At 62.8% G+C, this 57,671-nt stretch carries 40 protein-coding genes and 8 pseudogenes (1 of these 48 running past the window's edge); 27 read left to right on the plus strand and 21 right to left on the minus strand.

Features of this window, described 5'->3' with window-relative positions; translation table 11 throughout:
• Both OWR21_RS02590 and OWR21_RS02595 read right to left on the minus strand, forming a co-directional pair.
• The coding region (locus OWR21_RS02590) for a T3SS effector HopA1 family protein (RefSeq protein WP_332394588.1) at positions 1-4,280 on the minus strand (4,280 nt) is incomplete at its 3' end.
• Positions 4,192-6,669, minus strand: coding sequence for a hypothetical protein (locus OWR21_RS02595; RefSeq protein WP_332394541.1), 2,478 nt, complete (start codon positions 6,667-6,669; stop codon positions 4,192-4,194). The genes OWR21_RS02590 and OWR21_RS02595, both read right to left, overlap by 89 nt.
• A 492-nt stretch (positions 6,670-7,161) precedes the next feature.
• On the opposite strand from OWR21_RS02595, the gene OWR21_RS02600 reads away from it, so the two are divergent.
• Complete coding sequence (locus OWR21_RS02600; RefSeq protein ID WP_316890887.1) at positions 7,162-7,848, plus strand: YitT family protein; 687 nt, start codon at positions 7,162-7,164, stop codon at positions 7,846-7,848.
• A gap of 118 nt (positions 7,849-7,966) precedes the next feature.
• Here OWR21_RS02600 and OWR21_RS02605 read toward each other — a convergent pair.
• Positions 7,967-9,012: pseudogene (locus tag OWR21_RS02605) on the minus strand (AraC family transcriptional regulator).
• A 249-nt stretch (positions 9,013-9,261) separates the two neighbouring features.
• On the opposite strand from OWR21_RS02605, the gene OWR21_RS02610 reads away from it, so the two are divergent.
• From OWR21_RS02610 to OWR21_RS02650, 10 genes and pseudogenes are all read left to right on the plus strand, one after another.
• Positions 9,262-10,944, plus strand: a complete 1,683-nt coding sequence (locus OWR21_RS02610) for a GMC family oxidoreductase (RefSeq protein WP_332394542.1) — start codon at positions 9,262-9,264, stop codon at positions 10,942-10,944.
• Positions 10,931-13,414: a flavin-containing monooxygenase gene (locus tag OWR21_RS02615; protein WP_332394543.1), complete on the plus strand. Its 2,484-nt coding sequence runs from the start codon at positions 10,931-10,933 to the stop codon at positions 13,412-13,414. The genes OWR21_RS02610 and OWR21_RS02615 overlap by 14 nt, the downstream gene beginning before the upstream one ends.
• 84 nt (positions 13,415-13,498) lie before the next feature.
• Positions 13,499-14,137, plus strand: a complete 639-nt coding sequence (locus OWR21_RS02620) for a TetR/AcrR family transcriptional regulator (RefSeq protein ID WP_332394544.1) — start codon at positions 13,499-13,501, stop codon at positions 14,135-14,137.
• Between the two features lie 130 nt (positions 14,138-14,267).
• Positions 14,268-14,441, plus strand: coding sequence for a hypothetical protein (locus OWR21_RS02625; RefSeq protein WP_332394589.1), 174 nt, complete (start codon positions 14,268-14,270; stop codon positions 14,439-14,441).
• Positions 14,369-15,058 carry an alpha/beta hydrolase gene (locus tag OWR21_RS02630; protein ID WP_332394591.1) on the plus strand — a complete coding sequence of 230 codons (690 nt, stop codon included), beginning with the start codon at positions 14,369-14,371 and terminating at the stop codon, positions 15,056-15,058. The genes OWR21_RS02625 and OWR21_RS02630 overlap by 73 nt, the downstream gene beginning before the upstream one ends.
• Positions 15,055-15,567: an SDR family NAD(P)-dependent oxidoreductase gene (locus OWR21_RS02635; protein WP_332394545.1), complete on the plus strand. Its 513-nt coding sequence runs from the start codon at positions 15,055-15,057 to the stop codon at positions 15,565-15,567. Before OWR21_RS02630 ends, OWR21_RS02635 begins: the two co-directional genes overlap by 4 nt.
• The gene (locus OWR21_RS02640; protein WP_332394546.1) at positions 15,543-15,911 is read left to right on the plus strand and encodes a hypothetical protein; all 369 of its coding nucleotides are present in this window, start codon (positions 15,543-15,545) and stop codon (positions 15,909-15,911) included. Before OWR21_RS02635 ends, OWR21_RS02640 begins: the two co-directional genes overlap by 25 nt.
• A gap of 3 nt (positions 15,912-15,914) precedes the next feature.
• Entirely contained in the window at positions 15,915-16,793 is an 879-nt protein-coding gene (locus OWR21_RS02645) for an SDR family NAD(P)-dependent oxidoreductase (protein WP_332394547.1), read from the plus strand.
• A 276-nt stretch (positions 16,794-17,069) separates the two neighbouring features.
• A pseudogene (locus OWR21_RS12550) lies at positions 17,070-17,177 on the plus strand (cupin domain-containing protein); the annotation flags it as partial.
• Positions 17,174-17,383, plus strand: a complete 210-nt coding sequence (locus OWR21_RS02650; protein ID WP_147215214.1) for a hypothetical protein — start codon at positions 17,174-17,176, stop codon at positions 17,381-17,383. The pseudogene OWR21_RS12550 and the gene OWR21_RS02650, both read left to right, overlap by 4 nt.
• A 24-nt stretch (positions 17,384-17,407) precedes the next feature.
• Here OWR21_RS02650 and OWR21_RS02655 read toward each other — a convergent pair whose 3' ends face one another.
• The 5 genes and pseudogenes from OWR21_RS02655 to OWR21_RS02675 form a co-directional block, all read right to left on the minus strand.
• Positions 17,408-18,076 carry a TetR/AcrR family transcriptional regulator gene (locus OWR21_RS02655; protein WP_332394548.1) on the minus strand — a complete coding sequence of 223 codons (669 nt, stop codon included), beginning with the start codon at positions 18,074-18,076 and terminating at the stop codon, positions 17,408-17,410.
• 88 nt (positions 18,077-18,164) lie between these two features.
• Positions 18,165-18,791: a TetR family transcriptional regulator gene (locus OWR21_RS02660; RefSeq protein ID WP_332394549.1), complete on the minus strand. Its 627-nt coding sequence runs from the start codon at positions 18,789-18,791 to the stop codon at positions 18,165-18,167.
• A 27-nt stretch (positions 18,792-18,818) separates the two neighbouring features.
• Entirely contained in the window at positions 18,819-20,315 is a 1,497-nt protein-coding gene (gene adeC / locus OWR21_RS02665) for an AdeC/AdeK/OprM family multidrug efflux complex outer membrane factor (RefSeq protein ID WP_332394550.1), read from the minus strand.
• Positions 20,316-20,326: 11 nt separating this feature from the next.
• A pseudogene (locus tag OWR21_RS02670) lies at positions 20,327-23,478 on the minus strand (efflux RND transporter permease subunit).
• A 14-nt stretch (positions 23,479-23,492) separates the two neighbouring features.
• Positions 23,493-24,685: pseudogene (locus tag OWR21_RS02675) on the minus strand (efflux RND transporter periplasmic adaptor subunit).
• A gap of 1,076 nt (positions 24,686-25,761) precedes the next feature.
• Here OWR21_RS02675 and OWR21_RS02680 point away from each other — a divergent pair.
• A complete protein-coding gene (locus OWR21_RS02680) occupies positions 25,762-28,029 on the plus strand; it encodes a dockerin (protein WP_332394551.1) in 2,268 nt (755 codons plus the stop codon).
• 374 nt (positions 28,030-28,403) lie between these two features.
• Here OWR21_RS02680 and OWR21_RS02685 read toward each other — a convergent pair whose 3' ends face one another.
• Positions 28,404-28,610 (minus strand): hypothetical protein, encoded by a 207-nt coding sequence (locus tag OWR21_RS02685; protein ID WP_332394552.1) that lies wholly within the window; start codon positions 28,608-28,610, stop codon positions 28,404-28,406.
• 369 nt (positions 28,611-28,979) lie between these two features.
• On the opposite strand from OWR21_RS02685, the gene OWR21_RS02690 reads away from it, so the two are divergent.
• Positions 28,980-29,153, plus strand: coding sequence for a hypothetical protein (locus OWR21_RS02690; protein WP_186829288.1), 174 nt, complete (start codon positions 28,980-28,982; stop codon positions 29,151-29,153).
• A 91-nt stretch (positions 29,154-29,244) separates the two neighbouring features.
• Here OWR21_RS02690 and OWR21_RS02695 read toward each other — a convergent pair whose 3' ends face one another.
• From OWR21_RS02695 to OWR21_RS02705, 3 genes are all read right to left on the minus strand, one after another.
• The gene (locus tag OWR21_RS02695) at positions 29,245-29,862 is read right to left on the minus strand and encodes a helix-turn-helix transcriptional regulator (protein WP_332394553.1); all 618 of its coding nucleotides are present in this window, start codon (positions 29,860-29,862) and stop codon (positions 29,245-29,247) included.
• Positions 29,817-30,314, minus strand: a complete 498-nt coding sequence (locus OWR21_RS02700; RefSeq protein WP_332394554.1) for a hypothetical protein — start codon at positions 30,312-30,314, stop codon at positions 29,817-29,819. The genes OWR21_RS02695 and OWR21_RS02700 overlap by 46 nt, the downstream gene beginning before the upstream one ends.
• A gap of 157 nt (positions 30,315-30,471) precedes the next feature.
• Complete coding sequence (locus OWR21_RS02705) at positions 30,472-33,687, minus strand: glycosyl hydrolase family 95 catalytic domain-containing protein (protein WP_332394555.1); 3,216 nt, start codon at positions 33,685-33,687, stop codon at positions 30,472-30,474.
• Between the two features lie 590 nt (positions 33,688-34,277).
• Here OWR21_RS02705 and OWR21_RS02710 point away from each other — a divergent pair.
• Positions 34,278-35,087: an IclR family transcriptional regulator gene (locus tag OWR21_RS02710; protein ID WP_332394556.1), complete on the plus strand. Its 810-nt coding sequence runs from the start codon at positions 34,278-34,280 to the stop codon at positions 35,085-35,087.
• 107 nt (positions 35,088-35,194) lie between these two features.
• On the opposite strand, the gene fabG is transcribed toward OWR21_RS02710, so the two are convergent.
• The 6 genes and pseudogenes from fabG to OWR21_RS02740 all read right to left on the minus strand — a co-directional run.
• The gene (gene fabG / locus OWR21_RS02715) at positions 35,195-35,935 is read right to left on the minus strand and encodes a 3-oxoacyl-ACP reductase FabG (protein WP_332394557.1); all 741 of its coding nucleotides are present in this window, start codon (positions 35,933-35,935) and stop codon (positions 35,195-35,197) included.
• A 355-nt stretch (positions 35,936-36,290) separates the two neighbouring features.
• A pseudogene (locus OWR21_RS02720) lies at positions 36,291-37,080 on the minus strand (SDR family oxidoreductase).
• On the minus strand, positions 37,067-37,540 hold the full coding sequence (locus tag OWR21_RS02725; RefSeq protein ID WP_332394558.1) for an SMP-30/gluconolactonase/LRE family protein: 474 nt from the start codon (positions 37,538-37,540) through the stop codon (positions 37,067-37,069). The pseudogene OWR21_RS02720 and the gene OWR21_RS02725 overlap by 14 nt, the downstream one beginning before the upstream one ends.
• The gene (locus tag OWR21_RS02730) at positions 37,537-38,124 is read right to left on the minus strand and encodes an SMP-30/gluconolactonase/LRE family protein (RefSeq protein ID WP_332394559.1); all 588 of its coding nucleotides are present in this window, start codon (positions 38,122-38,124) and stop codon (positions 37,537-37,539) included. Before OWR21_RS02730 ends, OWR21_RS02725 begins: the two co-directional genes overlap by 4 nt.
• A gap of 39 nt (positions 38,125-38,163) precedes the next feature.
• Positions 38,164-39,504, minus strand: a complete 1,341-nt coding sequence (locus OWR21_RS02735; RefSeq protein ID WP_332394560.1) for an MFS transporter — start codon at positions 39,502-39,504, stop codon at positions 38,164-38,166.
• Between the two features lie 129 nt (positions 39,505-39,633).
• Positions 39,634-40,563 (minus strand): annotated as a pseudogene (locus OWR21_RS02740) (3-keto-5-aminohexanoate cleavage protein); the annotation flags it as partial.
• 378 nt (positions 40,564-40,941) lie between these two features.
• Here OWR21_RS02740 and OWR21_RS02745 point away from each other — a divergent pair.
• A pseudogene (locus OWR21_RS02745) lies at positions 40,942-41,984 on the plus strand (AraC family transcriptional regulator).
• Positions 41,985-42,363: 379 nt separating this feature from the next.
• Here the strand turns inward: OWR21_RS02745 and OWR21_RS02750 are convergent.
• The gene (locus tag OWR21_RS02750; RefSeq protein ID WP_332394561.1) at positions 42,364-43,275 is read right to left on the minus strand and encodes a LysR family transcriptional regulator; all 912 of its coding nucleotides are present in this window, start codon (positions 43,273-43,275) and stop codon (positions 42,364-42,366) included.
• A gap of 204 nt (positions 43,276-43,479) precedes the next feature.
• Here OWR21_RS02750 and OWR21_RS02755 point away from each other — a divergent pair, with 204 nt between their 5' ends.
• The 8 genes and pseudogenes from OWR21_RS02755 (at position 43,480) to OWR21_RS02790 (ending at position 52,009) form a co-directional block, all read left to right on the plus strand.
• Entirely contained in the window at positions 43,480-44,436 is a 957-nt protein-coding gene (locus tag OWR21_RS02755; protein ID WP_316874370.1) for a dihydrodipicolinate synthase family protein, read from the plus strand.
• Positions 44,437-44,664: 228 nt separating this feature from the next.
• Positions 44,665-46,107, plus strand: a complete 1,443-nt coding sequence (locus tag OWR21_RS02760; protein WP_147215239.1) for an MFS transporter — start codon at positions 44,665-44,667, stop codon at positions 46,105-46,107.
• Between the two features lie 159 nt (positions 46,108-46,266).
• A pseudogene (locus OWR21_RS02765) lies at positions 46,267-47,369 on the plus strand (porin).
• Between the two features lie 302 nt (positions 47,370-47,671).
• Entirely contained in the window at positions 47,672-49,264 is a 1,593-nt protein-coding gene (locus OWR21_RS02770) for an MFS transporter (RefSeq protein ID WP_316874367.1), read from the plus strand.
• A 58-nt stretch (positions 49,265-49,322) separates the two neighbouring features.
• Positions 49,323-49,820 carry a MarR family winged helix-turn-helix transcriptional regulator gene (locus OWR21_RS02775; RefSeq protein WP_147215243.1) on the plus strand — a complete coding sequence of 166 codons (498 nt, stop codon included), beginning with the start codon at positions 49,323-49,325 and terminating at the stop codon, positions 49,818-49,820.
• 29 nt (positions 49,821-49,849) lie between these two features.
• Entirely contained in the window at positions 49,850-50,821 is a 972-nt protein-coding gene (locus tag OWR21_RS02780) for a magnesium and cobalt transport protein CorA (RefSeq protein ID WP_147215245.1), read from the plus strand.
• A 10-nt stretch (positions 50,822-50,831) separates the two neighbouring features.
• Positions 50,832-51,389: a DNA-3-methyladenine glycosylase I gene (locus OWR21_RS02785; protein ID WP_147215246.1), complete on the plus strand. Its 558-nt coding sequence runs from the start codon at positions 50,832-50,834 to the stop codon at positions 51,387-51,389.
• Positions 51,390-51,463: 74 nt separating this feature from the next.
• Positions 51,464-52,009, plus strand: coding sequence for an NADPH-dependent FMN reductase (locus tag OWR21_RS02790; protein ID WP_147215248.1), 546 nt, complete (start codon positions 51,464-51,466; stop codon positions 52,007-52,009).
• A 22-nt stretch (positions 52,010-52,031) separates the two neighbouring features.
• On the opposite strand, the gene OWR21_RS02795 is transcribed toward OWR21_RS02790, so the two are convergent.
• Entirely contained in the window at positions 52,032-53,258 is a 1,227-nt protein-coding gene (locus tag OWR21_RS02795; protein ID WP_332394562.1) for a CynX/NimT family MFS transporter, read from the minus strand.
• A 94-nt stretch (positions 53,259-53,352) separates the two neighbouring features.
• The gene (locus OWR21_RS02800; protein WP_332394563.1) at positions 53,353-54,231 is read right to left on the minus strand and encodes a Rossmann-like and DUF2520 domain-containing protein; all 879 of its coding nucleotides are present in this window, start codon (positions 54,229-54,231) and stop codon (positions 53,353-53,355) included.
• 179 nt (positions 54,232-54,410) lie between these two features.
• Between OWR21_RS02800 and yddG the strand changes: the two genes are divergently transcribed.
• The 4 genes from yddG to OWR21_RS02820 all read left to right on the plus strand — a co-directional run.
• Positions 54,411-55,331: an aromatic amino acid DMT transporter YddG gene (gene yddG, locus OWR21_RS02805; protein WP_316902252.1), complete on the plus strand. Its 921-nt coding sequence runs from the start codon at positions 54,411-54,413 to the stop codon at positions 55,329-55,331.
• Between the two features lie 174 nt (positions 55,332-55,505).
• On the plus strand, positions 55,506-55,661 hold the full coding sequence (locus tag OWR21_RS02810) for a DUF3309 family protein (RefSeq protein WP_252677725.1): 156 nt from the start codon (positions 55,506-55,508) through the stop codon (positions 55,659-55,661).
• A gap of 144 nt (positions 55,662-55,805) precedes the next feature.
• Positions 55,806-57,365 carry an efflux transporter outer membrane subunit gene (locus OWR21_RS02815; RefSeq protein WP_332394564.1) on the plus strand — a complete coding sequence of 520 codons (1,560 nt, stop codon included), beginning with the start codon at positions 55,806-55,808 and terminating at the stop codon, positions 57,363-57,365.
• Positions 57,362-57,671, plus strand: the 5' portion of a protein-coding gene (locus tag OWR21_RS02820) for an efflux RND transporter periplasmic adaptor subunit (RefSeq protein WP_332394565.1). The gene runs 836 nt beyond the window's last position; 310 of the gene's 1,146 nt are visible here — the first part of the coding sequence; the start codon lies at positions 57,362-57,364; its stop codon lies beyond the right edge, outside the window. Before OWR21_RS02815 ends, OWR21_RS02820 begins: the two co-directional genes overlap by 4 nt.

Here is a 57,671-nt window from a genome sequence, read left to right on the forward strand (position 1 = left end):
ATCTGCGCGCGGGCGCCGATGTCCACACCGGTTGCGGCCAGTATTTCGTCGCGTACGTTGAACGCGTTGCCCTGGGCGCTGGCCTCGCCGGCGAGCAAGGTCTGCACGAAGCTGTCCTCGCTGTGGCGTTGCAGGCCCTGCAGATCGAGCTCCGCCTTCACAGCGTGGTCGGCCTCATGGCTCAGCGTGTAGACGAGCGATCCGGCGTCGGCGGCGTTGGCGTCGAGCGTGATGGTCTTGCGCGCGGCATCCATCGCCGAGCCCTGGTTGCGGTGTCCGAGGCGCACCGTCCAGCCGGCGTCGTGCAGCAGGCGCAATTGGCGCGTGAGCGTGTCGGAGGCGCCAATCAGCGCGCGGGCGCTGGGCGGCAGCGGTGCGCCGCCAAACGACATCGTCACGCGGTCGGCCGGCGTGGTCTGGTAGGTGCCATCGTTCGGGCGGTATTGCGTGCCGGTGCCGCTGTAATCTGGGGCGCCGGCCGGGCGCGCCACCGGACCGCCGAGGTTGCGCGCCGGGTTGGTGGGGTCGATGCCGATCTCGGCAAAGCGCCGGCCGGTGGCTTTCTGCAGCGCGGCGGTGTAGTCAAACGGTAGGCCGTATTGGGCGGCGGCCTGCTGCGCCAGCACGGTGTCGTGCTGGGCCAAGGAGATCGCGTAGGCGCGGATGCTGCCAAAGCTCTGTTCCGCGCCCGGCGTGCGGCCGATGTCGGAGGCGCCAAACTGCGTGTTGCCGGCGGCAAACCTGTCGATGGCGCTGAGCAGCCGGTCAACCATCGCGGGGGGTTCCGCCGCCGCGGTCGATACGCCGCGCAGCTGTGCCTCGGTCATTGACGGCACGGTGTCGTGGAAGTGCTCCGGATGCTGCTGCTGGTAATGCCGCAGCGCCTCCACAACGCGGTCCACGGCCGCGCGATCGGTGGCATACACGACGATGTTGTCGGCGCGCGGGCCGGCAGCGTCGGGGCCGGCCGCCTTGGCTGCATAGACACCGGGGAAGCGGCCGGGCTGGTCCACCACGCCGCGCACCAGGAAGTCGAGCACGTCCAGCACGTGCGGCGTCTTTGCGTTGACGTAGACACGCTCGGTGACGGCGTCGGGGTCGACGAGACCGTCCTCGCGCATGAAGTGATAGAACGTGGTGCGCGCGCGGCCTTCCGTCGGCATCGTGCTGTCAACGAAGGCCCCGTCGGCTTGCGACACGGTGTAGGCGCCTTCGGGGCGCTGCTCTGCCAGGGCGATCAGGCGCGGGAAATAGAACTCGCCCGGCATGGTGTCTTCCGGCCCCGTGACGCCGCCCGTGCGGGCGTACAGGCGGTACACGTCCTTGTTGCTCAACGCACCGTGGGCTGCGTCTGCCCCTTCTGCCTGCACGCGGGCCAGCAGCGCCTGCTGCGACTCGAGTGCCGATTCGGCGCCACGCGGCCCCAGCTCGGGCAGCACGCGTTGCGCCGGCGTGCTGCCCGGGGCGGGCGCCACGCCCGGCATGCGCCCGCCCGATGCGGCCAGGTCGGCCATCGCGGCCTCGTAGGCGCGCCGTTGCGACGCGCCATGCTGGCGCGCCACGCCCATGCCGGCGCCCATGAGCCCGGCCGAGGTGAAGAACTGCACCCAGTCTTCGCCCGTGGCCTGGCCGTTCGATGTCGCCAGCGATTGCCCCTGGTGCAGCATGGCCGCGAGGTTGGTGTTGAGCGCGCCGGTGCCCATCAACCGATAGGCGAGGGCGCCGCCGCCCAGGAACTGCAGCCCCACCAGCCGGCGCAGGCGCGCGGGCAGCCGGGCGAGCACGTCCGCCCGGTTGAGCAGCGGGATGGCATCGTTCAGCCGCTGCAGGCGCGTCGTGCCCAGCGTGAGATCGGCGACGACACCCGGGTTGCGCGTGACGCCGAACACCGCATTCAACCGTTGCGCCGCGTTGGCGGTTGCCGCGGGGGATCCATACAGCGCATGGCTGAGCACGGCATTGGTGAGGTTGTTCTGGAACGGGCGCAGCGCCCAGCGGTTGTCATTGAGCAGGCTGATGCGTGCGGCATCTTCCGCGCTGGCGCCGCGCGTGATGCGCACCGCGTTGATCGCCTCCATGAGATCAGCGTTGTAGGCGCCCACGCGCGCTGCGGCCACGGCCGTGCGGTTGACGAGCCCACCGACGCCGGCCGCACCGCCCAGCACGTTGGCCCCAAGACCCACCCAGTTCCACGGGTCTTCACGACCCTTGGCGGTGGAGAGCGCATTGATCGAGTGCGCCGCGCCTGCCACGGCCGTCACCGCAAAATACGCATCGGCCAGGTTCGACAGCACTATGGCCCACAGCGCAGCGGTCTCGGGCTGCACGACGGTGGTGATGATGCCGGCCGCCACCGTCAGGCCGATCTCCAGGTCGGTCTTCAGGTGCTCCCAGTTGTACCAGTGGTCGTCGGGCTTGTAGGTCTTCCAGTAACCGTCGCCGGTCATCAGGTTGCCCTTGGCATCGACCACCCAGTGCGGCTGGGCGATGAGCAGGCCGCGATCCAGCCCGCTGTGCGATTCCCAGTCGCCATAGCCGTTGCGCACGGTGGTATCGGCCGGGCCCACGTCGATATAGCGCCCGTCGGTGCCGATGCCCTCCATGATGGCCAGGCGCTTGGCGTCGCCCTTGCCCTCGCGGTTGTCCCACCACTGCATCGACAGCGAGGTGAGTGCCACGGGCGTGGCACCGCTGGGCGTGTTCACGCCTTCGCCGTGCATGAGCTGGCTGGCCACCTGGGCCAGCGTGGTCTTGTGGCCCTTGTGGTCGTAGACGACTTCGTTGCCGCTGTATTCAGCGAACTGGCCGTCGGCCATGGCCTGCTGCTCGTCCAGAGAGCGCGCCGTGTACGTCGGGTCCAGCCCGTATGCCTGGCCCACGGCGTTGTACACCTGGGCCTGGCTGGTGACGGTGTGCATGCCGTCCTGCCAGGGCAGGCCGACGGTGTTGCCACTGGCCGTGACACCGGCGGTGGTGCCCGAGCTCACGCCTGCGGTGTCGGGGGTCCAGTTCAGATCGTTCTGCAGCCGAGGGCTGGCATTGGTGGCGTTGGGCGCGGTGCTGACGGGCGCTGGCGGCTTGGAGGCCTCCTTGATGCCAGTCTCGCGCCGGATCTCCTTGCTGACCTCGTCGCCGATGTTGTCGCCGAGGATGTCCTGCGTGAGCTGCATCGGGACGTTGTCGTCCTTCACGTCCTTCAGCCCGAAATCCTGCCCCGTGACCACCGCCATGCCGCCGCCACCGACGAAGTACGTCGTGTTCAGCCGTGAATCCACCGATTCGGTGCCCAGCCCGCCCTTGTCGATGGGCTTGAGCATCAGGCCTTCGATCTGCTTGCGCAGGTCGGTCATGTCCTGGTTGCGTGCACCGCCCGCGGCCGCGTAGATGCGCGACATGGCTTTCAGGTCGGTCACGTCCAGCTTGCCCTGGAACTGGCTGTGGTACAGCGCAGCGGCCAGGTCCGGCGCGACGCCGTTCATCTGGTCGGCGGCTGCGTTGGCCTGGTCTGACTTGTCCTTGCCGAAGACCTGCGCGCCGCTCTGCTGAAACAGCGACTGGGTTTGCGGGGCCTGGATCGTGTCGTCCAGCAGTTGCGCGTAGAAGATCGTGCCCTTGTAGACATCCAGCGACGTGCCCATGGCGGTAAGCCGGCCCTGGGGCGAATCCTTGCCGTCGTTGGCGGCCGTGCACATCATCGGCGCATGGTCGAGGATCGATTGCAGCGCGCGCTGCTGCAGGCCCGAGATGCTCGCGTCTCCCATGACCTGGTCGAACAGCGGGTCACCGGATTGCATGCCCGCGAGCAGGCCGGTGAGCCGCTTGGCCGCCGCCGCGTCGCCCTTGCCTGGGCCGCCGTTGGTTTGCAGGGCATGCGCGGTGATGTGCAGCACCTGTTGTGCGCCAAGCCCCGTCTGCCATTGCTGGAAGCTCGTCAGCAGTTGCTTGAACTCGGGCGAGTCCTTGCCGGTGCCGCGCGCCGCTTCCATCTCGGGCGCGATGCCGGCCATGGTGACGGCGTTCTGCGCTTTCCAGAGGGTGTCGACGTTGTCGGGGTTGAGCTGCCAATCGCCGTCTTCGGGCTTGCGGCCGGCGGCGACGTTCAGCGCCTGGTCCAGGTCGTTGTGATACGACTGCAGGGCGCGTGCGGCGGCTTTGAGGTCGGCGTTGTCGGGCGCCTTGTCAGACTTGGCCTTAGCGTCCTGCCACGCCGCGTAATCGGTGCGGGCCTGCTTTACCGCGCCGTCGAGCGCCTTCTGGTCGGGCTTGATGTCCTGCTTCATGATGCCGGCCGTCACGCGCAGCACGTCCGGGTCCAGCACGTTCAGCTTGGCGAGGTCCTTGGCTCCGGCCTCGACGGGGTCCTTGGTCGGGTCCTGGTAGTAGTCCTCCAGATGCTGCTGCGCGGCCACCGTCAGCGCGGATTGCGTCAGCATCGCCTCGTTCTGTTCGTTGCCGCCGAGCCAGGCTCGCGTGGCCGCAATCGCCTCGGGCAGTGTCATGCCGCTGGCCACGAGCTGGCCCAGATGGGCGGTGGTGTCGGGCTGGGCGCCGTCGCGCTGGGTGTCGGGCGTCTTGGCATCGGGCGTTGCCGCCAGGGTGCCCTTGCGCAGGGCGTTCACGCCGTCCTGCAGGTCCTGTTCGGTAGAACAACTGGGCGCCGTCGACATCCTTGGTGGCCTGGTCGATGGGGTCGCTGGGGGGCTGCGCGGCCTTGTCGCCTGACTTGTCGCCGGTCTTGTCCTGCTGCCGCGCCACGGTCACGGCCTGGGCACGTGCCAGCACCGCTGCCTGGGCCCATGTCCGGTTGCTGATGTCGGCGTAGTCCTTGTCGTTGCGCGCGGCATCGAGCGCCTTCTGCAGGCCGGCCGCGTCGGCCGTGCCGCCGCCCAGCGCCTTGTTCAGCGCCGCCTGGGCCTTGGACAGGTGGGCCGCATCGTCCGGCCCGGTCTGCACCGGGGGCGGCGACGGCTTCAGGCCGGTGTGCTTCTGCAGCGTTTTCGACAGCGCACCGTTCGGGTCTTCATCGATGATCGCTTGGTACGGCGCCATCGACGCATTGTTGGCCTTGGCCAGCCCCAGCGTGTCGAACGGTGTGTTGGGCGGTGTGTAGCCGTTTTCCTTGTAGCGGTCCTGATCGGCCTGTGCGTTGGAGAGGAAGGCCCGCAGACTGCCCATGACGTGCGCTGCGCCGTCGCTCTTCGGGCCGCCCAGCGCGTTGACGATGCGGCTGATGGGGCCGTAGTAGTCGTCGCGCTTGTCCAGCGTCTGCATGCTGGGGGCGTAGACCTCGGGGTCGCCCGCCTTGATCTTGCTGTCGATCTTGCCCTGCAGGTTTTGCGTGTAGAGCGCCTGCGCCAGTTCCGGCGAGGCGCGCTGCACGTCTTCCAGCAGCGCCGCGATGTCGCGCAGGTCGCCGGGCGTGCCTACCTTGGTGATGTTGTCATGCGTGATGCCGGCGTTCAGCACCGCGGGGACCAGGTCCTTGTACAGCACCGTGTCCTTGTAGCGCGATAGCGCGTTGCCTTCGGCCACCAGCGTGTCGTGCGGGTTCTTGCCGCTGGCGTGGGTGATGTCCTGCAGCGCGCCCGACTGGAGGTCCTGCGTGCGTGCGTCGCCCATGACGCTTGCATACAGCGGGTCGGTGCTGGCCACGCCGCGCAGCTGCTGGGTGAGCGTCTGTGCAGCCTTGAGGTTGCCGTCTGCGCCGCCCGACGCGCGCGCGGCCTGGGCAGCGTCGACGATCTCGGCGGCGTGCAGGTCGTTCAGCACGTCGGCCGTCGACGGCACGCTTTGCGTACCTTGCGCGCCACTTGTGGCGCTGTTGCGTTGCGCGACAAGGCGCTCGGCAAGCAGGCGCCGCTCGGTCTGCAGCGGATCGGCACGCCACTGGCTGTCGGGCTGGCCGGCCGCCGCGTTCAGTTCATCGGAAAGGGCGGTGTGGTACGCCTGCTTGTCGCGCGCCAGCGTGGCGGCGTCGGCATTGGCGGCCTTGTCCTTCTGCCAGGTCTCGAAGGCGGTCTGGGTGGCCTTGACGGTGTCGTCCAGGTTGGCGGCCGGCTTGAGCTCGACGTGCAGCGTCTTCACCACGTTGTCGATGGTGGGCTTGGAGAAAATGCCGAGCCAGACCTCCTGCTTGGCGGCATTCGCAATGGGGTCGGCATCGGCCGGGACCTTGCCGTCTGCCACGGCTTTTTCGGCTGCGATGGTCAGGGCGGCTTCGCCCAGTAGCGTCTCGTTCTGCTCGCTGCCGCCAAGCTGGGCACGCGCTGCGTTGACGGCTTCGGCCTCGGTCATGCCGCCGTCGAGCCCCGCCTGAATGGCGGCCCGCGCGTCCTGCAGCGTCACGGCTTGCGTGGGCGGCGCCTGGTCGGTGGCGAGCGGCTTGTCGGACAGCGACTGCGTGGCGCTGTCCAGCGTGGTGTTGTCGAACACGTGCGTGAGGCCGACCTGGCTGGCGGCCTGCTCAAGCGCGTCGACCTTGGGTTGCGCCGTGGCGCGTGCCGGGCCGTTGTGCGCGGCCTGCAGCAGGATGGCGGCCCGCGCAAGCGCCTCTCGGCTGACTGCGGGCTGCGTCTGCTGGATTTTCTCGATGGCAGCCTTCAGCGCCGCCGTATCGTCGGGAGCCTTGCCCTGGAGCACGTTCTTCAGGGCCGTCTCGGCATCAGACACATCGCGCGCGCTGGGCGGCGGCGGTGGCTGGATGGGCTTGGGGGCGTCGGGACGCCACCACCGCCGTCGATGGCTCTGAGCATAACGATTCTCCTGGGCAGACTACGGGCACTCGCCCATGATTGCCGCGCCTGCCAAGCACGCCTATTCGGAAAATTCGTAGAAAAGCGCGCGAGACGGGCCGCCGCCCACCGCGGACTACGGGATTCAGTGGCGGTTTCCTGGTTGTGCGCGTGGTTGTGGCGTTGCGCTTTCTCTGGGGGGCGGCTGATGGGTCCCCATGAGGCTGCGGCGCCCATGGTTTGAGAGCTTCGCGCCACATCGTCATCTGGGCCTGCGCCTGAAGGACAACACCGGGCGGCTGCGGCGCGCGCACAACGCGTGTATCTGGGGAGGATCTGATTCGCGCACGGTTGGCTTGGATCAAAGAACCGACGGCCGTACCGGCGGCATAGTCGGCGCCGTGTCCCACGGTGTCCGTAAGGAGCCCCCATGAACGCCCCCGACAATGTCCCCGGTGTCACCCGGCATAGCCTGCTTGAGGATGTGCTTGCCATCGTTACCGGCACGCTGTTCGTGTCGCTCGGCATCACGCTGTTCAAGCAGGGCGGTCTGCTGTCAGGCGGGACGGCCGGCGTGGCCTTTCTGATCCACTACGCCACGTCGCTGCCCTTTGGCGTGGTGTTCTTCACCATCAATCTGCCGTTCTATTACGTGGCGGTGCGGCACATGGGATGGCGCTTCACGGTCAAGACGTTCTGTGCCGTGGCGCTGGTGTCGTGGCTGAGCGAAGTGCACGCGCATTTCGTACAGCTGGGATCGCTCAATCCGCTGTATGCGGGCGTCATTGGTGGCACGTTGATGGGCGTGGGCTTCATCGTCCTGTTCCGGCACCAGGCCAGCCTGGGCGGCGTCAACATCGTCGCGCTGTATCTGCAGGACAAGTACGGCATTCGCGCCGGCAAGCTGCAGATGGTGGTGGATGTGGGCATCGTGTTGGCCTCGCTGGTCGTGGTCAGCCCGATGGCGCTGGCGGCGTCGCTGGTGGGGGCGGTGGCGCTGAACCTGAGCATTGCGTTGAACCATCGGCCCGGTCGCTACCTAGCCATGCAAACCGGCAGCGCCGCCGTCGCTCGGCGTGTCGGCAGCAACGGCTCGCCGGGCTCCTCAATGGCTTAGCAAGGTGTCGGCAGCGCGCGTGGACGGAGATTGAACGCTCAAGCTGCCCGTCTCGGATGCAGCTTGACCAACGACCGATGCTGCCGGCTCGCTCGCCAATTCCGGTGTCGGGCCAAATTCAATCCGGCTCTTTGTCGATAGCCGCGCCCTGGCTGCGGAATGTGCTGGGCGCCACGCCGTTCCAGCGCTTGAAAGCCTGCGAGAAGGTGGACAAGTCGGCGAAGCCGAGGCGCTCCGCGATCTCTCCCAGTGCCAGTTCACCCTCGATGAGCAGCGCCTTGGCCATCGCACAGCGCGATTCGGCCACCAACGCCCTGAAGGTGGTGCCTTCATCATGCAGCCGACGCTTGAGCGTGCGTTCGCTGGTGTTCATCAGGCGCGCCATGCTGCTTAGCGTGGAGAGCGTGGTGCCGGGCGCAGCGCTCAAGTAGTGGCGGATCATCGCCGTCGTGCCCACGCGCAAGCGCCGCGCTTCAATGAGACGGCTGCACATCTGCTCGCACATCGAAGCCGTGAGGGGGTTGGCGTGTGGCAGCGGCCGGCTCAGGAATGATCGGTCGAACGCAAGACTGTTGACGTGCGCCGAGTATTCCGGCTCCGCAGCGAACAGCTTCCGGCGTACCGGAGAAGGCCCGCGCGCCGGCGGGGGCTGGCCCTGAGCGTGAAACGGGACAGTGCGAAATCATCTCCCCCGATTTCCTGCAGCAAGACGGCAGCGGCGACCATGTCCCGCTCGACAACGAACCGCTTCACCTCATCGGCCAGTTCCGGCTCGCCAAAACTCAGCACGGCGAGATGGCCTTCTTCGTGATACGTGATCACGGTAAATGCGTAGGTGAGCGGCAGGAAACGCAACGCCAACGCCATGGCATCGCCCGCCGTGGCGCTGCTGATCAGGCCGTAACCCCACACCCCATACGCCGAAAAGTGGTAGCGCAGCCCAAGCTCCAACCCCAGCCCCGGCGGATGCTTCAACAGGCGCAGCAGATTGCTGACCACGCGAAGCTCCTGCGTGGCTGTCACTTCCATATTCGGGTCGGACAGTTGGGCCAGCGACAGCTGCGTGCCGGCCAGCAGCTTTGCCGGCGAAAGCCCGCGCTCCTGGCCAAAGTCGACCAGCAAGCGCGCGCTGGCCGGGCTCCGAGTGAACTCCCAGAAACGCATACGGAGAAACCCTTGGGACGTGCTATTTGGCCCAAATACTAAAACAGTTGTCCCCGCGCGCCATTGGTGTTTTCCCATGACGGAAGCAACATCAACCGCATCCGATAGGTCGCCCCAGCAGTGTTGCGCCATCCGTTCCGAGGAAGCCGCAGATCTTCCCGAGCGCGGGACGCCGGCCTTGCACGTCGGATCGCCAAGCAGCTGTCGGCTCACAGCGCCTGGCTCAAAAAACAGTGTGGAGACAACAACATGGGCAACATCTTCGACTACGTCATTGTGGGCGGCGGGTCCGCCGGCAGCGTCGTGGCAGGGCGACTCACCGAAGACCGGCAGGTGACGGTGTGCGTTCTGGAGGCCGGCGGGAGCGGGAGTGAACCCGTCATCAATGTCCCGACCGGCGCCGTGGCGATGCTGCCCACCAAGCTCAACAACTGGGCATTCGAGACCGTGCCCCAGCCCGGACTGGGCGGGCGCAGGGGATACCAACCGCGTGGCAGGGCACTGGGAGGCTCATCGGCGATCAACGCGATGGTCTACATACGCGGGCACCGCAATGACTACGACGACTGGGCTGCGCGCGGCAATGTCGGTTGGTCCTATGACGACGTGCTGCCGTATTTCCGGCTCAGCGAGCACAACGAGCGGCTCGACAACGCATGGCATGGCCGCGACGGCCCGCTCTGGGTCAGCGACCTGCGCTCGGACAACCCCTTTCAAGCGCGCTACCTGGAAGCCGCCCGCCAAGCGGGGCTGCCGCTGACGGATGACTTCAACGGGGCAGACCAGGAAGGCGTCGGCATTTACCAGGTGACGCAAAAGCACGGCGAGCGGTGGAGCGCAGCACGCGCCTACCTGCTGCCGCACATCGGGCGGCGCGGCAACCTGAGCGTGAAAACGCATGCCCACGTCCAGCGCATCCTGTTCGAGGGCAACCGCGCCGTGGGCGTTGAAATGCTGCAAGGCGGCCAGCTTCACTCGGTGCGAGCACGCCGCGAAGTGGTGATGGCCGCCGGCGCGTTTCAGACGCCCCAGTTGTTGATGCTCTCCGGCATTGGCCCCTCTCATGAACTGGACCGCCTCGGCATTCAGACGCGTGCGCACCTGCCGGGAGTGGGCCAGAACCTGCAAGACCATCCGGACTTCATCTTCGGCTACCGGGCGCGCAGCCTCGACACGACGGGCGTGTCGATCGGTGGCGGCCTGCGCATGCTGAAGGCAATCCGACGATTCCGCCGCGAACGGCGAGGCGCGCTCACGTCAAACTTTGCCGAAGGCGGCGGCTTTCTGAAGACACGCGCCGGGCTCGCGATGCCCGATGTCCAGCTCCATTTTGTTGTCGCGCTGGTGGACGACCATGCGCGGTCGTTTCATCTGGGCCATGGGCTGTCTTGCCATGTCTGCCTGCTCCGTCCGCGCAGCCGCGGCTCCGTCACCCTGCAGAGCAACAACGCCCAGGAGGCACCGCTGATCGACCCCGCGTTCTTCCAGGACCCGCAGGATCTCGAAGACATGGTGGCGGGCTTCAAGCTGACGCGCAGGCTGATGCAGGCGCCAGCGCTGGCCGCGTGGATCACGAAGGATGTATTCACCGCCAATGTGAACACCGACGACGAGATTCGCGAGGTCCTGCGGCAGCGCACCGACACCGTCTATCACCCGGTCGGCACATGCCGGATGGGCAACGACGCTCACGCCGTCGTGGACCCTCAACTGCGCGTGCGCGGTCTGCAGGGCCTGCGCATCGTCGATGCCTCCGTCATGCCCACGCTCATCGGCGGCAACACCAATGCGCCGACGATCATGATTGCCGAGAAGGCGGTCGACATGATGCGGGGCCGCAGCCGGGTGCAGCCGGTGCTCCAGGAAGTTCGCTCCATGTCCACGCAATTGAAGGTCGATGCCTTGGAGGAAGCCCGCCATGTATTCAGCTAACCCGAGCCGCGCTTCCGACGCGGCCACTCCGCACGCAGCCATCATCATCGGATCGGGCTTTGCCGGCATTGGCATGGCCGTGGCGTTCAAGCGAGCCGGGCTGCACGACTTCGTCATCCTGGAACGGGCACATGACGTTGGCGGCGTCTGGCGCGACAACAGTTATCCGGGGGCCGCGTGTGACGTGCCCTCACACTTGTATTCCTTCTCTTTCGAGCCCAACCCGAACTGGTCTCGCACGTTCGCTCCCCAAGCGGAAATCCATGCGTACCTGCGGCATTGCGCGCGCAAATACGCCGTCGAGCCGCACATCAGGTTTGGCGCAGACGTCGCGCGTGCGCAGTATGACGAACAGCATTCGGTGTGGCGGGTCACGCTACAGGACGGGACAACGCTCAGCGCGACGCTGCTCATCAGCGGCACCGGGCAGTTGAGCCGCCCCGCATTCCCGCGACTGCCGGGCATGGAAACCTTCAAGGGGCACACCTTCCACTCCGCGCACTGGGATCACGACTACGCGCTGCCGGGCAAGCGCGTGGCGGTGGTGGGAACGGGCGCTTCGGCCATCCAGTTCGTGCCGGCCATCGCCGATGCGGTGCAGCACCTTACGGTGTTCCAGCGCTCACCGGCCTACATCATGCCGCGCCCGGATCGCGCTTATCGGCCGTGGGAGAAGGCAATGTTCCGCGCGCTGCCATGGGCGATGAAGCTGCATCGCGCAATGATCTACACGCGCTATGAGTCTCGCGCGCTGGCGTTTACGCGCTTCAAGGGGCTGATGCGGCTCGCGGTGGGCGTGCCGTTCCAACGGCTGCTCTCAAAACAGGTGCCTGACGCCGCGCTTCGCGCCAAGCTCGAGCCCGACTATCCGATCGGCTGCAAGCGCATCCTGCTCTCAAGCGAATACCTCGCCGCCATGAGCAAGCCGAACGTTCACCTTGTGACCGAAAGCATCCGCAGGGTGACCCCAAACGGCATCGAAACCGTTGACGGCACGCACCATCAGGTCGACGCCATCATCTACGGCACAGGCTTTGCCGCCACCGAATTTCTCTCGCCCATGCGCATCACCGGCCGCGCGGGTCTGGACCTGAACGATGCGTGGCGGCGTGGTGCAGAGGCCTACCTTGGCTTGACCGTGCCGGGCTTCCCCAACTTCTTCATGCTGTACGGCCCAAATACGAATCTTGGGCACAACTCCATCGTCTACATGCTGGAGAGCCAGATCGCCCACGTCATCCGCTGCTGCAAGGCGATGGCCGCCACCCATACAACCAGCATCGAAACGGATGCACGCCGCTATCGGCGTTTCAACGCACACATTCAGCAGCGCCTGGCCAAGTCCGTCTGGAGCGGATGCAAGAGCTGGTACGTGGATGCGAGCGGGCACAACAGCACCAATTGGCCTGGCTTCACGTTGACCTACCGCTGGCTGACCCGGTTTTCGAGTCTGCAGGCATACCGCCTGACCCGAGCGCTGCCAGGGCAGGTGGGGCCCACCGCCGGCGTTGCCGTGGCCGAACCGCAAGGGTGGTGGGAGGCGGCCAACGCATGGTTCCTGCGCAACTTCCTGCGCATCGGTTTTCGCTCGCTCATCGGGCCGCCTTTCGGTGTTGCCGTTCAGCGCAGCGTCGTGCGCGTGCTGTCTCCGCTCATGCCGGGCGTGAGAGGAGTGATCCGCTACCGGGACTTGGCCGGCAACGTACCGGTGGAAGTCGTTGCGCCCAAGCGTGGCGAGACCGACGGCGCCATGCTGTACCTGCATGGAGGTGCCTTCTGCCTCGGAGGCCCGGGCACGCACCGCAGCATCACGACGCGCCTGGCGGTCGAATCGGGCATGCCGGTGTTCGTTCCCGACTACCGGCTCGCGCCCGAGCATCGGTACCCTGCCGCGCTGAACGATGCGCTGGCGTGCTACGACGCGCTGCGCAGCCAGGGCTATGCCGCAGAGAAGATCGTCGTCGCAGGCGATTCGGCCGGCGGGGCGCTCGCCCTGGCATTGGCGCTTGCACTCCGGGAGCGCGGCGATACCGCTCCCGCAGGCCTGCTGTTGATCTCACCCGTGACCGACGCCACGCTGAGCGGCGACACGCTCGTGTCTCAGCGGACCAACGATCCGATGATCCGCCGCGGCTGGCTCGAACAAGGACTGCGCTGGTATCAGGCACCCGCCGCAGCGGCCGAGCACATGCCGCTCCAGGTCGACTTACGTGGGCTGCCGCCCATGCTGATCCAAGTTGGCGAAGACGAAGTGCTGCGCTCGGATGCCACGCGGCTGGCCGACCACGCTGCGGCCTGCGGCGTGCCGTGCCGCATCGAGGTGCATGCTGCGCGCTGGCATGTGTTCCACCTTCAATCGTTTTATCTGCGCTCCGCAGTCGACGCCCTGCGCACGCTTGCCGATTTTGCCCGCGAGCGGATAGCGAGCAGGGCAACCCCTATTCGTGCCGACGTGCCGCCGCTTGGATGACCGCTCATGAGGCGTATTACACCCAGGCCGAGACATGGCGGTCCGATTTCCGGCGACCAGGCAAGCCAGACGCGCGACCGCATCGTGGCTTACGCGTTGAAGGCCTTCAACGAGATCGGTGTGGCGAACGTCACAACAACCGGCCTCTGTGCGGGGCTTGATATGAGCCCGGGCCATTTTTACTACTACTTCCGCGGTAAGGAAGCAGTCGTGCAGCACCTCTTCGATCGCTTCGAGCGCGACATGCAGGCACAACTCCATGGTCGTTTGGGCGGCGCCCTGTCCGGCGAACGCCTGTCCGAACGCCTATCCGAGCGCCTTCTGAGCGTGCTCGATTGCGTGTGGGAATACCGTTTTCTTTACCGCGACATGAACAGGCTGATTGCATCAAGCCGGACGCTCGAGCAGGGGTTCAAGGAACTGGTCGACCAGAGCATGCGGGCCCTGAATGCCGCGCTCTGCTCAGATCGATCCGAGCATCCGAGCGGGCAGCGCTTGATGCAACGGGAAACCGCTTGCCGCTGCGCGGCCATCGTCGCGACGTATTGGCTGTCATTCCAGTTCTTGCAGAACGCCAGGCAATTCAATGATCGGAACGTCATGGCGCGCTCGGTTCACGCGGCCCGTGACCAGATACTTGCATTGCTACAGCCGTTCCTGAGAGATCGCCAGACGATGCCTGCGGGGCAATGTTCATACATCGACCTATTGGAGCAGCAATGACGCAACGAGCGAACGTAGAGTTCCCTTCTGGCCAGCGAGGAGAGCGGTGCCGGGGCTGGCTTTATGAACCTGGGGGAATGGGCCGTTCCCCGTCATCGTCATGGCCCACGGCCTGGGCGGCGTCAAAGAGATGCGCCTGGATGCCTTTGCCGAACGCTTTTCCGACGCCGGCTATGCATGCCTGGTCTTCGACTACCGCAATTTCGGGGCGAGCGAGGGGGCCCCCGGCAGTTGCTGGACATCGGCCAACAGCTGGAAGACTGGTCCAGTGCAATCGCCTTTGCACGGCTGCAGCCCAGCCTGATGCGCAGCAAGATCGTCCTGTGGGGTACGTCCTTCGGCGGCGGCCATGTCATTGCCTCCGCCGCGCGCGACCAGAATGTGGCGGCGGCCATTGCTCAATGTCCTTTCACTGACGGCATCGCCTCGGCCCTTGCGATGGATTTGCGCAGCAGCTTCAAAGTGACAGCGATGGCCATGGTCGACATGCTGCGCGGCCTGGTCGGCATGACGCCTTTGATGGTGGCCACGTCCGGCCCACCACATTCCGCCGCGCTCATGACCGCGCCCGACGCCCATGGCGGCTATCTGGCCCTGGTGCCGAGCGGAGTGTCCTTCCGCAACCACGTCGCAGCGCGCTTCGCGCTGAACATCCTGCGCTACCGTCCCGGCCGGCGGGCGGCGAAGGTGGCCTGCCCGATTCTGTTCTGCATCTGCGAGACCGACTCTGTCGCGCCCGCGGGGCCCACCAGACGCTATGCCAAGAAAGCGCCGCGCGGCGAAGTCCGTCTGTATCGGGCTGGCCATTTCGACATCTACGTCGGCGAAACCTTCGAACGGGTGGTGGCTGACCAGCTCGATTTTCTCAAGCGCCATGTCCCCGTAAAAGGACGAGCCATGTCGAAAAAGGAGACCACATGATGACTTACGACTTGAACGACAAGGTGGTGCTGATCACCGGTGCGGCGGGCGGCATCGGCGCCGCGACAGCACGTGAGCTCTATGCCCTCGGTGCGAGTTTGGTGCTGACCGATATGCAGCAAACCGCGGTGGACAAACTTGCAGAAGAGTTCACCCCATCCCGGGTGCTGCCTGTGGCGCTTGACGTCACCAACGGCGCGGCAGCGAAGGCTGTCGTCCAGCAGGCGATCCAACGCTTCGGACGCCTCGATGTGGTTTTTGCCAACGCTGGCATTTCGTGGCGTAGCGGTGCCTCGACCATTGCCAATTGCGACGAGGCCGAGTTCGAAAAAATCGTAGAAGTGGATTTGCTTGGCGTCTGGCGCACGGTTCGCGCGGCGCTGCCCGAGATCATTCGCAACAAGGGCCAAGTCCTTGTCACGTCATCCGCATACGCTTTTGTCAATGGCATGGCGAATGCACCTTATGCCGCATCGAAGGCAGGGTGGAAATGCTCACGCGCTGCCTGAGAGCGGAGTTCGCATATACCGGCGCAACGGCCAGCGTCGTTTACCCCGGTTGGACGGCGACAGCCATCGCCAAGGTGGCCTTCGGCGGAAACGCAACCGTGACAAAGATGAATGAGGTCGGATTTCCAGGGTGGCTGCGTCGGGCCATTCCTCCCGAGCAGGTAGCACGTGCAATCGCGAAAGGTCTGCAATGCCGCCGGCCGCGCATCTATGCGCCGTGGCGGTGGGTTCCGTTCTCGCTCTTGCGCGGGGTCTTCGGTGTATTGACCGATGCCATGCTGAGTCGACACAGAGAAATGCACGTCCTGATCCAGCAACTCGAGGCTGAAACAAAGCACGGATGAACCATGCCGAAATATGATTTGACTAATCGAGTGGTGGCCATCACCGGCTCCACTGGCGGCTTGGGATCAGCGCTCGCCGCGGCGCTGCGCGCCAAGGGTGCCCGCCTCGCATTGTTCGACCTGGACTTGGCACAGGTCGAGGCGCAGGCAAGGATCTTGGGCGACCCGTCCCTAGCCCGCGGCTGGACCGCCAACGTGCGCAGCATGGAGAGCCTGGAGGCGGCCATGGCGGAAGCCGCGGCGCATTTTGGCAATATCGACGTGGTCATCGCCAACGCAGGCATCGACACCGTGGCGCCCATGGCTACGCTCAACCCGGAGGCATTCGAACGCGTCATCGACGTCAACCTCAACGGCGTCTGGCGCACCTTCCGCGCCGGGCTGCCCTACGTGCAGAAGCGGCAGGGCTACCTCATGGGCATTTCGTCGATGGCTGCCTTCGTCCATTCGCCGCTCCAAGCCTCCTACACCGCCAGCAAGGCAGGCGTTTGGGCCCTGTGCGATAGCGTGCGGCTGGAGTTGCAGCATCTGGGAGTCAGCGTCGGCAGCGTGCATCCGACCTTTTTCCCCACACCGATGATGGACGACGTCGTGGCCGATCCGGCGGGCCGTGCCTTGTGGGGCGGAAATGACAAAGGCCTTTGGAAAATGGTTTCGCGCGAATCCGTCGTGCGCGACATTGTGGCCGGCATCGAGCAGCGCGCGGACATGGTGGTCGTGCCCAAGCGAAATACCCTCATCGCGAAAGCGCCAGGACTCTTCAGGCGCTTTATCGAGCGCGCCGGCTTCCGAGGCAAAAACATCCAGCAAGCCATCGAGCTGGCATCGTCCACCGGATGGAACTTGCCCGCCGAAGGTCATGGCCGTCATTCCGGCAAATGACGACGTATCGCATGACTTCGAAGCGGGCTTGGTAGACCGCATGCGGAATGCGCTCAGTCACACCGGGTAGCGCAAGCTGCGCGTGCCACGATGCGAACAGAGATGACATGGCCGCAACTCACCGGGCGAGTTCAAGCGGCGCATTGACGAGTGCACGCTTGCCCGGAGGGGCAAGGGCGCGGTGTCGCGTGTTTTGGCCTGATCCACAAAATAAAGTCCGTGGGAGAGGGTGCTGCCAACCCATTGATCTATAAAGGGCGTCAATGCAAAAAAAGGGCCAACCGCTTCAACCGGCCCTGCCGAATGCTGTTTGTGCTGATCGACGGAGCTTATGAGCCGTCCATCGCCCAGGCATTGCAGGCGCGGCAGGCGGAGGAAGCATGAAATTCGCCACGCTTGCGCATACGGCGACCGACGGCCGACTGGTACTCGTGTCGCTTGACCTGCACCACGCGGTGGATGTCGCCCACATTGCCCGGTCGCTCATCGATGCACTCGAGCGCTGGGACGACGTGACCCCGGCATTGCAAGCGCGCTACGACGCGCAGCCCGCCTTCATTGTTGAAAACAGCCCCTTTCGGGCGTTTTGAAACCGTCTCTTAGGGCAGGGCGATTCAATCGGCCAGAGTGCGTCTTTCTTTGGTTTGTGCCGACCGCCCTCGTTTGGCCCTGGTTCCGGATTTGGCGGTTCCATATGCCGCCATGAACACCTCGACTGCATGCGCGATGATCTCCGATATGCGGGCGCGGCTGATGTCCACAGGCATGCCGAACAGGCACAGTTCCACGCATTCCGCCTCATACAGAGCATGTAGATGCGCTGCGGCGACGTCCGGGTTGGCACGCTTTAGCTTGCCGGCTTCCATGGCCTCGGCGATGAACTCGGTCAACATACCCCAGCCGATCTTGGGGCCGCGTTCATAGAAGGCGCACCCCAGGTCGGATCGATTGCCTTCGCCGATGGCCAGACGGCGGATCGCAAGAATGGACGGCTGTAAGATCGCATTCAGGTAGTGCTCGCCAAACACGATAAGCGTGTCGGCGATCGGACCAGTCGCTTTCAACTGCGCAAAGGCGTCGCGAATCTCGTCGGCGGCGGTGCCACTCATGATCTCCGCGAACATCTCTTCTTTTGAGCTGAAATAGTTGTACAGCGTCGCCTTGGATGCGCCCGAGCGGGCCGCGATATCTGACATCGAGGCCTGATCGAAACCGACCTCCATGAACACGCGAAAAGCGGCGTCAACAATGGCTTGCCGTTTCTCTTCTGTCTTTTTGCGCATGCATGTTTTCCTGATCCTGTGCCGCATCACCGCAGCGAAAACGAGAGTGTATGCCATCGACCACGCCGCAATGATGCGAAGACCAGCGTCAGCCGGCTTCCCCAGGCGCGGTCTGATGGGTGTTCTCTATGCCGTCAAAGAACGCCTGCAGACATGGCTGGATATCAATGTGCTCACCATCGGCAACCGCGCCGGCGTGGTCCCACAACAGTCCGATGCCAACGGCATGCAGGCAGCGTGCGGCTGCCTCCGGTGTCATGTCGGCCCGGAGTTGATTGCGCCTGCATGCGGCGCGCATCACGTAGTCTAGGTTTGCGATGGCGCGCGCCTTGATGCGAGCGATGTGGTCGATCGCTGGCTGAGGCCAGGGGGCGCAATCCGGTTGCCGCAGAACAAGGCGCAACACTGGCCACTGCCTGCTGTCCCGCGCGGATTGCGTCAACTGTGCAAGCAGTTGTGCATGAAGGTGCTGCAAGGGCCGCGGATGCACGGCATAGCCCCACAGACTGTCGCCGGGGTCCAACGGCCAGCGCAGGCCAACAAGGACGGCTGCCACAAGCGCCGGCTTGCCGCGGAAATGCCCGTACACCGCTCCGCGTGTGACGCCCGCTCGCACCGCAACATCTTCCAGGGTGGTGGCATGGACACCGTGCTGGCAGAACACCGCAATGGCGGCATCGATCACGCGCTGGCGGGTCTGCGCTGCGCCAGCCACAGTTCGTCTCACCATCGATGCGATGCCTCAGACGCCTGAGGCCCGTGGCGTTGTGGTTGCAGCCGATGCGGGTGTGCCGGTGTTCTCTACCCAGCCGCCGCCAAGTGTCTTATAGAACGTAGCCAGGTTGGTGAAGCGCGACAGCCGTGTGCTGATCAAGTTTTGCTGCGCCGTATAGAGCGAGCGCTGGGCATCCAGCACGTTGAGGTAACTGTCGACGCCGCGCTTGAAGCGTGCGGTGGCAAGGACGTAGCTCTCCGCTGTGGCGTCTACCAGCGATTGCTGCGCATCGAGCTGCCGGCCCAGCGTGCTGCGCTGCGCCAGCGCATCGGACACTTCGCGGAAGGCAGTCTGGATGGCCTTCTCGTACTGTGCCACAGCAATGTCGCGGTTTGTCTTGGCGATGTCCAGATTGGCGCGATTGGCTCCGCCGTCAAAGATGGGCAACGAGATCTGCGGCCCGAAGCTCCACGCTCCCGAGCCTGCCTTGAACAGGCTTCCCAGGCTGGCGCTGGAAGTGCCTGCCGATGCCGTGAGACTGATGCTGGGGAAGAACGCCGCCCGTGCAGCACCGATGTTTGCATTGGCTGCCTTCAAGTCATGCTCGGCCTGCAGGATGTCAGGCCGTCGCTGCAGCAGGTCAGACGACAAGCCGGGCGGAATGGTGGCCAGTACGCTGCCGGCAGCCGCCGATGCATCGGGCAGCGATGTCGGCAGCAACTCCACGGGCACATCGGCACCCACCAGCAGCACCAGTGCGTTGCGGTCCTGCTCGACCTGAGCCGTATAGCGCTCTACGTCCACGCGAGCGCTGTCCACGCTTGTCTGCGACTGGCGCAGCGTCAGCTTGGACACGGTGCCCAGTTCATAACTGCGCTGGTTGAGCTGGTAAGTGTTGCTTTGGCTGGCAAGGGTGTCCTGCGCTAACTTGAGCTGGTCCTGGTCTGCGGCAAGGGTCAGATACGCGGTGGCGACCTCCGCAATCAGGCTGATCTGGCTGCTGCGACGCGCCTCTGCGGTGGAAAGGTACTGCTCCAGCGCCTGCGCGCTGAGGCTGCGTACGCGCCCAAAGAAGTCCAGCTCGTAGGCGCTGAAACCCAACGTGGCGCTGTAGCTGTGTGCCACCAGCGGCTGTCCGATGCCAGAGAGATCGGCAGGTGTACGGCTGGCACTCTCGCTGCCACTGGCCTTGACGGAAGGAAAGAGCGCAGCGTCCTGCACACGATACTGCGCGCGGGCTTTCTCGATATTGAGCACGGCGACGCGCAGATCCCGGTTATTCGCCAAGGACAGCTCAATGACCCGTTGCAGCTGTGGATCGGTAAAGACTTGGCGCCAGCCGATCTGGGCTACCGGCGAGGCAGTCTTGTCGTCGGGGTTGTCTGCAGAAGGCGTTGCACTGGCGACATCGGCAAAGGCGGCGGGCACAGGGGACGCCGGCTGTTGGTAGGCTGGCATGAGGGTGCAACCGGTCAGCATGGCGGCCAAGGGGAGCAGCGTGGAGGAAAATGGAAAGCGGATCATCTCGAACGTCCTTACGAGGCAGCAGCGTCGGCCGGTTGGGCATGGACGGGCGTCGTAGCCGAGCCACCCTTGAACAGTCCCCGCACCAGCACAAAGAACAGCGGCACGAAAAAGATGGCAAGCACTGTGCCGGACAACATGCCGCCGATGACGGCGACACCGAGCGCGTGCTGTGCACCAGCACCGGCACCCGTGCCCGTCACCATTGGCACCACACCGAGGATGAACGCTAGGGATGTCATCAGAATCGGCCTCAGGCGCATGCGCACAGCGGCCATGGCGGCATCGACCAGGCTCCTGCCGTGCTCGTTGAGCTCCTTGGCGAATTCAACGATGAGGATGGCGTTCTTGCACGCCAGTCCGATGGTGGTCAGCAGGCCAACCTGGAAATACACGTCGTTCATCTTCCAGGTGAGCACGGCACCCAGCAGCGCACCGAACACGCCCAGTGGCACGACCATGATCACCGAGAGGGGATCGCCCAGCTTTCGTACAGCGCGGCCAGACATAGGAACACGATGAGAATCGACAGCGTATAAAGCAGGGTGGTTTGCCCAGTGGAGGCCTTCTCTTGCATCGACAGACCCGTCCACGAATAGCCGATGCCGGCCGGCAGTTTTGCGACGGCATCTTCGACGATGGCCAGCGCTTCGCCGCTGGAGGCTTTGCCTGGCATGCCCATGCCCAGGATTTCCATGGACGGCACGCCGTTGTAGCGCTCCAGGCGCGGGGAACCCGACGTCCAGTCCACCTTGGCGAACGCCGTGAACGGGACCATGGTGCCGGCGCTATTGCGCACGTACCACTTATCGATATCGCCCGGGTTCATGCGGTAGGGCGCATCGGCTTGCAGCATGACTTTCTTGACACGGCCCCGGTCGATGAAGTCGTTCACGTAGCTACTGCCCCAAGCTGTGGCGAGGGTCGTGTTGATGTCGGAGATGGAAACACCGAGCGTTTCGGCCTTGTGGGCATCGATCTTCAGTTGAAACTCGGGCGTGTCTTCCTGCCCGTTGGGGCGTACGGCTACCAGGCGTGGGTCTTTGGATAGCGTACCTAGCAACTGGTTACGCGCCTGCATCAGCGCGTCGTGGCCGAGGTTTGCGCGGTCTTGCAGCATCAGATCAAAGCCGGTGGCGTTGCCCAGTTCTGCCACGGCGGGCGGCGCAAAAGCGAACACCCGGGCATCGCGCAGCGTGGCAAAGAAACCGAACGCCTTGTCCACGACACCGTTGACGCTGAGCGCCTCGCCCTTGCGCTCGTTCCACGGGCGCAGCTTGACGAAGGCAAAGCCCATGTTCTGGCCACTGCCGGCAAAGCTGAAACCCGCCACGGAGAACACGCCTGAAACCGCTTCTTTCTGGTCAACCAGGAAGTGGTGTTCCACTTGGCGCAGCACGTCTTCGGTGCGCGCGTTGGTTGCGCCCGGCGGCAGTTGCGCCAGGACGAACAGCGAGCCCTGGTCCTCATCCGGCAGGAAGCCGACGGGCAGCTTCATGAAGCCAACCACGACCATCGCGAGCAACACGCCGTAGATCATCATGTAGCGCCAGCCCTTGCCCAGCATGTGGCGCACGATGCCCTGATACCGCTGATTGCCGCGGTCGAAGGTCCGGTTGAACCAGCCGAAGAAGCCGGTGGTGGCCTGGACGTGGCCTTTCTCAACGGGCTTGAGCAGGGTGGCACATAAGGCAGGGGTGAGCACCAGCGCGACCAGCACCGACAGCGTCATCGCCGACACGATGGTGATCGAGAACTGCCGGTAGATCACACCCGTCGAGCCCTTGAAGAACGCCATCGGTACGAACACTGCGGCCAGCACGAGTGCAACGCCCACCAGCGCGCCCGTGATCTGCCCCATCGACTTGCGCGTTGCCTCCTTGGGTGAGAGTCCTTCCTCACTCATCACACGCTCGACGTTCTCCACCACCACGATGGCATCGTCGACCAACAGGCCGATGGCCAGCACCATGGCAAACATAGTCAGCGTGTTGATGGTGAAACCGCACGCAGCGAGCACGCCAAACGTGCCAAGCAACACCACCGGCACTGCGATGGTCGGGATCACCGTGGCGCGGAAGTTCTGCAGGAACAGGTACATCACCAGGAACACCAGCACGATGGCCTCAATCAGCGTGCGCACCACCTCTTCGATCGAGATGCGGACGAACGGCGTGGTGTCGTATGGCTTCTGCACCTTCATGCCTGGCGGGAAGAAGCGCTCAAGTTCGGCCACGCGGGCGTCGACCGCCTTGACGGTATCGAGTGCGTTGGCGCCCGTCGCCAGCTTGATCGCAAGGCCGGCGGCCGGCTTGCCGTTGTAGCGCCCGACCGTGTTGTAGCTCTCGCTTCCCAGCTCAATGCGCGCGACGTCGCGCAGGCGCACCTGAGAGCCATCGGTCTGCGTGCGCAGCAGGATGTTGCCGAACTCATCTACGGTCTTGAGGCGCGTTTGCGAGGTGATGGTTGCGTTGATCTGCTGGCCTGCCGATGCCGGCATGGCACCCAGTTGGCCGGCAGAGATCTGCGCGTTTTGCGCCTGGATGGCGTTCTTTACATCCAGCGGCGTCAGGCTGAAGTTGGACAGCTTGTTGGGGTCCAGCCAGATGCGCATGGCGTACTGCGAGCCGAACAGCGTCGTGTCGCCCACACCCTCCACCCGGCTGATGGCGTCCTGCACGTTGGCGGCCACATAGTCGGACAGGTCGGAACCGTTCATGCTGCCGTCTTCTGAAGTGAAGGCAAGCACGTTCAGGAAGTTTGTGGCGGATTTGGCGACCTGCACACCTTGCTGTTGCACCTCCTGCGGCAACAGCGGTGTAGCCAGCGCGAGCTTGTTCTGCACTTGCACCTGAGCGGTATCCGGATCCGTGCCGTTTTCGAACGTCAGCGTAATGGTGGCGGTGCCGGAAGACTCGCTGGTGGACGCCATGTAGCTGAGGTGATCCAGCCCCTTCATCTTTTGCTCGATGATCTGGGTGACGGTGTCTTCCAGCGTTTTGGCTGATGCGCCCGGGTATGTGGCCGTGATCGACACCGCCGGCGGTGCGATGCTCGGATACTGCGCGATGGGCAACGTGGCAATGGCCAACGCACCCGCCAGCATCACGATGATGGCCAACACCCACGCAAAGATGGGGCGGTCGATAAAGAAGCGTGCCATGGTGGTGTCCTGAATCAGTTGGCGGCCACGGTCGCCGGCTTGGTGGTCGCCGGCGTAGGCGCCTTCGTTGTCCACGGCGTTGTCTTGACCTCCGCGCCGGGCACGGCACGCGGCAAACCGTCCACCACGAGTTGATCGCCCGCGCGCAGGCCGGTGCGTACGAGCCATTGGTCGCCGACGGTGCGGTCGGTTTCCAAGGCACGCCGCTGCAGCTTGTGGTCGGCTCCCACCACATAGGCGAAGGGCTTACCTGTGCTGTCGCGTCCTACGGCCTGCTGTGGTACGAGGACTGCCTCATCCTTCACGCCTTCGGCCAGCACCGCACGCACGTACATGCCGGGGAGCAGCACGGCATTCGGGTTGGGGAACACGGCGCGCAGGGTCACCGAGCCGGTGTTCTGGTCGACCGTGACATCGGAAAACTCGAGCTTGCCTTCCAGCGGATAGGTGCTGCCGTCTTCCAGCTGCAAACGCACTGTAGCTGCAGTGGCGCCCGTCTTTTGGAGGTCGCCTCGCGCCATGGCCTGCTTCAGGCGCAGCAGTGCGGCGCTGGATTGCGTCACATCAACGTAGATGGGATCGAGTTGCTGAATCGTGGCCATCGCGGTGGTCTGGTTGGCCGTTACCAAGGCGCCTGGTGTCACGCTCGATTTACCGATGCGCCCGGAAATGGGCGCATCCACGCGGGCGTAAGCCAGGTTGATGCGACTGGTCTCTACGTTGGCGCGGGCGGCTGCCACATCGGCTTCGCCCTGGGCCAGGGCGGCCGCGGCATCGTCGTAGTCCTGCTGGCTCACTGCCTGGATGGCCACGAGCTCTTTGTAGCGCTCGGCCTTCAGGCGCGTGGTCTTGAGGTTGGCCTGCGCCTTCGCCAGCGCGGCCACATTGCTGTCGTAAGTGGCCTGGTAAGTGGCGGGGTCGATCTGGTAGAGCGGCTCGCCCGCCTTGACGTCGCTGCCTTCACGGAACTTGCGTGCCTTGATGATGCCGTTGACCTGCGGACGCACATCTGCAATCAGAAACGGAACGGTACGGCCGGGCAACTCTGTACTGAGTGCCACGCGCTGGGATTGCACAGTCATCACGCCCATGGTTGGCGTGCCTTCTGCGGGGGCGGGCCACCGGGGGGCTTGCCGCACGCAGCAAGTAGAGACGCTGCCGCAAGCGCGGCCAGAAACGGGGGCATAGCAGATGGGATCGGGCGCATGACAGGTTCCTGAGTATTCGGAGCATCTAAAACTAAACTGAACGGTATGGTATGAATATGATTTCGTGTGGTCAAGATCGCGCGCTTTCTAGATCGGAAATAGTGCGTTTCGGCTTCGACACGTTCTTTTCGATAGACCGTTATCCGTTTCAGAACCCACACGCCGTGGCGGAGCGAAACGAAGGCGTGCTGGCGCCGTCGTGCTGGAGGTGGTGTTGCTCGGCAACCAGTGGGAGCAAGGCGGCTCTGAAGCTCAGCCTCCCGCTTCACGGGTGTCAATGGCAGTACGAAGCTCCCGCTGAGCACGTATGGAGGCATTTAAAGTGTGCGATCGAGGGGGCTGCCAGCGACATTGCCAACGGGTTGTTAGCGCTCTTTTTCCGCTCACAGAGTCGTGGCGTACGCGGGGGCGTACGCGTCGAAATGCTGAAATAATCTCAGCATGCTCGTCGGCTTCTTGACACGCACAAAGGTGGCGTGGGATACGACACGTGCAAACGCGGCACCCCACTTCCGTGGGGGGCAGGCTCCTGTGTCAGTGCCGCAGATTTGACGACAACAAGAAGTTGGGAGGGTGTATGAGCAACAAACACGGACCACCAGCACCGCTGGCGGGCTGCGGAGCAAACGATTGGCGCAGCCACTTCACGATCCGAACGAGGGTCTTCAGGGCGGGCCTCATGAACGACGCTTTGACTTAACGGGCCATCCCCAGACTCCGAATCAACTGCGGCGCGCTGAGCGCTGTCCAGACAGCGCAGTGACTCGCTAGGGGCGGAGCGCTCCGTCGCCTTGCGTGTTATCGCAAGGCGCGACACTCACTCGCGGGCTGCGCTTGCCTCTCTTTATCGTGAAAACCACCATGTTGCTGACAAGCAAGCAATTCTTCGTAACCGTGTCCGCCGCCTTGCTGCTCGCTGCGTGCGGGGTGGCGGCAGTGATGCCACAACAACCGCGCTCTCTACGGGCACGACATCAACCTCGCCAGGTACGGGTGCAATGCCAACCCCTACGCCAACGGATGGTTCTGGCGGCACGTCTTCGGGCGGGGCAGCACCTCTGGCCCGACGCCCGCTGTGGCTCCGTCCACCGGTTGGGCCAACGTCAAGATGGGCGGCGGCGGCTACGTGCCCGGAGTGGTCTACCACCCGACCGTGGCCAACCTGCGCTATGCGCGAACAGACGTGGCCGGAGCCTACCGCTGGGACAACGCTGCCGGCAGCTGGACCGCAATGACAGACGGCTTCAGCCGCCTTGATGGCGGCTACGTGGGTGTTGAAAGCCTGGCGGTCAATCCGTCGAATGCCAATGCCGTCTACATGACAACGGGCATGTACACCTCATCCGGAAACGGGCGTTTCTACTACTCGTCCAATCAGGGCAACACGTGGAGCTACGTCACGCTGCCGTTTCCCGTGGGCTCGAACAACCAGGGCCGGGCGATTGGCGAACGGCTGGTGGTTGACCCGAACCGGCCTTCGACCATGTTTTATGCGTCCCGCACTGCGGGGCTCTGGAAGAGCACGGATGCCGGCATGCACTGGAGCCAGGTCGGCTCGCTGTCGTCTTACGTGATGAGCTCAACCGATATCGCCAACGCCAACCAGGGCAGCCCCATTGGCGTCGAGTTTGTCGTGCTGGACGCCACCGTTCCGACCACAGGCTTTACGCCGACGGGCAACGCGACCCCCACGATCTACGTGGGTGTGGCGCCGGACTACAAGGGCCTGGCGGGACTGGGCTCGTACCTCTACAAATCGACCGATGGCGGATCAACGTGGTCGGGCGTTTCGCTGCCCACTGCAGTCACCAGCGCCATTGCGAGCAACCAGCTCCACATTCCGCATCTGGCCCGCGCAGCTGACGGCATGCTGTACGTTCCGTTCACGACTGGGCCGGGCCCGGGCAGCGGTGCGCCATCGCTCCTTTACAAGTTTGACGGCGGCACGACGTGGACAAAGCTCATCGCCTCCGGCGAGGGTCAGTACTTCGGTGGTATCGGTGGCGTTTCGGTGCAGGGCAGCGGTGCGACTACAAAGATCGCGTTTGGCGTTTCGGGCACATGGGGCGACGCAGCCTGGGTGCAGGTTGCCATGCGCTCGGCCGATGGCGGACAGACGTGGTCGGAGTTCGGCCGGTCAGGCGATCTGAATGGAACTCACAACTTCCATGACGCAACCGGCACGACAGGTGCTTCGTCGCCCGAGTATTGGGGCTGGACGGACGATCTCCAGATCGATCCCTTCAATCCCGATCATGTGTCTTATGTGACGGGCGGCGGCGTGTGGTCGACGCGCGATGCGTTCTCCTCGTCAACACCGCACTGGAGCTTCGACGTCAACGGGATCGAGGAGATGATCAACCTCGCGATGGTGGCGCCGCCGCCTGGTGCATCCTACGTACTCGCCAGTGGGCAAGGGGATACCGGCCTCTACGTCCACACGTCGCTGACAGCGGCGGCGACGCGATCACCCAATCTCGGTGCGTCGCCGGCTCTTGGCCGTGGCGGCAACGGAACCGGTATCGACATGGCCTGGAACAATCCGGCCTACATCGCCGCAGTCGGAACATTCGGTACCTCTAAGGGGGCCTATTCGACCGACGCCGGCGCCAGCTGGACGAGCTTTGCGAGCGTGCCTCCGGTGGCAGCCACCCACTCGGGTGATCAATCCAGCGTGGTGGTCACGGCGGATGGCGCCAACGTGATCTGGGCAATTGCTGGTGCAGTGCCGTACTACACCACCGACAGCGGCGCCACATGGACCGCAACTAACCTGCCGGCTCCCGCTGTCGCATATCACATGGCGGCTGACCGCAAGAACCCGCGCAAAGTCTACGCTTACGAGCATGGCGGCAACTGGTGGTATCCGTCCAACTCCGGCAAGTTCTACTACTCATCCGACGGTGGGCACACCTTCAGCGCCAGTTCACAAACGTGGGCGCCCAATGGCTTCAATGTGACGGACTTGGCGGTCAACCCCTTTGCCGAAGGAGACCTCTGGCTGGCCGACGCCAATAATCTCTGGCATTCCGTCGACTCTGGGCTCACATGGACGAAGCTGACCGGCATGGCGACGGTGGGCGCGGAACCCACCAACGTACACGGTGCTATCAAGGTCGCTCTGGGTGTGCCCGCCACGGGGGCCGCGTATACGGCAGCCGTTTATCTCGTGGGAACGATCAACGGCAAGGACGCCGTGTATCGCTCCGACGACAAGGGTGCGAACTGGACTCGCATTGATGACGACGCGCACCGATATGGCGGCGTCTCCAGGATCGTGGCCGACACCACCGTCTACGGCCGCGTGGTCATGTCGGGCAGGGGTATGCTTTACAACTACTGAGCGGCCAGCGCCACCGTCTGATGGCGCTGAGAATGTGCGGTGCGCTAATCCAAAGGAGTCCATCTCCTGGCGCACCACGCCATAAGCGCGGCGGCAGACCACATCGTGCCGGCATGGGCGGATGATCCCGCCTTTGAGCGTGTGTTCAGCGTACTGCGACTGCTTTACGCCCTTGTTTTGCGGTCCTAATTAACTGCGATGCTTCAGTTATGGCGATGCTATGCAGCGGACGAGTGGGCAGTCGACATTGCTCAAAGCTGCTACCGAGCTTCAATCGTACTTTGTCTTTCTCAGAATAAAGATGGCGAGGCGACGCACGGTCGCTTTTCAAGTTTGCGGGCGCCCCTCGGCCATTAAAAAGTACAGAGAAGGTCTTAGTGCTTCTGTACTTTTGCGCTGCCGGCAATATCGTCAGCCGTCGACTTGATCTTATGGGCGAGGTTTGAGAAGAATGCATCCATCTTGTGCGTTGCATTCTCGAGGTTTTGATTCGGAAGCTTGTCGGAGCCGCCTGCAATCTTCGGTGGGTGGGAAACGTGGTGACCGGCGAGTGCGTTCGAAATTTTGCTAAAAATGCTCATGTTAACTCCTGGTTAAATAAATCAAGTGACCGAATAATTGGCTGGCCAGGTAGGAATTTAATCCGGGTTTCCGAAGGCCCAGGCAAGATTTCAGAATATATTAAGACAGACGCGAAATTCCGGTTCGTAGCGCTGAAATGCCGCTTGTTTTGTGCGTGAAAATTAATTGGTCGACGGTCTGATTGTGGTGTGGGCCATATTTTTCGGGTTCGGCTGCATCTTTTCGCCGTTGTCGTTATTAATACAATTGCGCCGAATTAACCTATTTGAGCCAGACCGATTGTGCCTAAGGGTTGTTCCCGTATGGGGGTTTCATCGGGTCTGGCAGACGTTATCTTATTTTGTTCGATGTCTTAAACAGGAAAAATCATGAAGAACGTGATCTGCTGCTTGGTGCTTGCTTTGACCAGCACCATCTTTGCGCAAGCGTCGTACGCTCAGGCCGCCGACATGGCCAGTCAGCAAGGGGGCGGCGCTTCGGATATGCAATCGTCTTCGGGCGGCGACATCTGGGGCTCGGCTGCCTGCATGGGCTGCCACTGAGCCCGCTGAAGGCGTGAGCTGAGTGCAGCTCCGTGGGGCCGACGTCAGCACAGTCCGTCAGATGGTGATAAGACCATTTGCAGGGCTTGCGCTACACGTCGGCGCCGCCCAATCCGCAGTCCGAAGCATTGCGGCGCTCAGGCACAGGATCCGTTGACTGAATCCGAACCACTACTTGTCCGATGGCCGATCTCGATTCGATCCCGAGTTTGTCGAAGATCTTCGCCACGTAGATTCTCACTGTCCAATAGCTGATCTTCAGCGCCATGGCGATCTGCTTGTCAGACATGCCCTGCAAGATCAGATGGCTGACTTCAGCTTCTCGCCAGGTCATGTCGAAGTACTGGACAAACCACGCAGCCGAACCAACGGTGTCCGCCAGGAGGTGCACGGTGGTGCATCCCGGGATCAGGCTCGCGCCATCCGTCCAACGTTCGACACAGAGCACGAAGCCGCTCCACGTCATATGGGTCGAGACCCCTGCACCGATCAGGGATAGCAGGCCGCACAGCGCATCTCGCCTTTCTCTTCCCAGACTTGCGAGCAGCGCGCGTGCCCGGCGATTCGGCTCCGGGGGCCGCGCGGGCTTCAGCACAAAACGCGGGTTGCTTTCTGAGGCGGCATTGCCTTGCGGGCGGCTCGCTTGGCGCAGTCGATGCGCGTTCAACAGATACGGCTGGAGCAACTGAAGCAGCGTTTGCTCGCGCACGCCAAAGCGTTTTTTGGATCGCTGGTGCCGAACCTGTAGTCGAGCAGCATGCCGGTGCCATCTTCCACAGACATGCTGATGCCGGGATACGTCCGATGGCGCGTCAGAAAATCAGCAAAGTACTCTGTGCGCCCCAGCGCACGGGCGTCTACCAGACTTTCCACAATCAATGGCCCTGGGCAGCCCCGCAGCAAAGGTGAGATTGGGTCGACGGCCTGGAAGTGGTTCCGGTATTCCGCATGCATGCTGGCGTCCCGCCCCCAGCCGCCGGGCTCCACCAGCACGCGTCCCTCGTCACGCCAGACCAGGTGCCCGACAACGTCCACATGTAGAAGCGCGCCCAGCGCTGCGACGAGCTCCGGGCGGTGCACAAAGCTATGTGCAGACGCCTGCTGCAGTTCTGTAGCAACGTGCAGTAGCGCGCGGACATCATCTGTGCAGAGGGTCGTCATGCTGCCGGGTAGAGAACGGGCGGGCATCGCGCCAGTGGTCCTTGGATGCATTTTTAATTGAGCCGGCCATCCATTTCAACTAGCCGCGGCCGCATGGGGCGTCCCTGAGAACCGGGTCGCTCGGGCGCCAGTCGACGCCGTTTCTCAGGGGCATCACTCAACTGGGCGTGACGGAGGTGTCCTGACCGTTGACGCGGACGATCACCGGCTGCTTATTTGGCGCCTTGTCGGCCACGATGTTGTACGAGACGACTTGCCCGTTGCTCCATTCGCAGTCCACCCGATATCCGCCGCGCGCCCGCAGGCCAGTGAATCGGCCGGCGGATTTCCATGCGGCCGGGCACGCTGGCAGCAGCACGATCTTCCCCTCGTGGCTTTGCAGCAGCATTTCGGTCACTGCACCGCTGATGCCAAGGTTGCCGTCGATCTGGAAGGGCGGATGATTGCAAAACAAGTTCGATAGCGTGTTGTAAGTCAACAGGCCTCTGAGCATGGTCTGGGCGCGCTCGGCGTCTCCGAGTCGCGCAAACAGAGCGCAGCGCCAAGGCCACGTCCATGAGCGTCGGCTGTCGCCCGACACCGTTCCCGCCGTGAACGTGATGTTGCTCCCGGGTGGCTCACCGCAACGGGCCTTCAGCGAGACAAGCGCGGCTGCAGCGAACGCAGGTGTTTTGGACGGGCTGATTTGGCGTCCCGGATATACCGCGAAGAGGTGGGATGTATGACGGTGAATGTCGGCCGGATCGTCACGGTCGGTTTGCCATTCCTGCAACTGGCCCCAACTGCCGATCTTGTTCGGCGCCAGGTCCGCTTGCATTTGTGCGACGGTCGCTCGGTAGGCCGAATCGACGTTTAGCTTGGCAGCGGCATCCTGATAGTTCTGGAACAGATCCCAAATGATCTGCTGGTCGTACATCACCCCGTCTTCGCGCGGTCCGTGTTCGGGCGACCATCCGTTCGGCGATACCAGCGTCCCGTTGGGCAGTCTCTTCAGGCGGTCTTCCCAGAACTGGCAAATTTCCTTGATGAGCGGATACGCGATGTTCCGCAGGTAGTCGATGTCCTGCGTGAATGCGAAGTGCTCGTACAAGTGTTGGGCATACCAGGCGCTGGCGACCGTGTTCCACTCCCAACCGTTCCCGCCGTAGATGCTTTGACTGGTTCTTGCTGTCCAACCGCGGTTCGCACCCAGCGCCGCCTTTGATGCGGCGCGGCTGGGCCCGGCAACCTGGGCGATGAAGTTGACGAGCGGCAGATGGCAGGCGGGCAGGTTGGTGCTCTCGGCTCCCCAGTAGTTCATCTGTATGTTGATGTTGGTGTGGTAGTCGCTCGCCCATGCAGGTTGGTTGTCCTGATTCCACAGCCCCTGGAGGTTCGCCGGCAGTCCACTCGGCCGCGACGAGCTGACGAGCAGGTAACGGCTGTAATCGAACATGGTCTGCTCCAGCGATGGGTCTGCAGCCCCGACGGCATAGGCGGCCCTTCGCTGGTCGGTCGGCAGAGCCGCCGTTGCAGGATCGGTGTTCCCCCAGTTGACAGAGGCGGTGGAGACCATCGCGCTGAAATCGGTGACGTGCGCGTCATGCAGTGCGCCGTAGCTCTTCGCCGCGGCTGCGGCCAGCGCGGTTGAAACGGCCGGCAGAGGATCGCCGCCGCGCCACCCCGACGCGTAATCCATTTTGTAGTTGGTGCGCGCATCGAGAATGAGCAGAAGGCCCGTGCAACCACTGAACGCCAGTGCGCCGCCCACCGCAGAGAGTTGTCCCCCGGTTGCGATAACCTGAATGCCGCATGCGTACTTGAGTGCGTTGGCCATCGTCCCGGAAAACGTCAGCCGCCCCGTGTTCGCATCCGCGCTCGTACTGGCGCCTTGATCAGACGTCAGATTGATCCGTCCGGAGAGACCTTGCATGCCGCTGGCGACGTAGCGGAACACCATCACGTCATCGATCTTGCTGGCGAAGGCTTCTCGCGTGATCTGAAGATTGCCGATGCCGAAGGTGGTGGTATGAATTGCGCTCCCTAAGTCGAGGGCGCGGCGATATTCCGAGACTGCGGTACACGAAGCCGTCGTAAAACCGTCACCCGTCAGCGCGATTTCCGCCACCTGGAAGTGGCTGACCCCAGCCTTGGGCGTAAAGGTGAATCGGTAAAAGCTGTAGGCGGTGGTGTTTTGAAAGCTGAACGTTTGCGCGAGCTTGCGGCTCGCAAAAGGCGCATTCGGCGCGCGCGAGTCCAGCGTGGTCCAGCTGATGCCGTCGTTCGAGCCCGACAGTGTCCATTGCTGCGGATCGCGTTCCGGTACATCGTTGGCGCTGGTCAATGTGTACGAGTTGATCGCGGCCGGGCGCGGCAAACGCGCCTGCCACATGACCGAAGAACCCGGTTGCTCGATGCACCACTTGGTATCGGGCGATTGGTCCGACGTCTTGAGCAGATCCTCTCCACCCGTGCTGCTGCCCGCGGCTTGTCCGGTCGGCGACGACAGATACAGCGCACGCGGCTCAGCCAGGCTCACGCCGGCCAACCCGATTTCCGCTACTTGGAAGTGGCTAACGCCGGCCCTCGGTACGAAGCTGAAGCGATAGAACCGGTAGGCCGTGTTATTGGTGAAGTTGAATGACCGAGTCAGAAATCGGCTCGAGAACGGCGCATCGAGCGTGCGCGAGTCCAACGTCACCCAGCTTGAACCGTCATTGGATCCGCTCAGCGTCCATTGCTGCGGGTCGCGCTCGGGGACGTCGTTAGCGCTCGTGAGCGAATAGGTCGTCACCGCAGTCGGTGTCGACAACTCGGCCTGCCAGGTCACAAGGTTGCCAGGGCCATCGATGCACCATTTGGTGCCGGTGTTTCCGTCGACGCTCTGCGCCACGCCTTCGGCAGCGCTACTGCTGCCCTGCGCGGACCAGCCAGTCACCGTAGCGCGGGGGACGAAGTCGAGCACAACGTTTCCGAACGAACGATAACTGCCGAAGCCAGTCACGCTTGTGTCGAAGGCTTCGTCGTTCTGGCCAGCCGAGGCATTGTCGTAGTTGTTGATCCCGCCCCACAGGCTTTGCTCGTTGAATTGGATGCGCTCGGACAACGGGCCTCCGAACAGCATGGCGCCCAGGCGCGCATTTCCAATAGGCAAGGCTTCGGACTGCCAGTCCGTTGCCGCACTGCCATACCAAAGGCTTCGTCCCAGCGGTTGTGCGGCTGTCGTGCCTTGCGTAACGCCCTGTGATAGAGCGGTCGGGCGCAATGCTGTGCTCTCTGGCCTCGCGGATTCGGCTTCGCCGTCTCCGCCGCAGGCATGGAGCAGGGGAGTCGCCGCGATGGCGCCGCCCAACTTGAGAAGCGCACGGCGGTGCGGGTCGTACTTGATCGTCATTCAGATGTCTCCTTCATGTCGCGCAGCCATGGGTGGTCGGTCATCCAACCGCTGTCTGTGCGGTTTTTGGGCACGCAAGGGGGCCATCAGGTGCCCGATATGGACCTGTTGAAGTTGCTGCTGCAGGGGGCGCTCGCCAGCCTCGATGGCCTCTTCGCCACCGACGGCGTATGGCCTTACGGCCGGCTGTACAGAGAGGTCAGCAGAAAGATGTGGTGCGCATCTCGGCTTCGTCCATCACCTGGAGGCCGAAACAGGCGCCGGCCAACGCTGTGCAGCGTCGGTTGTGCGCTTGGCGACATTGAAGAAACGTGGAACCGAGCGGGATGGCTCAATGACGGGGCGGCGGCCGCCGATAGCGGTCGAACTGCGAGAAGCTGCCATAGGATTGTCTCCGGCGTGCAAGTTTGTGAATTGCATCGATGTCCGACGCGCGCCTCGCCTCTCTCGACGCTCATCAGTGAATATAGTATTTATATTTGAGTCGACGAGCGTCAAGAAACGCCCTCTAGGGATTTGCCCTACTGAATCCGCGTGCAGTCCTTGGCCATTTGTGCTTGGGCCAGCGTCACCTTAAGATTTGTCCCCCTATGGACCCAATCACCATCTCTTCCGCTGAGGCGGGTGCCGACCGCTATCGCGCGCCGGCGCTCGACAAGGGCCTCGATATCCTCGAGTTGCTGTCCGAGTATCCGGATGGCCTGACGCGCGCCGAGATCGTCAAGGCGCTCGGCCGCAGTGCCAACGAGATCTATCGCATGCTGGAGCGGCTCGTTGCCCGGCAGTACGTGACGCGGTCCGCCGGTGGGGACCGCCACGCGCTGAGTTTGAAGATGTTTGCCCTGGCGCATCGACATCCGCCCGTCAATCGCCTGGTCACGCAAGCGCTTCCCGTGATGGACGCCTATGCTCGGCGGGCGGAACAGTCCTGCCACCTGGGCATGGTCGACCGCGGCAACGTGCTGGTGATCGCGCAGGTGCCGGGTCGGGGTCCGTGGGGCTTGTCGATCCGCTTGGGTGCGCGCGTGAGCCTGCTCGACACCGCGTCCGGCCATGTGCTCCTGGCCTGCCAGAGCGATGAACGCCGTGCGCAGATGCTCGGTGAGCACATCCCCGTGGAAGGCGAGGAGCCTATTCCTGCTGACCAGTTCGATGAAACACTGCAGGGCATTCGTGCCGTGGGCTACAAACAGTGCGAAAGCCGCCAATCCTTTGGCGTGGTCGATATTTCGTTCCCAGTCCTGGGGCCGGACGGGTATGCCTTGGCGGTATTGACGTCACCGTATATTCGTCGCATCGACAAGCATGCTGCGCCATCGCTGGATGACGCACGCGTGTTGCTCCAGCAGGCGGCGAAGGAGCTATCACTCAACAGGCAAGAGCGCGACGATAAAGCTTAGGAGCTATTGTGCGGCCAGCGGGCGCGGCCGAGGCTTGCAGTCTGCCTGCGGAATTACTATGCGGCCGATCCCTTGCATGAGCGCGGCCGCGCTCGCACAGCAACTGGCTAGAGCGTCATGCCTCCGGATGCCTCGATGACGGCACCGTTGATATAGCTAGCTTCATCGCTGGCGAGAAAAGCATAGATGTTCGCAATTTCCTCGGGCTTGCCTAATCGACGCAACGGAACTTGGCTGCGCATCTTCTCCAGCACGTCATCCGGTACTGTAGAGAGGATAGGGGTGTCGATGAAGCCAGGGGCGACAGCGTTGACCCGAATGCCTTTGGGGCCGAGTTCCCGGCTCCAAGTTTTGGTGAATCCAATAACGCCGAACTTGGCCGCAGCGTAGTTTGTCTGCCCGTAATTGCCGTAGATCCCGACAACCGAACTTGCATTCAACAACACACCGGATTTTTGCTCAACCATACAGTCAACTACAGCCTGCGCGGTATGGAATACGCCGCGCAGGTTCACATCAATGACTTGGTCAAACTGCTCGAGCGTCATGTTCTGAAGACGAGCGTCTCGCGTGATGCCGGCGTTGTTGACGAGCACGTCGATTCGACCGAACTGCTCGCGCACCGCCGTGACCATCTCCTCGACGGCTTCGCGGTGGGCAACGTTGACAGAAAACCCCACAGCGGTAGCACCGACATTGCGGCATGCCTCTACGACCGAGGCTACCGCTTCTGCGTTGAGGTCGCATATGGCAACCGTTGCGCCCTCCTGAGCAAATTTGAGCGCCGTTGCCGCGCCAATTCCCTGCCCAGCGCCCGTAATTACCGCGACCTTACCACCTAGTTTCATTTTATCTGCGTCCTTCGAAATAGATTGTGTGACCTTGACCGGCGTCTTTGAATACCCCCAAAAATTCTGCCGCTCTCATCTGCAGCGCGAACAAGGATCGTTGTCAACGGGCAATATCGCCTTACATGAGTACGCTTTGCGACGATTAATACCGCCATGGCGAATCTGAGCGGTGGCGCGGAGCATATCGATTTTAATAATAGGGTTGCAAGCGCCTTAAAGTAAGGTCACTTTCGGACTCAATGATGTCATTTTGGGACAAAAGCGCCATGATCCGCTTTAGAGCACTCAATTCAACTGACGCCGGCGCAGTGAGAGGCAACGCCAGCGCATATGTGAAGCCGTATGCTGACACTTAGAGATACTCGACATTGCCATCAACGCTGATGGCTTGTCCTGAAATGTTATGAGCCGCCGGCGACGCCAGAAAGAGCGTCATAGCTGCAATGTCGTCTGCGGTCACCATGCGGCGGAGAGAGATTTTGGCAAGATATTGTGCTTTCATCTCGTCGAAAGACACGCCGGTCGCTTCGGCCCTTGCCGCAATCACGCGGTCAATCCGCTCCCCCTGAACGACCCCTGGCAAGATGGCATTGACGCGGATGTTGCTTGGGCCCAGTTCAATCGCCAAAGACTTCACGAGTCCCACGATGGCCCATTTCGCAGACGCGTACGGTGTCCGAAACGCGTATCCCAGCCGTCCGGCAACCGACGACATAGCGATGATTGATGGGGAAGCAGATGTTGCTTTCAACAACGGTACAGCCTTACGAAGAAAGTAGTACTGACTGTTGAGGTTGGTCGCGATGGTTCGTTCCCACTCGTCCGGTCGTATGAAGGCGATGTCTCCGGTCGGACCAGCGATACCCGCATTGTTCACGAGGATGTCGAGTCCACCGAGTTCCGAGCTGACATCGTCCATGATGGCGTCAACTTGGTCGCGATTACTGACATCGACAACGCCCGTGTGAAACTTGGGGTTTCGCTCGCGTTTTCGCGATCGCGGACGGATCAACATCGCAGACATACACTGTCGCCTCAGCTTGGGCAAAGGCCTCGGCTATCGCCGCGCCGATGCCAGCCGCTCCACCGGAGATCAGAACCCGCAATCCTGGCTGGGGTTTCAAGAGTTCAAAGATGTTCATTTGTATCAAAGAGGAGATTTCCATTCACTGAAGGAGCCCTTCTAGACTCACCAATGCGCCATTGGCAGGCCCGCAACGGGAGAGCGAAAACAAGGGATTGAATCGTGTTTGAGGCTACCCAAAAAACGGTTCTGAGATCTGGGCCGCCAAAAGTCACGCTGGTGATCCATGGCGCAATCTTTCCACCCGTCTTCTCGATGATGCCCATGGGGACGATCTCGCCAGTTGAGAAGGCGGCTTCAAAGGCGGCGGTCGCCTCCTTGTTGCCATCCTCTAATATCGTATGTACTTCGCCCGTAGGAAGGATCGCGACGAGGCGGTCAGCGAAGATCATTGCGCACCAAAGATTTCCGTACGCGTCGAACGCGAGGCCGTCAATGAGGCCTGGTCCCAAGGAACTTGGTCCATATGTCTGCCTTGGACCTAGTTCGCCATTGTCGAGAACGCGAAAGCGGCTCACCCTTTCGCTGTCGTCTCGGCCACATACAGGAACTCTTCTTTGGCGTCGAATCGAATTTCATTCGTGAAAGCGAGACCGTCAGCGACAATGCGAGCGCCCCGATCGTCAATGAGTACAACATATCCGTCCGCAAGGTTGCAGCGGATGGCATCCGGCCAAGGACTCACGCGTGTTGAGACGGTAATCCAAAGACGGTCTTTGCTATCTCGCAAGACGAAGTTGACCTTCCCCAGCGGCGAGCCATCAATCTCGTCGAGCAGAACACGAAGTTCTCCTGTGCGCGTGAGTAGCTCCACGCGGTCTGTCCCAATGTTGGCAATGACCACGTTGCCTTCTGGATCCAAAGCCAGGCCGTTCGGCAGAGAGCCTCTTGTCAACCCATCACCCGTCAGAGGCGCCCCTGCACTCGCCGGCAGGATTAGCTGCTGTTCACCGGAAGTTTTGATGTGCATGACGCCGCCGCGGGCATCTGCTGCCAGAAGCGAGCCGTCGTGCTGGGCCAATATGCACTCCGGACGTTGCAGCTGTTGACCTACTGTCCGAATAGAAGTGACGTCGACTGTAAAACCACTGATTGGGTTCATTTGTCTCCACCGTATGCCTGAACACATCGGAACGACGCATTACCTCTGTGCTGTTTCCAGTCTGGCCGTGATCGGACGCTGTGCTTGGCCGATTGCCCTGGCCAGCAGTGGCACCAGCAGCAGGCCCAGTACGGAAGCAAACACAATAACGGTGAACCCCGAAGCGCTTTTTCCAGTCATCGTCTCTGCCAAACCGAAGAGGTATGGTCCAACGAACCCGCCCAACAAGCCGATGGTGTTAATGAAAGCGAGGCCGGCAGCTGCTTGCACACCTTGCAGTCGCTTCATCGCGATAGCCCAGTACGAGGGCAGAACGCCGCCGGCAAAGAAGCCTGTGATGCCAAGGAGCGTAAGCTGAGCCGCTTGATTGCCGGTTGCGATGAACGTGCACGCGCTTACGACAACTCCTGCTGTCAAGATGCCAAGGAAGCCACATTCATTGTTCACACGTCGATGAATGCGCGGGAGCGTCAAGACACCGACGAGAAACCCAATCCCGACGCTACTCGACAATATGCCTGTGACAATCGGTGAGCTCACGTGCATCTGTGCGACGATTGAAGGGGTAAAGAAGTACAGGCCAACGAACGCTACTTGGTTCAGGAAGTAGATGAGAGCGATAAGGACCGTCGTAGGCCGCTTCAGCGATGCGAGCCAGTCTGAGGTAGTTAATTCAGCGTGGCCGTGAGTGTCTATTACCGCGTGAGTTTCGAGCGCCTCAGCCTCTTTTTCCGATAGCCAGGCCACTTCAGATGGGCGGTTCGGAAGCTTAAAGAACAGGATGACGCCTAGCGCAATAGTGGGGAGACCTTCCAGTAGAAACATCCATTGCCAGCCGCGAAGGCCGCCGATGCCAGCGAACTCCATCAGGCCGGCGCCCAGAGGATTCCCGATGATGAGCGCGATAGACGGGGCTGTGTAGATCCAGCCAACCGCAACGGCGCGGTCTTTAGGCGCAAACCACAGCGTCACCATGTACATAAGGGCAGGGAAAAGCCCGGCCTCAGCGGCGCCTAACAGTACGCGAAGGACGTAAAACGACCACTCGCCCCGCACGAACATCATTGCAGTCGATAGTGTTCCCCACGTGACCGCGATTCTTGCTATCCACAGGCGGGGCCCCATGCGATGCGCGGCGAGATTGCTGGGAACTTCCAGCAGGGCATAGCTGATAAAGAAGATGCCAGCACCAAGTCCATACGCTGCGGCGCTGATGCCGAGATCTGCTGCCAGAGCAGTCTTTGCCAGCGCCACGTTTGTTCGGTCGATGAAGGACAGGAAATAGATGAGGCACATCAGTGGGATGAGCCTCCACATTACCTTGCGCGTTGCAAGGCGATGCACGTCTTCCGGGCTGCGGTCCACGGTTACGGTATTCATGGCGTCTCCAAAGAATACATCGCTCGCCTCCTTTCTTATGTTCGACGTAGACAGCTACACCGATATGGAGGCGTTCTGAAATAAATTGCTTAGACTTGTGGTCGGTCGTAAGCCGATCACTAATTTAAAAGAGACTTTGTTTCGGCCTTTCAAACCTAGCATTTGTCGAGCTTCCGCGGGCGTGGCAATTTCGAAAGACAGATCTTCGAGGATTCGCCGAATCTTGCCGACCTGCTCAGAGTTTGATTTCGCTTTGACGCCACGCGACAGATACACACTGTCTTCCAGTCCAACGCGGACGTTTCCCCCATGATTGCGCCCATGGTGACCAGCGACATCTGATGACGTCCGGCGCCAAGGATGGAAAACTGATAGTTCTCGCGTCCGAAGAGCCGGTCAGCGGTGGAGCGCATGATGGCGAGGTTTTCGGGGTCAGGGCCAATCCCGCCGAGAATGCCGAGGACGGACTGGATAAAGAACGGTGGCTTAATTAGGCCGATGTCAATGAAGTACGCTAAGTTGTATAAGTGGCCGACGTCATAACACTCGAATTCAAACCGGGTTCCATACTCATGGAATTCGGTCAGAATATTCTTGATGTCCCGGAAAGTGTTCCGAAAAATCATGTCCTCCATACCTGTGACGTATTCCTTTCCCAATCGAATCGCCAGGAAGACATCTTCGCTGCGATTGGATGGAGTGAAAATTCATGGAACCCATGTTTAACGAACACATCTCCGGTTTGGCAACACGGGCGTACGCCAGCCGTTCGTCTAGCGTCATGCGCGTGCTACCGCCCGTCGAGATGTTGATGACGGCGTCGGTTTCGGCAGCGATTGCAGGCACGAACTGGCTAAAAACATCAGGCGACGGCGTTGGACGACCGTCTTCTGGATTGCGGGCGTGAAGGTGAAGGATCGCTGCGCCAGCTTGCGCTGCCTCGAGTGCTTGAACCTTGATTTCCTGGGGCGTCAAGGGCAGATATTCCGACATAGAAGGCACGTGCGCAGAACCGGTGATAGCGCATGTGATGATGACCTTGTTGCTGGAGTTGCTCATTTCCATATCCTGTCTATGGGGCTACGTGCACGTCGCCAGCAATGGCATACGTACGAATCTGGCCAATGACGTTAAGAACTGTCGGCAGGGTGCCAATGTGGTTGGCTGGCAAACAGTGTGCGCAGCGACTAACTGCGGCTTGGAAGCTGACACTCAGCGTTGGCGCGCTCGTATTCGTGACTCTGAGGTCCGAAAACGAGGCCTAGTCGAAAGGGGCCCACGAGAGAGGGTGGACATGCTGGTCTCCGATATATGTTCAGGCCCCACGCCTTGATATGGACCTGTCAGTTGTGTCACTGATGGTAGTAAGATCCCTGTGACCATGGAAGGTCTTTATCGGACAAGCTGATGTCCTTAAAGGACATCAAGGGAGGCGTTGTGTTGTCTACCTTTCCGCTGATGAACGAACGGATTTATGCGCCTTATAAGATCGCGGCGCTGGTAGAAGTGTTGGCGGAGCAAGGGATTGCACCCGAGGACAGTCTAAAAGGCAGCGGCGTGTCCGCCGATCAGATTTACGACGCATCCGTGCTGACATCTGTCCGACAATATGCGGCCGTTTGCAGGAATGCTATCGCGCTGTCGTCCGACCCAAGCACGCCGTTCAAAACGGGGCGCGTCTTCATCTCGCGGCATATGGGATGTACGGCTACGCGTTGATGTCGTGTCTTTCGCTACGAGACTATTTTCGACTGGGCGTCAAATATCATCGGCTCGCAACGCCGACCCTTACGATCGAGTGGACGGAACGCGCCGATAGTTCGGTGTGGACTTTTCCAGACGCATTCTCCTCGAACCTCCCACACGAGGTGCAGCAGTTTCTGCTTGAGCAGCAGTACACGCAGCACGTGACGCACCTTCAGGATGTGGCTGGTCGAAGCTGTCCTCCGATGCTCGCTCGATTCGCATATCCAGCCCCTGAATATGCCGCTGTCTATCCCGAGTACCTAGGATGCCCGTGTGAGTTCGATGCCGACGAATGTCAGCTTATCTACGATAGTTCAGTCCTGGAAATTCAGCCTCATCTCGCTCACCGACATTCCGCGGCGCTGATCCAGGAGACATGCGACAGACTCATCGGGCAAGCAAAGACGTCATCGGGTGTCTCGGGTGAGGTCTATCGTTTGCTCATGAGCAAGCCTGGCGTGTTTCCCGATATGGAAAGCATCGCAGATGCGCTCAAGATGACGACGCGCACACTGAGGCGAAAACTTGAGGTTGAAGGGACTTCGTTTGTCGCCATTATTGACGACGTCAGATGCTCACTTGCTCTCGAGTATCTGAAGACAACGAAACTGAGTACAGACGACGTCGCAATGCTAGTCGGGTTCACCGACACGGCTAATTTCCGACGAGCGCTGAAACGTTGGACGGGAAAGGGTACGGGCGAGCTTAGGGGCAACCGTGCAGATTTGGGGTGAAGTTCCTGTATTGATCCTTTTTCCTACATCATGCAGCGCCGCGCAGACGCCGTCGCTGACTAGACTCCCAGGGCACGCTGAAGTCATCAAAGTCGCCGGGCGCTCCCGAAGGCAGTTGTAGGTCTGTCTTCTTGCCGTGGAACGCGATGGCCTTGTCGTCGACGCGCCGGTCGCCCTGCTCGCGCCGTCCAGCAGCTTTCAATGCAGGACGGAACCCGTGGCCTCACATCAAAACGGGTCGGAGCAAACGCGCTGCAATGCTCACGGGTTCAACGGTACGGTCTCTATATGTGGACGGCAATCTACCCTCGCCCTTCGATGTTTGCGGCGGTCAGTAGCGGACGCCGAAAGAGTTGGCCGCTGGAGCGAGAGCGTCTTATCACTCGTGCTCGGAAACCGCGGTTCCCGTTTGGGCGATCTCTTTGATAAGTTGCATCACCGTGCGGCTGGCAAGCGTCAGGTCACCATGCCGTGACATCGCCAGCGCGATATACCGATAAACCGTCGGATCCACAACCTTGGCCGCTTGCAGCCGTCCTTCGCGCACGGCGTTTGCAATGGCATATGGACCCAGCAGTGCATACATGCCGCCATCCTCGACGATGCGCGTCTGCAGGCTGAGGGAATCCGCTTCCACCACGACGTTCAGAGAGATACCGCGCTGGGTCGCGAGGTGGTCGAGCCAATCCCGCCAACTGCTGGGCCGGCAGAACGAAACCAGCGGTAGATCGTTCACGGCTGCAAACGGCACCGTGGGCTCGGCCAGAAGCGGATCGCCGGGTCTGCCAACCAGGTATGTCGCGGCTTCGGTGAGATAGATGTCCCCGTGCTTGGGTGTCGGGCTGTGCCGGAACAACAGGGCAAGATCGACGCTGCCTTCTTCCAGCCAGGTTTCCAACTGCGCGCCTTGACCTTCTCGCACGCTGAGTTTCACGAGGGGATAGCGCTCGCGCAAACGGTAGTACAGCGTGCTGACCAAAGGATGCGCCGTAGAGGGAATGATGCCCAGGCGTACGGTCCCGATTGGTTTGCCGGCGGAACTTTGAATGTCGTTGGCCAACTGCTCCGTGCCCGCCAGCCATGCCCGCACCTTCGGTGCGATGCGCTGACCCAACTCCGTCAGCACAACGCCGCGACCCGTCCGCTGAAATAGCCGGCCACCGGCTGCCTGCTCCAACTCGGCAATCTGTCTGCTGATATGCGGCTGCGTGGTGCCGTGTGCCAATGCCACCTTGCTGAGGCTGCCAAGTTCGGCGGCCTCGATGAACAGTTTCCAGCCCGCGTAATCCACGGCGTCCCCACGGTCTTGATATGTCAATTCAGTATATCTGAAATGCCGGAATTCATTCTTCCGGCATGCCTTGCGCCTCCCTAGACTGCATCGCAAGCACGTTGACCACCCAGGCGTTCCAAGGCTTCGCCGGCGACGAGCGCTCCCCGGGCACCGGCATGACGCCCCCGGGGAGACCTATCGATCCACTCGTGAGGAGACTCCATGAAAGACATTGATCTGCGCGGCCTCGTACCCGCCCCCGTGACCCCGTTCACCCGTGATGGCGCTGTCGACCACGCGGCCATTCAACGCCTGGGCAAGTGGCTCGGCAGCTTTGACGGTGTGAAAGGCCTGGTTGTGCTCGGGCACGCCGGGGAAGGCACCTTCCTGTCCCAGGAAGAGCAAACCGCCGTGATCGAGAGTTTCGTGAAGTCGGTCGACGGCAAGCTCCCCGTTATCGCCGGCATCACGCTTGAGGGCACGCAGGTGGCCGCGGCTGAGGCCAAGCGTGCCGTCAAGGCCGGTGCCTCGGCTGGTCTCGTCTATCCGTCGCACGGTTGGCTGCGCTTCGGTTACCAAAAGGGTGCACCGCAGGACCGCTATCGCGCCATCTATGAAGAAAGTGGTTTGCCGCTGATCCTCTTCCAGTATCCGGACGTGACCAAGGCGACGTACAACCTGGAAACGCAGCTTGAGATTGCCGCACAGCCGGGCGTGTTCGCCATGAAGAACGGCGTACGCAACATGCGCCGCTGGGATACCGAAATTCCCGTGATCCGCCGCGAGAATCCCGACCTTCAGATCCTGACCTGTCACGATGAATACCTGCTGCACACCATGTTCGACGTGGATGGCGCACTGGTTGGATACGGCAACATCGCGCCCGAACTGCTGATCGAACTGATCGCGGCCGGCAAGGCGAAGGACTACTCGCGCGCGCGTGCCCTTCACGACAAGCTGTTGCCGATCACGAAGAACGTCTACCACCGTGGCTCGCACATGGAAGGCACCGTCGCGCTGAAGCACGCGCTCGTCGCCCGGGGCATTCTCGAGCACGCGACTGTGCGTTCTCCGCTGCTGCCGCTCGAACCCGGGGCGGAGATCGACATTGCCAACGCCATGCGCTCGGCCGGGCTCACCGGCCCGGGTGCCGGAGTGGTGCAGCCTCTTGCCGCGTAAGGCAAGCAGGCCAAGGCCAACGCCTTGAAGGCGTGGCACACGGTATGAGCTGCCGCGTTGTCGGCGTGTGCACACCAAAAGCAGTACCTGTCCGGGCGTGATACAAGCGCTATCAAAGCGCCACGCCCGGCGCCACAGCCGACCAACGGCTGCCACCAGAACAACAAGATCATCGATGCAGGACGCAACCCGTGGCCTCGCATCAGAACAATGACATCTGGAGACAACATGACCATCACCACGCCCGCCTTGGCACACCACGGCGTGCAGGAGACCGCGCACACCGCCTCAGCCGATTCCGGCTCGCGCGCCGCACAGCTCCTCTTTCGTATCGAGAACGTCCCCTTTAGTCGCTGGCACACGAAGGCCCGCATCATCATGGGCAGCGCCACGCTGTTCGACGCGTTTGACGCGCTCTCGCTGGCCTTCGTCATGCCGGTGCTCGTGGGACTGTGGCATCTCTCACCGAGCGAAATCGGCGTGTTGATTGCCGCCGGTTATCTTGGCCAGGTGGTCGGCGCGCTGCTGTTCGGCTGGCTGGCCGAGCGTCTGGGCCGGGTGCGGAGCGCCACCATTACTGTCGGCCTGATGTCCGTCATGAGCGTGGTGTGCGCGTTTGCCGGTAACTTTCAGATGCTGTTCCTGTGCCGGTTCCTGCAGGGCATCGGCGTCGGTGGTGAAGTGCCAGTGGCGGCGACCTACATCAACGAACTGTCGCAAGCGCACGGGCGCGGACGGTTCTTCATCCTGTACGAACTGATCTTTCCGCTGGGGCTGCTGGCGGCGGCTCAGGTTGGCGCGTTCCTGGTGCCGCGCTTTGGCTGGGAATACATGTTTCTGGTCGGTGGCATTCCTGGCATTCTCGTGGCGCTGCTGATCATGCGCTTGCCCGAGTCTCCGCGCTGGCTCATATCCAAGGGCCGCTTTGACGAAGCCGAACACGTGATCCGGGACATTGAAGCCAGCACGCCCCGACGCAATCTCGACCCGCAACGCGACAGCACCGAAATCGACACGCGAGTCGCCACGCTGCTCGATGGCATCCGCGCACGTCGCAAGGGCTCGTGGAAGGAATTGTTCTCGCCGCTGTACCGGGGGCGGACGCTTGTCGTGTGGTTGCTGTGGGCCAGTTCCTACTTTGTCGCCAACGGCATCAATAACTGGCTTCCGAGCCTGTACAAGACTGTGTATCACTTGCCCCTGCAAGAGTCTCTGCATATGGCGTCGGTGTCGAACGTCCTTAGCACCTGCGCCGTGCTGGTGTGCGCGCTGCTGGTGGATCGCGTCGGTCGTCGGCGCTGGGCCATGGCGTGCTTCCTGATCAGTGGCGCCTTGCTGGCGGCATTGGCAGCGATCGGTGCCGGCAGTGCGCTGTCCGTGATGATCCTGGCGTCTTCTGCCTACGCTGTGATGGGGACGACCACCGTACTGCTGTATCTGTACACGCCTGAAATCTATCCAACCCGCATGCGCGCCATCGGCACAGGGCTGGCGACGTCATGGTTGCGTGCCGCATCGGCTGCTGCGCCCGCCATCGTCGGTGTGGTTCTTGCCGGCTACGGCATCGCCTCGGTGTTTGTCATGTTTGCGCTGGTGAACGTCATCGGCCTGCTGGCGGCCATGCGCATGATCGAGACCACCAATCGAGCGCTCGAAGACATCTCGCCCTAGGCATCACGGCGCCACCGCGCGCCATCCCTCTACCTTCCATCCTGCATTGCCCCAAGAGGGGTCGCCACGTGCGACCGCCTCTCGGCGGCGTACATCCCAAAAAACAGACAAAACCCGGCGCGGTGTCACGCGCGGGTACAACACAGAGGAGACCTCACCATGAAAACCACGTCCTGGCTGATCGGCATGAGTATCGGTGCCGCCACCCCGATGATGGCCGCTGCACAGTCCGTCACGCTCTACGGCCTGATCGATACCGGCGTTGAATACGTCAATAACGTTGGGACCACGAAGAGCGGGCTGGTGCGCATGCCGAACCTCACAGGCACCGTGCCGTCGCGGTGGGGCGTGCGCGGCAAAGAAGACCTGGGCGGCGGTCTGCATGCCGTCTTTACGCTTGAATCGGGTTTTGCGCCTGACTCTGGCGTCTCGAATCAGGGCGGACGGCTGTTCGGCCGGCAAGCAAACGTGGGGCTCAGCGGGCCGTGGGGGAGGTGACGTTCGGTCGGCAGAACACCATGCTGTTCTGGGCGATTCTCGACTCGGACATCCTTGGGCCCAACGTCTATGGCGGTAACGCGTTGGACAGCTATCGCCCGAATGCGCGAGCCGACAATGCCATCGCTTACAAGGGCAAGTTGGGCGGGTTCACCGTGGGCGCCACGTATAGCTTTGGCCGCGACACAGTCAACGCAGGCACGAATCCAGCCGGCACGAACTGCGCCGGCGAACTGGCATCGGACAGCCGCGCGTGCCGCGAATGGTCTGCCTTGCTGATGTACGAAACCGGCAGCTGGGGCATCTCAACCGCGTACGACTCGCTGCGAGGCGGCCCCGGCGCAGCGGCCGGCCTCAGCAGTAGCAAACTCAAGGACGATCGGCTGCTCCTCGGAGCTTACGCCTTATTCGACAAGACAAAGGTGGGCATCGGCGCTTCGTTCCGCAACAACGAAGGTGGCGCGCCATCACACAGCCAGTTGTACTACGCAGGTGCCTCCTACGACATCACACCGGCATTCAACCTTGCAGGGCAGGTCTACTACTTGCACTTCAACAACAGCGCCAACAAGGCATGGCTGGGCGCCATCCGGGGCACCTACGCATTCTCGAAGCGGACGTCGGTGTATCTCACCGGCGGGTACATCGATAACAGCGGACAGTCGAATCTGTCGGTGAGCGCCGGTGGGAGTGGAGGGACGAGCAACCCGGCGCCTGGTGGCAATCAACTCGGCGTTATGGCGGGGGTTAAGCACGCGTTTTAAGAAGTCCCTCAAGTTTTTTCTCTGAGAGTGCGCGCAAAAACTCGGCTGTGCGAGGAATTGGAGGTCCGTAGGCTTGCGGCAACCTACTGCCAACCTTCGATGACAAAGTCGGCTCTTTCCCAGCTTTTCCGCCCGGGTCAACTCGATTTGGGTGCTTTCAGCGCACTTCGACAGACTTTATTCCCCTCCGACAAGACTTTATTTTCTCCAATCAGCCCATCCAGCAAGCCATCCCGGATCCCGCTACAATATCGTTGACACATCAATCGTTGATGTATCATTTGTATTGCCGCTCCTCCGCCATGGCCGTTCACACCGCGCTTCCCCACTCCCATACCCAGGTTCTGCCGTTCAAGGAATCGCTCCTGGCGATGATCGGCATCTGCTTTGTCGTCGTTCTGGTCGCCTTCGATCAGACCGTGGTCGGCACTGCGTTACCGACCGTGGTGGCCGAACTCAAGGGTTTTGAGCTGTACGCATGGGTGGCGACGTCGTATCTGTTGACCTCCGTGGTAACGGTGCCGATCTTCGGGCGCCTGGGCGACTTTTACGGCCGCAAGCCGTTCGTGATTGCCTCCATCGTGGTGTTCACGCTGGCATCGGTCATGTGCGGCATGGCAGGCAGCATGACGTTTCTCGTGTGGTCGCGGGCGCTGCAGGGCATTGGCGGCGGCATGCTGGTCGGCACGGCGTACGCATGCATTCCCGATCTCTTTCCCGATGCGCGCGTGCGCTTGCGCTGGCAGGTCATGCTCAGCGCCTCTTTCGGTATTGCCAACGCCATCGGCCCGACGCTGGGCGGATGGATGACGCAGGCATTCGGATGGCGGTCGGTGTTTTACGTAAACATCCCATTCGGTGTGCTGGGGCTGTGGTTTGCCTGGCGCTTCCTGCCGCACCTGCGTCAGAACATGCACACCGGGCGTATCCGGCTGGATTGGCAGGGTGCGGTGCTGATCACCGTGGCGCTGGGGGCGTTGCAGTTGTTCGTCGAATGGCTGCCGCGACATGGGCTGACGCCGGCGTTGTTCGGCTGGCTGGTGCTGTCGGCAGCAGCGTTTGTGGCGCTGTGGTGGTGGGAGCAGCGTGCGGAACAGCCGCTGCTGCCGTTCGACATGCTGCGCAATCCGGCGCTGGCCGCGCTGTTCATGCTGGCGTTGCTGTCGGGTTTTTCGATGTTTGCGGTGCTGTTCTATGCGCCGTTGCTGTTCCAGGGCGGGTTTGGCATGTCGCCGCAGGAAGCCGGCCTGGTGATCACGCCGCTGGTGGTCTGCATCACGCTGGGCAGCATCATCAACGGGCGCATCGTCACGCGCATTCCCAATCCCAACGCCATGCTGTATGCCGGCTTTGCGCTGCTGACGGCGGCGGTGGCCGGCATGTCGTTGTCGTCCCGGGGCATGCCGCATACGGTGCTGACGTTGCTGATGCTGCTGGCCGGTCTGGGGCTCGGTTTCGTGCTGCCCAATCTGACCGTGTTTGCTCAGCAGACGGCCGGCCGTGCGCATCTGGGCATTGCCACCGCGCTGCTGCAATCGCTGCGCATGGTGGGCGGTATGGTCGGCACGGCGCTGGTCGGCACGCTGGTGAGCGAGCGCTATGCCTCGGGCGTGGCCAATGCACTGCGCGCTGACAGCGCGACGCAGTGGCTGCATCAGCTTGCCGATCCCGAAATTCTCATCGATCATGACGCGCAAGCCGCCTTGCTTTCGCAGTTGCATGCTGCCGGCCACGACGGTGCGGCGCTGCTCGAAGCTGCGCGCCATGTGCTGGTGAGTGCCATCCATATCGGCCTGATCGTGGCGACGGTGGTGGCGCTGATTGGCCTCTGGTATGTGCGGCGGGTACCGCCCGTGGTGCTGCACCATGTCGAGCCCGTGCAACATACGGAATAGGCGAGACACGCCGGAGCGGTTAGGATGCGCGGTTTCCCAGCAATCTCAGCCCTGATCGATGACCTCTGAACGCGAACGCTTCGCCGTCATGCACCAGTTCGGCCGCACCTATCGTGCGTTCATGGCCGCCTTCGAGGCGCATGTGGGCCAGCCGATGCCGCGCTGGCGCATCCTGCTGGCGCTGCACGACAACACCGGCGGCGGCATGGCCCAGAAGCAACTGGCCGAGCGCCTGCAGATGGACCCTGGCGCGCTGACCCGCCAACTTAAGGTGCTCGAGCAGCTCGGCTGGATCGAACGCGCGACCGATGCGCGCGACAATCGCCTGACCAACGTGTCGCTGTCAGATGCCGGCCTGGCAGTCGTGCTCGACTGCATGCCGCGCCGCATCGCCTTCATCAATGCCACGCTCGATGGGCTGCCGGACGACCTCGTCCACGCGTTGTCCGAAGCGCTGGCGCAAATCGAAACACGTCTGGCCGAAGTGCCGGCGCTGGCCACCGCGGCTTCCACCGCATCCGATAGCAAATCCGCAGATCAGCCCGCAGACCGTTAATGCGCGCTGAATGCGTTCCGGAGACAACCATGTCCATGGTGATCAACAGCGCGCTGTACCGCAACGGCAAGCGTGAGCGTGACTTGTCCGTCGAGGCCATCAGCGACGTGCTGCACACGCCGGGCTCCTTTGTCTGGCTTGGTTTGCATGAGCCCGACAACGCGATGCTTGACCGCGTGCAGGAGGAATTCGGCCTGCACGATCTCGCCATTGAAGACGCCCGCAACGCGCACCAGCGGCCCAAGCTCGAGCTGTACGGCGACGTGCTTTTCATCGTGCTGAACACCGCGCAGATAGAAAACGGCAACGTCGTCTTTGGCGAGACGCACCTGTTTGTCGGCCGGGACTTTCTCGTCTCGGTGCGGCATGGGCCGTCGGCGTCGTATTCGCCGGTGCGCGAGCGTTGCGAGCGCACGCCGCAATTGCTGGCCAAGGGCGCGCCGTTTGCGCTGTACGCGGTGATGGACTTCGTGGTCGACAACTATCAGCCCGTGCTGGAACGCCTGCAGGAAGAGTTCGAGCAGATCGAAAGCCAGATCTTTGGCGACACGTTCGATCGCGCGGCCATCGAGCGGCTCTATACGCTCAAGCGCCAGCTTCTGCGCCTGCGCAACGCCGCGCTGCCCGTGGAAGACATCGCCGGGCAGCTCGTGCGCCTGCATGAAGACGTGGTGCCCAAGGAACTGCGCGCGTATTTTCGCGATATTGCCGACCATGCGCACCGCGCGGTGGGCGCGCTCGACGTGATTCGCGAAATGCTGACCACGGCCATCTCCGTGAACGTGGCGCTCGTGTCGGTCACGCAAAACGACATCGTGAAGCGGCTGGCGGGGTGGGGCGCTATTCTGGCAATTCCGACCGTGGTGTTCAGCAACTACGGCATGAACTTCAAGGGCATGCCGGAGCTGGAGCATCCGGCGGGGTATCCCATCGTGCTCGCGTGCACGGCCACCGCTTGCGTGTGGCTGTATCGCAAGCTGCGCAAATCGGGCTGGATCTAGGAGGCAAGAGATGGCGCGTTGCTGCTGGGCGGGCGAAGACCCGCAGATGATCGAGTATCACGACACCGAGTGGGGCGTGCCCTCGCACGATGATCGCCACCTTTACGAGATGCTCATTCTCGAAGGCGCGCAGGCCGGGCTGTCATGGCAGACCATTCTTCGCAAGCGAGCGCGCTATCAGGAAGTGTTCGAGGGGTTTGATGCGGCACGCGTGGCGCGCTTCACGCCGGCGCGCATCGAAAAGCTGCTCGCTGATCCGGGCATCGTGCGCAATCGCGCCAAGGTCGAGGGCGCCGTCATCAATGCGCGGAAGGTGCTGGAGCTTCAGGAAGAAATGGGTTCGCTCGACGCATTCCTGTGGTCGTTTGTCGATGGCAAGACCATCGTCAACCGCTGGGACAGCTACCGCGATGCACCCGCCGCGACCGACGCATCCAAGGCGATGAGCAAGGCATTGATCAAGCGCGGTTTCAAGTTTGTCGGCCCGACCATCTGCTACGCCTTCATGCAGGCCACCGGCATGGTCGACGATCACGAAGCGGGGTGCTTTCGCGCCGGCAAGGCATAACGCTCAACGGCGCTTCTTGATCGGATGAATCTCCGTTATTCTCGCCAGTCCCAACACTGACGGAGTCGTTTTTCATGTCGCTGAATTTTCTCGGCATTGCCGGTAGCCTGCGCCGCAAATCCACCAACCAGGGCCTGCTGCGCGCCGCGTCCACCCGCCTGCCCGCCGGCGTTGAAATGGACGTGGCCGACCTGACGGATATTCCGTTCTACAACGCCGACATCACGGACAAGCCCGCTTCGGTGGTGCGCGTGCTCGAACAGATCGGGCGTGCCGATGCGCTGGTGCTGGCTTGCCCCGAATACAACTATTCGCTAGCGCCAGCGCTGAAGAACATTCTGGATTGGGCCTCGCGCGAGCCCAACAACGCGTTGCTGGCAGGCAAGCCGGTCGCGATCCTGGGCGCGGGTGGCGGCATGGGCACGTCGCGCGCGCAGTACCACCTGCGTCAGGTGTGCGTGTATCTGGATCTGCATCCGCTGAACAAGCCGGAAGTGTTTGCCAACGCGTTCGCCGGTGGTTTTAACGCCGATGGCGATCTGACGGACGAGCGCATTGCCGGCCTGATCACCGAACAGATGCAGGCACTGGCCAACTGGACGTTGAAGCACAAGGCTTGATCGAAGCCTTGCGATAGCGATCTCACTCGCCGGCGTGCAGCGTACGGTTGCGCCCGGCGAGTGAACCGGCCACGAGCGAGGCCAGCGCAATCGCGCTGAACAGCCAGCCCATCACGGCCCAGCTGCCGGTCAGATCGTGCAGCACGCCCATGAGATACGGCCCTGCAGCGGCCATGGTGTAGCCAATGCCCTGCGTCATGGCAGACAGGCTTGCCGCCACGCGCGCATCGGCCGAGCGCAGCACGATCAACGACAGCGCCACGCTGAAATTGCCGCCCTGGCCGAGCCCCAGCAAGACCGCCCACCACCACAGCGTCGACAGCGGCGCGTACAGGCAACCCATCAGGCCGGCCCAGCACATCAGCATCATCAGGACGACGGCGGGGCGTTGATCCCGCCCGAGCCGCGCCACAAACGGCCCGCCCAGCGCGGTGATGAGCTGCACGAGAATCGACACCGCCACCACCACGCCCGACTGCACCGCGGATAGCCCGCGGTCTTGCAGGATCACGGGCAGCCAGCCGAACACGCAATACGCCAGCGACGATTGCAGCCCCATATGGAGCGTCACCTGCCAGGCAATCGGCTTGTTCCACAGCGACACACGCTGCAGCCGCGTGGCCGCTCCCTTGCCGTGCGCATGCCGCATGTGCGGCCACCAGCCGACAAAGGCCAGCAGAGCGGGCAACGCCCAGAAGGCCAACGCCGGCTGCCATCCGCCCAGCCATGCCGAAAGCGGCGCGCTTGCCCCCGCCGCCACCGCCGCGCCAAAGCACAGCGCCATGGTGTAGACGCCGGTCATCAGGTCTGCCTGCCGGCCGAAATCGCGCTTGACGATGCCCGGCAGCAGAATGCCCGTCACGCCAATGCAGGCGCCCGCCGTCAGCGTGCCGATGAAGAGCGGCGCAACGCCGCCCGCGCTGCGCAAGGCAATGCCTGCCGCCAACGCAATCAGCAAGCCGCCCACGGCGCGTTCTGCGCCAAACCGCCGAGCCAGCACCGCGGCGGCCGGCGCAAACAGGCCGAGGCACAGCACCGGCAGGGTCGTCAGCAAGCCCGCCGTGGCGCCAGACAGTCCCGTGCCTGCCGTCACCTGTTTAAGCACGGGCGACAGGCTCGACAACGCCGGGCGCAGGTTCACACCCACCAGCACCAACCCCACCACGAGCAGGACCAGCGCGCCGGAGGAGCGTGGTCCAGCGGTGTCATGTGCAGCAGGAGGTGGCGGCGAGTGCGGTGTGTGGGACATGGCAGAACAGGCTGGCGGGCAAGCTGCCGATTGTAGGGCGCGCGCCGGATTGGTGCATGGCCGTCGTCCAATCCCAATGATGCCGACCCCGGAATTACGTAGGGTCGAGTCCCGCTGCCAGGTCGCTCAGCACATCTGCGGAGGGTGCGCCGCGTTCGGCAGCCAACGCGAGCGCGCGCCGTGTGAGTGCGGTGTACAGCGCCGCGTGATCGGCGCCAAGGGCATCGAGCGCTTGCAGATGTTTGTCGATCACGCCGCCGTCTCCGCGCGAGACCGGACCTGCGAGCGCTCCAGCGAGGCCGCGTGCGCGCGCTGCGGCCAACGTGCCGTCCACCAGCGGCCACATGGCGGCGACAGCGGCATCGCGGTTGATGCCAGCGGCTTCCCAGAGCGTGGCGGCTTCGTGCAGCGCGCACAGCAGGAAGCTGGCCGCGTAGTTGGCGCCAGCGTGATACAGGGCGCGTTGCCCGGCACGCACCTTCAGCGGCGTGCAGCCCAGCCGCAGCGCAAAGCTGGCGAGCGCCGCATCGTGCGGGGCGTCGGCGTCAATGGCGATGGAGGCGCCGCCCAGACGTTCCGCGTCGTCCGGCAAACCGGCAAACAGGAAGAGCGGGTGGAAGCTGGCGGTCTCCGCGCCAGCTTGGCGGGCGGCATCCAGCAAGTTGCGCTCGCCCGCTCCGCTGCAGTGGAGGACAAGCTGGCCTGGTCGCCAGCGCACGTTGCCGACCACGCCCGGGATGGCGTCATCCGGCACGGTCACGAACACCCAATCGGCGGCATCCGCCACGCCTTGCGCATCGACAGCCTTTGCACCCGTAGCTTGTGCGAGCCATGCAGCGGGCGCGGCCGACCGGTTTGCAACCGCCACGGTGCGCACGCCTGCATCGTGTGCCCGTGTGGCCAATGCCCGCGCCAGCCGCCCCGTGCCAATCCAGCCCACGGAAACGGGCGCTTCGATTGCAAAAGACGTCATAGCAAACCTCGAATTTTTATCGTCAGCATCTTATAGCGAAGCATCATCGGTAGACGAAGATGCGGCTATCGCGCGCGCTGTGACTGCGGCCGGTAAACTGCACGGCTTTACCGGCCGCGTCAGACCGGGCGTGAGCAGTCGGTTTTCTTCAGGCGGACATGTCAGTGCAAGCAGGTGTTATGCAAAGCAAAAGTCGGGCAACACTCATCGGACTCATCGCCGTGCTGCTGTGGAGTTCGATCGTCGGGTTGATCCGGGGCGTGAGCCAGCATTTGGGGGCCGTGGGCGGCGCCGCCATGATTTATTCCGTCGCGTCGGTGTTGCTGGTATTCACCGTCGGCTTCAATGATTTGAGGACGTTTCCACGGCGCTACCTTGTGTGGGGCAGCCTGCTGTTCGTGTCGTATGAGCTCTGTCTCTCGCTGTCGATCGGCTATGCCAGCAGCGGGCGGCAAGCGATCGAGGTCGGGATGGTCAATTACCTGTGGCCGACGTTCACGATGCTGGCGGCCATCGCCTTCAACAAGCAGCGCGCGAATGCGCTGATCGTGCCGGGTGTCTTGGCTTCCATCCTCGGGATCTGCTTCGTGCTCGGCGGGGAGCAGGGGCTTGATATCGCCGGCATGGCCGGCAACGTCAAGGACAACCCGCTCAGTTACGGATTGGCCTTCACGGGCGCGGTGATCTGGGCGGCGTATTGCACCGTGACCAGCCGCATTGCCAACGGCAAGAATGGCGCAACGCTGTTTTTCATCCTGACGGCGCTGGCGCTTTGGATCAAGTTCTTCGCCACGGGCGGCGGGGCGATGCATTTCAGCGTGTCGGCAGTCATCTACCTTGCGTTGGCCGCATCGGCAATGGGGTTTGGCTACGCAGCGTGGAACGTCGGCATCCTGCATGGCAACGTCACTGTGCTGGCGGGCGCGTCGTATTTCATCCCCGTGTTTTCGGCGGCGCTGGCCGCGGCGCTGTTGCATGCGCCGCTGTCATTTGCGTTCTGGAAGGGCGCGTCGATGGTGGTTGCCGGATCGATCCTGTGTTGGCTGGCTACGCGCGGTGGCCGCGCAAAGACGTTGTCTTCGTCCCAGTCTTCCGCCTGACCTAACAAAGGGCGCACCGGTGGCTTTCAGTGCGTCCGGCGCTCCGCAATTAACTGCCAGGTATTCAAGAAAACCGCAGATAGAGCCAGCACGGGAACGGGGCGTGCTAGATGCCGTGTAAGCCGCTGCGCCACGACGGAACGGCGGCATACCAACTCAGAAACAGGAGGCATCATGTTGAGCACCATTCTCATCGTCGTTCTCATCCTGCTGCTGATCGGCGCACTGCCGTCGTGGCCGTACAGCCGGAGCTGGGGCTATGGGCCGACGGGCGGCCTTGGGCTGATCGTGGTGATCGTGGTCATTCTTGTGCTGCTGGGCTATATCTGACGCCCCGGGTTGACGCCGATGGGCGCATGGTTCTGAGCAACGCCTGACCGGTTGTCGAGGGTTGGCTGAGTATCGCTGCGGGGCAGTGTCTTGCAGACGCTTGACTGGGCATAATCCCAGCTGCGTTCCCGAAGGACACTTCCCATGACGACAGGTCGACACGCCGGCAGCCACGCGCCCGGCGGTCGCGCCCAGATCGCGCCGCTGTTGCTGGCTCTGCTGCTGGCTGGCTGTGCGGTCGGGCCCGATTACCACACGCCGCCCCTGAGCGGCACCGAAGCGCCACAAGGCTGGCATGCCACGCTGCCGCACCGCGGCAGCCGCATGGCATTGGCGCGCTGGTGGGAGCAGTTCCACGATCCCGTGCTCACCCAATTGGTTGAGCAAGCCGATGCGACCAGCCCGACGATCGCCCAGGCGGTAGGTCGCGTGCGCGAGGCGCGGGCGAGCGTCTCGACCAGCCGCGCGGCGCTCTTCCCCCAATTGAAGGGTTCCGGCTCTGCCATGCGGCAGGGCGGGTTCGGCGGCAGCCAGTTTGCCGGCGGCGCGGGCGGGCTTTCTGGTGGTGCACTCAACCCGACGCTGGGGCTCGGCACGATCACCACGCTGGCGGCGCAGGCCGACGCGTCGTGGGAGATCGATCTCTTTGGCGGCAAACGCCGCAGTCTGGAAGGTGCCGATGCGCGGTTGACGGCCAGCGAGGCCGATTGGCACGACGCGCGCGTATCGCTCGCCGCGGAGGTCGCCAACACCTACTTGCAGCAGCGCGAGTGCGAGGCGCTCGTGAATATCGGCGCGGCAACGCTCTCGTCCCGACAGGAAACGCTGCAACTGACCGAACGAAAATTCCGTGCGGGCTTTGTCGCGCCGGCTGATTTTGCACAAGCGCAGGCGACCGTTGGTGATGCGGTGAATGCGCTGGAGGGCCAGCGTGCGCAATGCGCGCAGGGGATCGACAAGCTCGTCACCCTCACCGGCCTTGACCATGAGGCGCTGAACGGGCTGCTGTCCAAAAATAGCGCGCAGATTCCGGCGCCGCCCGATGCCGGCGTGCCCGATGTGCCGGCGCAGGTGCTGTCGCAACGGCCGGATGTGTCGTCGGCCGAGCGCGCGGTGGCGGGAGCCAGCGCCGATATCGGTGTGGCGGTGGCAAGCCGCTTGCCGTCGATCACGCTGGCGGGTTCCATCGGCATCAATTCGTACCGTCTTGGCGGGCAATCGTTGACGAGCAAGTCGTGGTCGTTTGGGCCGTCGGTGTCGTTGCCGATCTTTGACGGCGGCTCGGGCGCGGCGCGTGTGGAAACGGCGCGTGCCCGTTACGACCAGGCGCTGGCCAGCTATCGCGGCAAGGTGCGCCAGGCGGTGCAGGAAGTGGAAGACGCGCTGGTGCGCCTCGATGCTTCGGACCGCCGTGTCGATGCCGCCGCGATGGCCGATGCGCAATACGCAAAGGTGCTGGAAGCGTCGAATGCGCGCTACCGCCTGGGCGCTGGCAGCCTGCTCCAACTGGAAGACGTGCGGCGTACGGCGTTGCAGGCCTCGCAGTCGCTGGCGGCCGTCAAGCTCGAACGCGCACAGGCCTGGGTGGCGCTGTACAAGGCCGTCGGCGGCGGCTGGCGCGACGATGGCGCCAATCCTCATCCCGAAAACAAGACCACTGCGCCGGCCGCACAGGGCGGGGCGCATACCGGAACCGCTTCATGACAGGACAACGAGTTTGGATGGGCGCGCTGGCGGTGTTGCTGGCCGGCGTGCTGGTGGCGTGCGGCAAATCTGCGCCCGAGAACAAAAAGAACGAGCAGACGCCTGCCAAGCCGGCGCTGGCTGTCAACGTTGCGCATCTCGCACAGCAGGTGTGGCCGCGTGTCGCCACGGCCAGCGGTGCGGTGCAGCCGTGGCAGGAAGCCAGCATCGGCGCCGAGGTGAGCGGGTTGAAGCTGGCGGAAGTGCTCGTCAACGTGGGCGATGTGGTTAAGCAAGGCCAGCTGCTTGCACGCCTGTCGGATGAAA

This window comes from Ralstonia sp. 1B3, from assembly GCF_036631435.1.

What these genes read in the sequence shown, in the direction of transcription:
- OWR21_RS02800 (WP_332394563.1), bottom strand. Translation starts at nt 54,231, where the DNA reads ATGACGTCTTTTGCAATCGAAGCGCCCGTTTCCGTGGGCTGGATTGGC.
- OWR21_RS02690 (WP_186829288.1), top strand. Translation starts at nt 28,980, where the DNA reads ATGAAGAACGTGATCTGCTGCTTGGTGCTTGCTTTGACCAGCACCATC.
- OWR21_RS02645 (WP_332394547.1), top strand. Translation starts at nt 15,915, where the DNA reads ATGCCGAAATATGATTTGACTAATCGAGTGGTGGCCATCACCGGCTCC.
- OWR21_RS02685 (WP_332394552.1), bottom strand. Translation starts at nt 28,610, where the DNA reads ATGAGCATTTTTAGCAAAATTTCGAACGCACTCGCCGGTCACCACGTT.
- OWR21_RS02775 (WP_147215243.1), top strand. Translation starts at nt 49,323, where the DNA reads ATGACCTCTGAACGCGAACGCTTCGCCGTCATGCACCAGTTCGGCCGC.
- OWR21_RS02600 (WP_316890887.1), top strand. Translation starts at nt 7,162, where the DNA reads ATGAACGCCCCCGACAATGTCCCCGGTGTCACCCGGCATAGCCTGCTT.
- OWR21_RS02610 (WP_332394542.1), top strand. Translation starts at nt 9,262, where the DNA reads ATGGGCAACATCTTCGACTACGTCATTGTGGGCGGCGGGTCCGCCGGC.
- OWR21_RS02785 (WP_147215246.1), top strand. Translation starts at nt 50,832, where the DNA reads ATGGCGCGTTGCTGCTGGGCGGGCGAAGACCCGCAGATGATCGAGTAT.
- OWR21_RS02770 (WP_316874367.1), top strand. Translation starts at nt 47,672, where the DNA reads ATGGCCGTTCACACCGCGCTTCCCCACTCCCATACCCAGGTTCTGCCG.
- OWR21_RS02650 (WP_147215214.1), top strand. Translation starts at nt 17,174, where the DNA reads ATGAAATTCGCCACGCTTGCGCATACGGCGACCGACGGCCGACTGGTA.
- OWR21_RS02795 (WP_332394562.1), bottom strand. Translation starts at nt 53,258, where the DNA reads ATGTCCCACACACCGCACTCGCCGCCACCTCCTGCTGCACATGACACC.
- OWR21_RS02790 (WP_147215248.1), top strand. Translation starts at nt 51,464, where the DNA reads ATGTCGCTGAATTTTCTCGGCATTGCCGGTAGCCTGCGCCGCAAATCC.
- OWR21_RS02760 (WP_147215239.1), top strand. Translation starts at nt 44,665, where the DNA reads ATGACCATCACCACGCCCGCCTTGGCACACCACGGCGTGCAGGAGACC.
- yddG (WP_316902252.1), top strand. Translation starts at nt 54,411, where the DNA reads ATGCAAAGCAAAAGTCGGGCAACACTCATCGGACTCATCGCCGTGCTG.
- OWR21_RS02815 (WP_332394564.1), top strand. Translation starts at nt 55,806, where the DNA reads ATGACGACAGGTCGACACGCCGGCAGCCACGCGCCCGGCGGTCGCGCC.
- OWR21_RS02705 (WP_332394555.1), bottom strand. Translation starts at nt 33,687, where the DNA reads ATGACGATCAAGTACGACCCGCACCGCCGTGCGCTTCTCAAGTTGGGC.
- OWR21_RS02730 (WP_332394559.1), bottom strand. Translation starts at nt 38,124, where the DNA reads ATGAACCCAATCAGTGGTTTTACAGTCGACGTCACTTCTATTCGGACA.
- OWR21_RS02735 (WP_332394560.1), bottom strand. Translation starts at nt 39,504, where the DNA reads ATGAATACCGTAACCGTGGACCGCAGCCCGGAAGACGTGCATCGCCTT.
- adeC (WP_332394550.1), bottom strand. Translation starts at nt 20,315, where the DNA reads ATGATCCGCTTTCCATTTTCCTCCACGCTGCTCCCCTTGGCCGCCATG.
- OWR21_RS02755 (WP_316874370.1), top strand. Translation starts at nt 43,480, where the DNA reads ATGAAAGACATTGATCTGCGCGGCCTCGTACCCGCCCCCGTGACCCCG.
- OWR21_RS02710 (WP_332394556.1), top strand. Translation starts at nt 34,278, where the DNA reads ATGGACCCAATCACCATCTCTTCCGCTGAGGCGGGTGCCGACCGCTAT.
- OWR21_RS02625 (WP_332394589.1), top strand. Translation starts at nt 14,268, where the DNA reads ATGCGCCTGGATGCCTTTGCCGAACGCTTTTCCGACGCCGGCTATGCA.
- OWR21_RS02780 (WP_147215245.1), top strand. Translation starts at nt 49,850, where the DNA reads ATGTCCATGGTGATCAACAGCGCGCTGTACCGCAACGGCAAGCGTGAG.
- OWR21_RS02635 (WP_332394545.1), top strand. Translation starts at nt 15,055, where the DNA reads ATGATGACTTACGACTTGAACGACAAGGTGGTGCTGATCACCGGTGCG.
- fabG (WP_332394557.1), bottom strand. Translation starts at nt 35,935, where the DNA reads ATGAAACTAGGTGGTAAGGTCGCGGTAATTACGGGCGCTGGGCAGGGA.
- OWR21_RS02810 (WP_252677725.1), top strand. Translation starts at nt 55,506, where the DNA reads ATGTTGAGCACCATTCTCATCGTCGTTCTCATCCTGCTGCTGATCGGC.
- OWR21_RS02655 (WP_332394548.1), bottom strand. Translation starts at nt 18,076, where the DNA reads ATGCGCAAAAAGACAGAAGAGAAACGGCAAGCCATTGTTGACGCCGCT.
- OWR21_RS02615 (WP_332394543.1), top strand. Translation starts at nt 10,931, where the DNA reads ATGTATTCAGCTAACCCGAGCCGCGCTTCCGACGCGGCCACTCCGCAC.
- OWR21_RS02700 (WP_332394554.1), bottom strand. Translation starts at nt 30,314, where the DNA reads ATGACGACCCTCTGCACAGATGATGTCCGCGCGCTACTGCACGTTGCT.